The 50,009-nt window shown below is 41.0% G+C and carries 41 protein-coding genes, 3 tRNA genes and 1 other RNA gene; 14 read left to right on the top strand and 31 right to left on the bottom strand.

Annotated features, from left to right (window positions below):
• The 5 genes from MKI85_RS15790 to MKI85_RS15770 form a co-directional block, all read right to left on the bottom strand.
• Nucleotides 1-83: hypothetical protein (locus MKI85_RS15790; protein ID WP_241629062.1), on the bottom strand; the 83-nt coding region annotated here is incomplete at its 3' end.
• A gap of 146 nt (nucleotides 84-229) precedes the next feature.
• Nucleotides 230-1,561: a DcaP family trimeric outer membrane transporter gene (locus MKI85_RS15785; protein WP_241629050.1), complete on the bottom strand. Its 1,332-nt coding sequence runs from the start codon at nucleotides 1,559-1,561 to the stop codon at nucleotides 230-232.
• A gap of 308 nt (nucleotides 1,562-1,869) precedes the next feature.
• Nucleotides 1,870-3,216, bottom strand: a complete 1,347-nt coding sequence (locus MKI85_RS15780; RefSeq protein ID WP_413351189.1) for a DcaP family trimeric outer membrane transporter — start codon at nucleotides 3,214-3,216, stop codon at nucleotides 1,870-1,872.
• Between the two features lie 710 nt (nucleotides 3,217-3,926).
• Nucleotides 3,927-4,835 (bottom strand): KPN_02809 family neutral zinc metallopeptidase, encoded by a 909-nt coding sequence (gene ypfJ / locus MKI85_RS15775; RefSeq protein ID WP_241629047.1) that lies wholly within the window; start codon nucleotides 4,833-4,835, stop codon nucleotides 3,927-3,929.
• 39 nt (nucleotides 4,836-4,874) lie between these two features.
• On the bottom strand, nucleotides 4,875-5,801 hold the full coding sequence (locus MKI85_RS15770) for a DUF808 domain-containing protein (RefSeq protein WP_241629045.1): 927 nt from the start codon (nucleotides 5,799-5,801) through the stop codon (nucleotides 4,875-4,877).
• Nucleotides 5,802-5,998: 197 nt separating this feature from the next.
• Here MKI85_RS15770 and trpS point away from each other — a divergent pair, with 197 nt between their 5' ends.
• The 4 genes from trpS to MKI85_RS15750 all read left to right on the top strand — a co-directional run bounded on the left by trpS (nucleotide 5,999) and on the right by MKI85_RS15750 (nucleotide 10,711).
• Nucleotides 5,999-7,012 carry a tryptophan--tRNA ligase gene (gene trpS / locus MKI85_RS15765; protein WP_241629043.1) on the top strand — a complete coding sequence of 338 codons (1,014 nt, stop codon included), beginning with the start codon at nucleotides 5,999-6,001 and terminating at the stop codon, nucleotides 7,010-7,012.
• A 377-nt stretch (nucleotides 7,013-7,389) separates the two neighbouring features.
• Nucleotides 7,390-8,031 (top strand): YqiJ family protein, encoded by a 642-nt coding sequence (locus tag MKI85_RS15760; RefSeq protein ID WP_241629039.1) that lies wholly within the window; start codon nucleotides 7,390-7,392, stop codon nucleotides 8,029-8,031.
• A gap of 24 nt (nucleotides 8,032-8,055) precedes the next feature.
• On the top strand, nucleotides 8,056-9,765 hold the full coding sequence (locus MKI85_RS15755) for a flotillin family protein (RefSeq protein WP_241629035.1): 1,710 nt from the start codon (nucleotides 8,056-8,058) through the stop codon (nucleotides 9,763-9,765).
• A gap of 121 nt (nucleotides 9,766-9,886) precedes the next feature.
• On the top strand, nucleotides 9,887-10,711 hold the full coding sequence (locus MKI85_RS15750; protein WP_241629032.1) for a VOC family protein: 825 nt from the start codon (nucleotides 9,887-9,889) through the stop codon (nucleotides 10,709-10,711).
• A 30-nt stretch (nucleotides 10,712-10,741) separates the two neighbouring features.
• On the opposite strand, the gene MKI85_RS15745 is transcribed toward MKI85_RS15750, so the two are convergent.
• The 13 genes from MKI85_RS15745 to sdhC all read right to left on the bottom strand — a co-directional run bounded on the left by MKI85_RS15745 (nucleotide 10,742) and on the right by sdhC (nucleotide 27,353).
• Nucleotides 10,742-11,080, bottom strand: coding sequence for a hypothetical protein (locus tag MKI85_RS15745; protein WP_241629030.1), 339 nt, complete (start codon nucleotides 11,078-11,080; stop codon nucleotides 10,742-10,744).
• A gap of 278 nt (nucleotides 11,081-11,358) precedes the next feature.
• A complete protein-coding gene (locus tag MKI85_RS15740) occupies nucleotides 11,359-12,117 on the bottom strand; it encodes a TorF family putative porin (RefSeq protein ID WP_241629027.1) in 759 nt (252 codons plus the stop codon).
• A 70-nt stretch (nucleotides 12,118-12,187) separates the two neighbouring features.
• A complete protein-coding gene (tynA, locus tag MKI85_RS15735) occupies nucleotides 12,188-14,443 on the bottom strand; it encodes a primary-amine oxidase (RefSeq protein ID WP_241629057.1) in 2,256 nt (751 codons plus the stop codon).
• 164 nt (nucleotides 14,444-14,607) lie between these two features.
• A complete protein-coding gene (locus MKI85_RS15730) occupies nucleotides 14,608-15,291 on the bottom strand; it encodes a response regulator transcription factor (RefSeq protein ID WP_241629023.1) in 684 nt (227 codons plus the stop codon).
• 126 nt (nucleotides 15,292-15,417) lie between these two features.
• Complete coding sequence (sucD, locus tag MKI85_RS15725) at nucleotides 15,418-16,308, bottom strand: succinate--CoA ligase subunit alpha (protein ID WP_241629021.1); 891 nt, start codon at nucleotides 16,306-16,308, stop codon at nucleotides 15,418-15,420.
• An 11-nt stretch (nucleotides 16,309-16,319) separates the two neighbouring features.
• On the bottom strand, nucleotides 16,320-17,486 hold the full coding sequence (gene sucC, locus MKI85_RS15720; RefSeq protein ID WP_241629018.1) for an ADP-forming succinate--CoA ligase subunit beta: 1,167 nt from the start codon (nucleotides 17,484-17,486) through the stop codon (nucleotides 16,320-16,322).
• Between the two features lie 173 nt (nucleotides 17,487-17,659).
• Nucleotides 17,660-19,093 carry a dihydrolipoyl dehydrogenase gene (gene lpdA / locus MKI85_RS15715; RefSeq protein WP_016165823.1) on the bottom strand — a complete coding sequence of 478 codons (1,434 nt, stop codon included), beginning with the start codon at nucleotides 19,091-19,093 and terminating at the stop codon, nucleotides 17,660-17,662.
• 60 nt (nucleotides 19,094-19,153) lie between these two features.
• The gene (gene odhB, locus MKI85_RS15710) at nucleotides 19,154-20,368 is read right to left on the bottom strand and encodes a 2-oxoglutarate dehydrogenase complex dihydrolipoyllysine-residue succinyltransferase (RefSeq protein WP_241629014.1); all 1,215 of its coding nucleotides are present in this window, start codon (nucleotides 20,366-20,368) and stop codon (nucleotides 19,154-19,156) included.
• A complete protein-coding gene (locus tag MKI85_RS15705; protein WP_241629054.1) occupies nucleotides 20,368-23,208 on the bottom strand; it encodes a 2-oxoglutarate dehydrogenase E1 component in 2,841 nt (946 codons plus the stop codon). Before MKI85_RS15705 ends, odhB begins: the two co-directional genes overlap by 1 nt.
• Before the next feature lie 745 nt (nucleotides 23,209-23,953).
• Nucleotides 23,954-24,664, bottom strand: a complete 711-nt coding sequence (locus MKI85_RS15700; protein WP_241629011.1) for a succinate dehydrogenase iron-sulfur subunit — start codon at nucleotides 24,662-24,664, stop codon at nucleotides 23,954-23,956.
• Between the two features lie 14 nt (nucleotides 24,665-24,678).
• A complete protein-coding gene (gene sdhA, locus MKI85_RS15695; protein ID WP_241629008.1) occupies nucleotides 24,679-26,577 on the bottom strand; it encodes a succinate dehydrogenase flavoprotein subunit in 1,899 nt (632 codons plus the stop codon).
• 12 nt (nucleotides 26,578-26,589) lie between these two features.
• On the bottom strand, nucleotides 26,590-26,955 hold the full coding sequence (gene sdhD / locus MKI85_RS15690) for a succinate dehydrogenase, hydrophobic membrane anchor protein (RefSeq protein WP_241629005.1): 366 nt from the start codon (nucleotides 26,953-26,955) through the stop codon (nucleotides 26,590-26,592).
• Nucleotides 26,955-27,353: a succinate dehydrogenase, cytochrome b556 subunit gene (sdhC, locus tag MKI85_RS15685; protein WP_142769276.1), complete on the bottom strand. Its 399-nt coding sequence runs from the start codon at nucleotides 27,351-27,353 to the stop codon at nucleotides 26,955-26,957. The genes sdhD and sdhC overlap by 1 nt, the downstream gene beginning before the upstream one ends.
• A 997-nt stretch (nucleotides 27,354-28,350) precedes the next feature.
• On the opposite strand from sdhC, the gene gltA reads away from it, so the two are divergent.
• Nucleotides 28,351-29,628, top strand: a complete 1,278-nt coding sequence (gltA, locus tag MKI85_RS15680) for a citrate synthase (RefSeq protein ID WP_100240904.1) — start codon at nucleotides 28,351-28,353, stop codon at nucleotides 29,626-29,628.
• Nucleotides 29,629-29,733: 105 nt separating this feature from the next.
• On the opposite strand, the gene MKI85_RS15675 is transcribed toward gltA, so the two are convergent.
• From MKI85_RS15675 to MKI85_RS15660, 4 genes are all read right to left on the bottom strand, one after another.
• Nucleotides 29,734-31,332 carry a flavin-containing monooxygenase gene (locus MKI85_RS15675; protein WP_241629003.1) on the bottom strand — a complete coding sequence of 533 codons (1,599 nt, stop codon included), beginning with the start codon at nucleotides 31,330-31,332 and terminating at the stop codon, nucleotides 29,734-29,736.
• Nucleotides 31,333-31,348: 16 nt separating this feature from the next.
• Entirely contained in the window at nucleotides 31,349-32,194 is an 846-nt protein-coding gene (locus MKI85_RS15670; RefSeq protein WP_241629001.1) for an SDR family NAD(P)-dependent oxidoreductase, read from the bottom strand.
• An 18-nt stretch (nucleotides 32,195-32,212) separates the two neighbouring features.
• Nucleotides 32,213-33,169, bottom strand: coding sequence for a metal-dependent hydrolase (locus tag MKI85_RS15665; RefSeq protein WP_241628998.1), 957 nt, complete (start codon nucleotides 33,167-33,169; stop codon nucleotides 32,213-32,215).
• A 194-nt stretch (nucleotides 33,170-33,363) separates the two neighbouring features.
• The gene (locus tag MKI85_RS15660; protein WP_241628996.1) at nucleotides 33,364-33,849 is read right to left on the bottom strand and encodes a type IV secretion protein Rhs; all 486 of its coding nucleotides are present in this window, start codon (nucleotides 33,847-33,849) and stop codon (nucleotides 33,364-33,366) included.
• 239 nt (nucleotides 33,850-34,088) lie between these two features.
• On the opposite strand from MKI85_RS15660, the gene MKI85_RS15655 reads away from it, so the two are divergent.
• Nucleotides 34,089-35,714, top strand: coding sequence for an NAD+ synthase (locus tag MKI85_RS15655; RefSeq protein ID WP_241628994.1), 1,626 nt, complete (start codon nucleotides 34,089-34,091; stop codon nucleotides 35,712-35,714).
• 119 nt (nucleotides 35,715-35,833) lie between these two features.
• Here the strand turns inward: MKI85_RS15655 and MKI85_RS15650 are convergent.
• Nucleotides 35,834-35,910 (bottom strand) — tRNA-Met (locus MKI85_RS15650).
• A 688-nt stretch (nucleotides 35,911-36,598) separates the two neighbouring features.
• Between MKI85_RS15650 and MKI85_RS15645 the strand changes: the two genes are divergently transcribed.
• The gene (locus MKI85_RS15645; RefSeq protein ID WP_241628993.1) at nucleotides 36,599-37,591 is read left to right on the top strand and encodes an RDD family protein; all 993 of its coding nucleotides are present in this window, start codon (nucleotides 36,599-36,601) and stop codon (nucleotides 37,589-37,591) included.
• 53 nt (nucleotides 37,592-37,644) lie between these two features.
• Here MKI85_RS15645 and MKI85_RS15640 read toward each other — a convergent pair.
• The 4 genes from MKI85_RS15640 to coaD all read right to left on the bottom strand — a co-directional run bounded on the left by MKI85_RS15640 (nucleotide 37,645) and on the right by coaD (nucleotide 38,956).
• Nucleotides 37,645-37,721 (bottom strand) — tRNA-Met (locus MKI85_RS15640).
• Between the two features lie 73 nt (nucleotides 37,722-37,794).
• Nucleotides 37,795-38,172, bottom strand: an RNA gene (gene rnpB, locus MKI85_RS15635) — RNase P RNA component class A.
• Nucleotides 38,173-38,199: 27 nt separating this feature from the next.
• Nucleotides 38,200-38,463: a YfhL family 4Fe-4S dicluster ferredoxin gene (locus tag MKI85_RS15630; protein WP_241628991.1), complete on the bottom strand. Its 264-nt coding sequence runs from the start codon at nucleotides 38,461-38,463 to the stop codon at nucleotides 38,200-38,202.
• Between the two features lies 1 nt (nucleotide 38,464).
• Nucleotides 38,465-38,956: a pantetheine-phosphate adenylyltransferase gene (coaD, locus tag MKI85_RS15625; protein ID WP_016165810.1), complete on the bottom strand. Its 492-nt coding sequence runs from the start codon at nucleotides 38,954-38,956 to the stop codon at nucleotides 38,465-38,467.
• A 252-nt stretch (nucleotides 38,957-39,208) separates the two neighbouring features.
• Between coaD and smpB the strand changes: the two genes are divergently transcribed.
• The gene (gene smpB / locus MKI85_RS15620) at nucleotides 39,209-39,685 is read left to right on the top strand and encodes an SsrA-binding protein SmpB (protein WP_241628988.1); all 477 of its coding nucleotides are present in this window, start codon (nucleotides 39,209-39,211) and stop codon (nucleotides 39,683-39,685) included.
• A gap of 43 nt (nucleotides 39,686-39,728) precedes the next feature.
• Here smpB and MKI85_RS15615 read toward each other — a convergent pair whose 3' ends face one another.
• From MKI85_RS15615 to rluD, 3 genes are all read right to left on the bottom strand, one after another.
• Nucleotides 39,729-40,295, bottom strand: coding sequence for a flavodoxin family protein (locus MKI85_RS15615; RefSeq protein ID WP_241628986.1), 567 nt, complete (start codon nucleotides 40,293-40,295; stop codon nucleotides 39,729-39,731).
• Between the two features lie 105 nt (nucleotides 40,296-40,400).
• Nucleotides 40,401-41,141 carry a peptidoglycan editing factor PgeF gene (gene pgeF, locus MKI85_RS15610; RefSeq protein ID WP_241628983.1) on the bottom strand — a complete coding sequence of 247 codons (741 nt, stop codon included), beginning with the start codon at nucleotides 41,139-41,141 and terminating at the stop codon, nucleotides 40,401-40,403.
• An 86-nt stretch (nucleotides 41,142-41,227) separates the two neighbouring features.
• Complete coding sequence (rluD, locus tag MKI85_RS15605) at nucleotides 41,228-42,280, bottom strand: 23S rRNA pseudouridine(1911/1915/1917) synthase RluD (protein ID WP_241628980.1); 1,053 nt, start codon at nucleotides 42,278-42,280, stop codon at nucleotides 41,228-41,230.
• Nucleotides 42,281-42,351: 71 nt separating this feature from the next.
• On the opposite strand from rluD, the gene MKI85_RS15600 reads away from it, so the two are divergent.
• Nucleotides 42,352-43,341: an outer membrane protein assembly factor BamD gene (locus MKI85_RS15600; RefSeq protein ID WP_241628978.1), complete on the top strand. Its 990-nt coding sequence runs from the start codon at nucleotides 42,352-42,354 to the stop codon at nucleotides 43,339-43,341.
• Nucleotides 43,342-43,525: 184 nt separating this feature from the next.
• Nucleotides 43,526-45,409 carry a DNA primase gene (locus tag MKI85_RS15595; protein WP_241628976.1) on the top strand — a complete coding sequence of 628 codons (1,884 nt, stop codon included), beginning with the start codon at nucleotides 43,526-43,528 and terminating at the stop codon, nucleotides 45,407-45,409.
• A 16-nt stretch (nucleotides 45,410-45,425) separates the two neighbouring features.
• On the opposite strand, the gene hemA is transcribed toward MKI85_RS15595, so the two are convergent.
• Nucleotides 45,426-46,709: a glutamyl-tRNA reductase gene (hemA, locus tag MKI85_RS15590; protein WP_241628974.1), complete on the bottom strand. Its 1,284-nt coding sequence runs from the start codon at nucleotides 46,707-46,709 to the stop codon at nucleotides 45,426-45,428.
• A gap of 79 nt (nucleotides 46,710-46,788) precedes the next feature.
• Between hemA and MKI85_RS15585 the strand changes: the two genes are divergently transcribed.
• The 4 genes from MKI85_RS15585 (at nucleotide 46,789) to MKI85_RS15570 (ending at nucleotide 50,008) form a co-directional block, all read left to right on the top strand.
• Nucleotides 46,789-48,501: a tetratricopeptide repeat protein gene (locus tag MKI85_RS15585; protein WP_241628972.1), complete on the top strand. Its 1,713-nt coding sequence runs from the start codon at nucleotides 46,789-46,791 to the stop codon at nucleotides 48,499-48,501.
• A 9-nt stretch (nucleotides 48,502-48,510) separates the two neighbouring features.
• Nucleotides 48,511-49,092 (top strand): lipoprotein insertase outer membrane protein LolB, encoded by a 582-nt coding sequence (lolB, locus tag MKI85_RS15580; RefSeq protein ID WP_241629052.1) that lies wholly within the window; start codon nucleotides 48,511-48,513, stop codon nucleotides 49,090-49,092.
• Nucleotides 49,093-49,104: 12 nt separating this feature from the next.
• Nucleotides 49,105-49,935 carry a 4-(cytidine 5'-diphospho)-2-C-methyl-D-erythritol kinase gene (gene ispE, locus MKI85_RS15575; RefSeq protein ID WP_241628970.1) on the top strand — a complete coding sequence of 277 codons (831 nt, stop codon included), beginning with the start codon at nucleotides 49,105-49,107 and terminating at the stop codon, nucleotides 49,933-49,935.
• A tRNA-Gln gene (locus MKI85_RS15570) sits at nucleotides 49,934-50,008 on the top strand. Before ispE ends, MKI85_RS15570 begins: the two co-directional genes overlap by 2 nt.
• The last annotated feature ends 1 nt before the right edge of the window (nucleotide 50,009 follow it).

Genomic DNA, 50,009 nt, shown 5'->3' with positions numbered 1-50,009 from the left:
ATATGATTCACAAGGAATCGACCCAACAACAATACAATAACTGCTGCAATCAGCGTATAAAACGCATTAAAAGTAAGTGCCATAATTCTTGTCCGTCAATTTTATCTGTTGTTATACAGATAAATAATAACGCTCTAAGTATGAAAAGCTACAAGCGGCAATTTGTACAAACAGTGAAACACTCTGTACGCTATATATGCTTGCAAACTTAACTTTTGAGCAAGAGAATTTAGAAGTTGTAGCGTGCCATTGCACCTACGCGATTATCTTTCCCTTTTACCCCAGAGAAAGTTTCACGCTCACCATAAATATATTCCACCCCAAGCGTGACAGGAGTCACTGGGCTGTACATCACATTCAGCCAACCTTGTTGTAAGGTTTTGTTCTGTAAGGTATCTGTCGAAGCCAAATAATCAGCAAAATCATTACTGTCATTTGCCAACATCAATCCATAGCCCAAAGTACCGCGTACTTTAGGATTAAATTGATACGTCGTACCTACAGTTAAGGCATCGAATTCATTTAGATTAAGATCTGTCGTTTCAGGTCCAACATTGTAAGCCGTATTGGTATAGAGCAGGAATTTATCATCCCCTTTGACATGGGAGTAATCCCCCAGTACTCGAAGCTGATCTGTAACTTTATAGCTTGCACCTAAACCCAAGCCCCAACTAAAGGCAGTTTCATTATCCGCTTCGGTTACCCGTAACTCCTGTGCCAATACACGTAGAGATGATGTCCCTTTACCCTCGGCAAAATTCTGTTTCAACTTCGCGGTTAGTGCGGGAAAGCGATTGTCGTCACGCCCTTTTTCCAGACCTAAAAAATAGGATGTATCTGCACTTAATTTATCGCTATAACGCACCATTGGTGTACGGAATGTACCGATACCTAAAGGCGAGTTGAAATCTAGCATTTCTGGTTGTAAATCAGTCGCTAAAAAATTTGATGTGGTTTGACCAAAGAGCCAGCGATTTAAGGTGAAGTAGGCATGACGGATACGTAGTGAGTCATTGCTACCACGAAAATCTACTTCGACTTTAGCACCAAGCTCTTGACCTTCAATCGGTGCTTTAAAATCTAAGCCTAAACGGGTTGTAGTCGCGGTACTATAAAAACGATCTTCTGTTTTATTTTTATTTGGGTCATTACCTAATGACACTGCATTAATGCGGTTGAAAATAGCATTGCCACCTTCAACTTGATAAGACGCATCGCCGCGGATAAATCCATATAATTTGACTTCTGAACCGCCCGCAGTTTTAAACTGCAAAGGCGATGATTGTTCAGTATTGGCTGCTGTCACAGCAGGAACTACTGTCGTTTTCTCAACGGTTGGTGACGTGGTGGTAAGCGGTGTCGAATTCGCTACCACGGATGTTTGTTGTAGTTGTGGAAAATTCTGTTGAATCAAAGCTTTTAGTGCTTCAACTTCAGCTCTTAATTGTGCAATTTCCTCTTGCTCAGCAGATGCCGCGTGAGTCGCTGTCATCATCAAAGTTGCAATGGTAATTGCCACACTTTGCCGAATCGCAGGCTTCTTCATGAGGGGTAAACTCATTCCAAACTCCTTGTTCCTTTGCTATTTTGCATGTTTATCAAGATCTATTTGTCTCGGGTGAACAAATAAACCCATACGATAATATCAATTTCTCAATTAATAACTGTTGAAATGAAAGCGCAACATTATGCTGCCTTTTGCTCAAAAGTTTTATTATTTTTTATAAACTCTGTTTTAATTGATTCTAATTTAATCTATTCACTTCGTTTCTAAACACGACGGTTTTGCTTATCTATTATGCTAACTTCTTGTAAAAATAAATAAAAAAAAGAGGCATACGCCTCTTTTTTTCAACAACACAATATATTTTAGAAATTATAAATCGCTACCATGTTTACACGATTTTCTTCACCCGTTTTACTAGATAATGGTGTCGTTGCATTAGGTGCCGAGAAAGTCTCACGTTCACCGTAAGTATATTCAAGTCCTAAACTTACTGGTTTGATAGGGCTATAGAATACGTTTGCCCATGTTTGCCATAAATCTTTGTTCAACGCAGATGGGTTAGCTGAAGCATTGATATAATCTAAATCTGTATCATGCGTCATATAACCATAACCCAACGTGCCTCGCCACTTCGGATTAAACTGCTGGGTAATCCCTACAGTAATTGAGTCAAATTCGCTTTGTTGAATATCACCATTCGAATTGATTGAATAGCCAGGGTTAGACCAAGATACAAAGCTGCTATCCCCTTTGACATGGTAATAATCAGCTTTTAAGGTAGTACTTGGCGTCACATTAAATTTGGTCCCTAAGCCCACACCCCATGCCACTTTCTCATCATCAGAAGTTTGCTTGTCTGCCACCATAGTACGCGCAGTAACAATACCTGCATTTTCTGCAAATTTATGGTTAAAGCGTGCAGTTAGCGCAGGAATACGCATTTGGTTATCTGGATCAGAACCTAAATTAGTCCCTGAGTTATCGCTATATTTAGAATCTTCAAGTGCAAAAATCAAATTAGTTTGTGGGCTAAAGGTGCTGGTATAACGCACTTGTGGCGTACGTTTAACAGCACCACCCACATAACCTAAAGCATCGATTGTTTCAGGCATATAGTCAGGCACGGCGAAGTTCGACCACGTTTGACCAATCAACCAATTGGCATAAGTTAAATAAGCATGACGTATACGTAAAGTATCATTTGCACCAAGGAAATCGACTTCAACCTTACCTGCAACATCACCACTTTGCGTTGGTGTTTTAAAATCAAAGCCTAAACGTGTTGCAGCCAAGGTCGATTTAAAAATATCACTGTTGCCTTTACTGCCTTCTAAAGCCGCTTTGTTAATTTGGTTATATGGATGGGCTTTGTTTGGACCACCATCAATCTGATAGGTTGCGTCTGCACGAACGTTACCGTATAGATTCACCTCGGAACCGGCCACAGTAAAGCCAAGACCTTTTTTCTCTGGTGCTGGTTTAGGTGCGGCTGTTTGTGCTACTGCTTGAGCTTGCAAATTCTGCTGTTGTACATTCATTTGCTTTTGCTGCTGGGCATATTGCTCTAACATGCCACGCAACTCTTGAACTTCTTTACGGAGTTGTTCAACTTCCGTATTGGTATCCGCCTGTGCTGTACCCGCTGCTGTTGCTACACCCATAGCTAAAACTAATGTTTTTAACCCTAAAGACATTTTTTGAGTCGTCATCCTAAATTCCCTATCCATCACAGTGCAAATTATTGTTCGTTCATTCCGCTGAACATTTCTTGAGCCAAAATGTGACAGATAAGTCTGAAAACGACTATATATGCTTTAGTCTAAGTCTATTTTTTTGATATTTATACAAATTACCATTCCGTTCAGCATTAAATTTGCTCTAACTCTTTGTCTTTTCTACATAAGTATTGAATAATTATTTAAAAATAATGAATTACAATTCACTATTTCAATATCAAGTGATGAACCTAGTGATTTTTTTCACCCACAATCATACCCAAAAGGTATTAAAATCAACCTAATAAATGTCTTTTTTTCCTAAATTGATACCTTATTATTTCACCATAAGCAGTAATAAACACCCCTTTAAGGTATCTGCGATCGCTCTAATCTCAGTTTAATTCACTACACATCATTCAATAATAGCGTTGTGAGCAAATGGGTAACCTACAATTCCAGACTCACCGTGAAATTGCATCTGGCTGAATACAAGGTATAATTTTTAACAAAATACAGCCCTGTCTTCTCTTTGACATCGACAATTAAGTAAGAAAATAAATGATCGTATTATTATGAACAAATGCTAAGCCAGAAAAAAAATACCTCTTGCTCTTTCGGATGAATTCAAAGGTCAAACTGAATAGGATTTATAAATTAAAAAAGGCGTAATTGAATTTACGCCTTTGGATTTGAGCTCACCCTTAAATCGGCTGATTAAAGGTATCGCAATCCTTTAAATTTCCAGATTTAAGCCCTGCTTGGAACCATTTCATTCTTTGCTGGCTCGAACCATGAGTAAAACTATCTGGAACCACCTGACCGGTTGCCTGTTTTTGCAGATAATCATCGCCAATTTTTTGCGCAGCATCCATGGCTTCTTCAACATCCCCTTGTTGTAAAAACTGGGTCCGTTGTTGATTATGATAAGCCCAAATGCCTGCTAAACAATCAGCTTGTAACTCCTGACGAACCGAAAGTTGATTTGCTTCAGCCCGTGAAGTTTGTGTGCGAGCCTTATGAATTTGTTCAGAAATTCCCAATAAGTTTTGTATATGATGCCCAACCTCATGTGCAACCACATAGGCCTGAGCAAAATCTCCAGCTTGGTCTTGACGAGTTAATTCAGTCGGGTTTTGCTCACCACTAATCCCCATTTGCTGACGCATATCTTTAAAGAAAGTGGTATCGATATAAACTTTCTGATCGATTGGACAATAAAAGGGTCCCATCGCAGCCTGTGCCGCGCCACAGCCAGAATTGACCGCACCTGTAAACATCACCAGTTTTGCTGGTGTATATTGCTGATTCAACTGTTGCTGAAACACCATATTCCACGTGTCTTCGGTATCCGCCAACACTGTACCCACAAACTCCATAGCTTCCTGTTGCTCAGGCGTCGGATTATCCAACCCTTGGTTTTCCGCACCGACTGAAGCCTGCTGGGTCACTTGCTGGGTAGCTTGATATGCTTGTTGTGGATCTACGCCAAAAAATTTCCATGCAACAAAGGCAACGACCAGCCCTAAAATACTGATACCCCCTACTTTACGGGCACCGCCACCACGGCGGTCTTCAATATTGCTACTGACGCGACGACCTTTCCATTGCATAGCCGTATTCCTTATTTTTATGAAGTGGATCGCTATAGATTAAGCCTGTTTTGAATTCGGCCAAATCTTTTTAAACACAGTCAATACAAGAATGACGGCTAAACCCGCAGCAATACCAATCATTAAATTAATGAGTGTTGGAGTTAATGCACCCACAATACTGCCAAAATTTGGGATCAGTTCTATATGATCAACCGTCTCTTCAGTAAAATGATGAATTAAAGGTACAGCGTGATTGATAATCCCGCCTCCAACCAAGAACATGGCAATCGTTCCAACTACGGTTAAGGTCTTCATGAGCTTGGGTGCAAATGCCAATAAGAATCGGCCAATGCTTTTCTTGAGATTAGTACTTTGTTGGGTAAGATACAGTCCAATATCATCAATTTTGACAATTAACGCGACAAATCCATACACCCCAATGGTCATTACAATGGCGATGATACTGAGTACCGTTAATTTACTGATAAAGGTCGCAGTCGCAACTGTACCCAATGAAATCACTACAATTTCAGCAGAAAGAATAAAGTCAGTCCGTACTGCCCCTTTAATTTTTTCTTTTTCATAAGTGACTAAATCAGTTTCGATCGCATGTAATTCTTCTTCAGCTTCTTTTTCATTGGTCGCCTTACGATGTTGCAGACTGTGTAAAACTTTCTCCACACCCTCGTAACATAAGAATAAACCACCAATCACCAATAAAGGGTTAATCAACCATGGTGCAACCACACTAATCAGCAAAGCTAATGGCACCAAAATCAATTTATTTATAAAAGAACCTTTAGCTACACTCCAGACCACAGGTAATTCACGTTCAGCGCGTAAACCACTGACCTGTTGTGCATTCAGTGCCAAATCATCCCCTAATACACCTGCTGTTTTTTTGGCAGCAACTTTACTCATAACAGCAACGTCATCTAATACCGTCGCAATATCATCTAATAATATTAATAAGCTACTCGCCATTATATTTATCCTAAGTAATTTGCTTTATTTTAATGTGATCTTGAGAAAAAAACTGTATTTGCTTGTTGATTTATGTCCTGATTTAATTTTTTTTGACTTCTATTTTTTTCTGACTGACATTAAAAAAAATTATGCCGTACAATGTAGCCCATTAATTGACTGCAGATGTAGTAAAACACTACTTTTTGGAAAAGAAAATGAGTAATCAAGATAATCGTCCAGTGATCTTGACTGGCGACCGTCCTACAGGGCAACTTCACTTAGGTCATTTTGTTGGTTCTTTACGTTCGCGTGTGGGTTTACAAGATTCACATCATCAACATCTTTTATTGGCAGATGCACAAGCATTAACTGACAATGCCGACAATTTTGAAAAAGTGCGCCGTAATATTATTGAAGTTGCAACTGATTACTTAGCTGTGGGTATTGATCCAACTAAAACAACCATTTGTGTTCAATCTTGCTTACCTGCATTAAATGAACTGACCATGTTGTATCTCAACTTTGTGACCGTTTCTCGTTTAGAACGTAACCCAACCATCAAAGCTGAAATTCAGATGCGTGGTTTTGAACGTGATATTCCAGCAGGATTTCTGTGCTACCCAGTAGCTCAAGCGGCTGACATTACTGCATTTAAAGCAACTGTAGTTCCAGTGGGTGAAGACCAAATTCCAATGATTGAACAAACCAATGAGATTGTTCGTCGTATTAACCGTCAAATTGGTCAAGACCTTTTACCAGAATGTAAAGCACTGCTTTCTAATATGAGCCGTTTACCGGGCTTTGATGGCAAAGCGAAAATGTCGAAATCATTGGGCAATACCATTGTGCTGGATGCAAGTGATAAAGACATTAAAAAAGCCGTCAACGCGATGTACACTGATCCGAATCACTTACGTATTGAAGACCCAGGTCAAGTTGAAGGCAATATCGTATTTACCTACCTAGATGCATTTGATCCAAACAAAGAAGAAGTTGAAGAACTGAAAGCACATTATCGTCGTGGTGGTTTAGGCGACGGTACAGTGAAAAAACGTTTGGAAGGTGTATTGAAAGAACTCATCGGACCGATTCGTGAACGTCGTATCGAACTTGCAAAAGATCCTGACTACATCATGGATATTCTGAAAGCCGGTACAGATAAATGCCGCGACATCACCCAACAAACATTGGATGAAGTGAAATCAGGTTTAGGCGTTTTCCACTTCTAAACATTTTCCAAATATCAATAAATTAAAGGTCTTTTATAAGGCCTTTAATTTTATAGAATAAAAATTATCCAGCTTCCTCACAATACTCTCCAACTCTTAACGTGATTTAACAGTTAATAACGTGATTGCTCATGAATGTAGGCATATTTCCAATTATGCTAACTTCATAGTTTAGATCATCTAAACTTATAACATTTCTCCTTAACCGAACTGTGCAAACAGATTCGTTGTTCTACGCAATGATCACCCCAATCGTTGCGTATTTTTTTGTCTCAAAGTTTTTTAGACTTATTCTCATTTAGATGCTATCTTAATCAATAAAGAATAAATTTGTACTTTATTTGTTATTTATAACTTAAAAAAATGAGAATTCGAACATGTGGGAACTTGTGACGCACCCGTCAAATCTGGTTTTTAGCATTTCCATATGCCTGCTGTTTCTCTTTGCCTTTTTTGAACTGACTTTACTCCTATTTGGAGGCGGAACTCAGGGCATTCTCGATCAACTTTTACCTGCAGATCTGACCTCTCCCGAAATCGATATTGATACTGAAGCTGGTTGGCTGTTACAAACTCTAGACTGGTTATATCTTGGTCGTGTTCCATTGTTAATTTGGTTCATTATTTTCCTGACCATTTTTGGGCTGTTCGGACTTTTTTTACAAAGTCTCGCGCACATATTTACTGGATCTTACTGGAGCGCATGGATTCTAGCACCAGCCAGCTTTTTTTTATGCATGCCGCTGGTCCGCTTCACTGCCAAAATTGTCTCTAGGGTTTTACCCCAAGATGAGAGCACTGCCATTTTTAGTGAAGAACTGGTGGGACGAACAGCCATTATTGTGCTAGGAATTGCCAAACCCCATTCTCCAGCTCAAGCCAAAGTCAAAGATCAATTTGGACAGATTCATTATGTTTTGGTCGAACCCGAACAGGATGAGTCCTTTAAACAGGGTCAACAAGTCATTTTGACCCAAAAAACTAAAATTGGCTTTCAAGCCATTCGTGCAGAAACTTAATAACACTTTAACTTTGAGTATTCCATGTTAAATCCAAATATTATCAATATGTTAGTCATTACTGGCATTATTTTTGTCGCCATCATCGTGATTGGCTTTATTGTCGCCCGTTTGTACCAACGTTCCAGTAAAGAAATTTCATTTGTCCGTACTGGTTTTGGCGGTGAAAAGGTCATCCTTAACGGTGGTGCGATTGTTCTTCCCGTATTACATGAAATTATTCCTGTAAATATGAATACCCTACGTCTTGAAGTGGTGCGTGCTGAAGACCAAGCTTTAATTACCCGTGATCGCATGCGGGTCGATGTCATGGCTGAATTCTATGTACGTGTCAAACCCACTGCGGAATCAATTGCAACGGCAGCACAGACTTTAGGTAAAAAAACCATGTCGCCAAATGAGTTAAAAAGTTTGGTTGAAGGTAAATTTGTGGACTCTCTCAGGGCTGTGGCGGCAGAAATGGCGATGGAAGAACTGCATGAAAAACGTGTAGACTTCGTGCAAAAGGTTCAACAGGTTGTCTCTGAAGATTTATTCAAAAATGGACTAGAACTAGAGACCGTCTCATTGACTGGCTTAGACCAAACCAGTTTTAAATATTTTAATCCGCAAAATGCTTTTGATGCAGAAGGTCTGACCAAACTCACAGAAACCATTGAAGACCGACGTAAAAAACGTAATGTGATTGAGCAAGATGCTGATCTGGCTATCAAAACCAAAAACCTAGAAGCTGAACAAGCACGTTTACAAATTCTACGTGAAGAAGAATATGCCAAATTACAGCAAGAACGCGAAATTGCAGTACGTCGTGCAGAACAACTTGCAGAAATTGCAGCTCAAGAAGCTGGTAAAAAGCGTGAGGCAGAAGAAGCACGAATTGCTGCAGAACGTGAAGTTGAATTGAAACGTATTGCGTCTGCACGTGATGTCGAAAATGAAAATATTCAAAAGGCTCAGCTCATTCAAAAAGCCCAAGTCGAACAAAAGAAAACGATTGAACTGGCAGAGCAAGACCGTGCGATTGCCATTGCTGAAAAATCACGGGCAGAATCTGAAGCTAAAGCGCAAGCCGATCAGGCACGTGCTCAAGCGGTGAAAGCAGAAGAAGAAGTCTTAACTGTACGCGAAACACAACGCGCTGAACGTGAAAAAGCTGTTGAACTGGTAGCCGCAAAACAAGCTGCGGAAAAAGATGCGATTGCTATTACTGTTGCGGCAGAAGCAGGTAAAAAAGCCGCTGTGGATGAAGCCGAGGCAATTCGAATTTCAGCCGAAGCTGAAGCTGAAAAAGCCCGCTTAAAAGCCAAGGGTGAAGCTGATGCAAAAGTACTCTTGGCACAAGCGATGGAAAAACAGTATCAAGTTGATGCTGAAGGCACACGTGCAGTCCATGAAGCCAATAACACCCTGTCGAGCGAACAAGTTGAAATGCAAATTCGTCTTGCCCTGCTTAAATATTTGCCTGAGATCATTCGTGAAAGTGTTAAACCAATGGAGAGCATTGATGACATCAAGATCTTACAAGTGAATGGCTTAGGTCATATTGCCCATCCTCATGGCACTGATACTGGTAGCGAACATGCTACGGCTTCACTTTCGGATCAAGTGGTGAACAGTGCGCTGCGTTATCGCTCTCAAGCTCCCTTAATTGACAGCTTAATGAGTGAACTTGGACTGCAAGGTGGCGACATCAATGGTTTAACACAGCAGTTAAAGCCTCAAAGCAAAGTTTAATTCTCCAAAGATAAAAGAAAGCGCAACATCTGTTGCGCTTTTTTCTGTAAAAATATTACAAATTAATCTGATATATTCAGTTAGTATTCAAGCATATAAACTCTTAACACAAGGACCGTGCATGCATCTTACGATCTATCCTGCTTTGTGGTTTGATAATCAAGCGTTAGAAGCGTTGGAGTTTTATTGCTCCGTATTCCCCAATAGCCAAATTCTTGAACAGAATGCGACTGTGGTAAAAGCATCCCTTGCTAATCAATTATTTATTGGCATTAATGGCGGTCCCTATTTTTTGCCTAATCCCGCAATTTCCTTCACTGTTGTTTGTGAAAGCCGTCAAGAAATTACTGCCCTATGGCAGAAATTAATGATTGGTGGTACGAGTCTTATGGCACTTGGACATTATGCATGGAATGCATACTATGGCTGGGTACAAGATCAATATGGCTATTCATGGCAATTACAACTAAGTTCTGCCAATCAAATGCAACAACAAAAAATTATCCCCAATTTACTCTTTTGCGGTATTCATCAAAATCAGTGTTCACAAGCCCTGCAATATTATCAAAAGATTTTTCCCCAGTTTCAGCGCCATCAACTGACTCGCTATGCCTCAGATGAACTTAAAGGACAAATCCAAGACTGTAGTTTCAGCATAAACCATTTGCAATTGATCGCGAAGGATAGTCCTGAAAAGCATATTTTTGATTTTAATGAAGCTGTTTCCTTTGTAATTCCATGCAAAACCCAGCAAGAAATTGACTATTACTGGAATTATTTTACTGAACACGGTTCGGAAAGCTGGTGTGGTTGGTGCAAAGATGTATTTGGTATTAGTTGGCAAATCGTCCCTGAAAATATCAGTGCTATTTTAAAAGGAAGACCGCATGCGTTATCGGCACTGACCCGTATGAAGAAAATTATTATTCAAGATCTTCTGGTTTAAAGCATCGAGAGACCTTCTTTCTGTTCAAAATTATAATAAACGTACCCAATATAAACGGATTAACTGCCCACGATCATATGGAAAATTGGAAAGATATTCATACCCCATTTTATTACGTTTATTCAGTTTTATTTCAATGCCATAGCCAATGGAAATACTGAGGGCATCCAAGTCAGCACTATTGAACTCTCCTGTCCCTAATTTATTGCTAAAATTATCCGAATTATAGGCAGTATAGTTAAATACCCGAATATATTCATTTTCATAGAAATCATTATTCAGTACGGTATAGTCTTTTTCTTCTTCGTCATGTTGTTCCGCAAGCTTCTGATAATAATGAAAAATATTATCCCCAATAAATTCGTTCATATGCACGTCTTCATTTTCTGCATAGCACGTATTAATAAACAGCAACAACAAGAAAAAGCAGCGACAAGCATATAATTGAATTGAGCTGAGCATCTGTAACACTATGTCTTCACAGCATAATTTTAATATTCACTATAACATGCTGAAATATGACTTCATACATAGCAGCTCAGAAATCACTAACTGTTTCCATGCTTCATCACGTCATTAAAAAAGGGCTTCATTATCATGAAGCCCTTTCCTTGGATCATCCTAAAATAGCTTTAGCTACTTTAGATTTAGAACTGTTTTGCGACAGAAAATACCAGACTGCCTTTCATGATCTTGGCATCGCTATCAATATTATTATCAATCCATAACAATTCTGAATTTAAGCCCAAGACCTCAGCCCCAAAACCAATTTTGTAATCAAAATAGTCATCTTGTCGACCATCCCCACCAAAAGCAGTGGCAAACAGTTCATTGTCTTCCATTTTGGTATAACCTAATCCAGAAATGAGCTTGATTGAGTTGTAAATTGGAAACTTGTAGGTTGTATTCAGATAGAGCTCTTGCCCTGATTTGAAGGCAAATTCAGGTGAATAGAACACACCCGCTGTGAAATAATCGCCTGCAGTCACTAAATCACTATGGTTATAGTTCACGCCAAACTCACTAAAGTCGGTGTGATATTCTTTGATCGTGCCCGGATAATTTACATCCGCATAATTAAAATCTAAGAATGATTTTTCTGTGATCGGTAAAATATAACCCACAAAAAAATCAGCTTCGACATTTCCACCTGCACCCACATCTGCATTCGATGCCCACAGACTTAAGTACGCCCCAGATTTATGTACAAAGTTTAAAGCACCTTGAACAGCAGGATCATTATTCGACATTGACATCCCCCGAAAGCGATAATCCGTTGCCATGGTCATGGAGCCGGTAACGCTAATCACAGGTGCTGCTGTTTCGTTGGCATCGGCTGCAAATGCTGATGCAGAACAAACGAATAGAGATGCAGTAAGCAACTTCTGAACAAATGGTTTAAACATATTTTCTCCGAAATCCTTAGAAATGCCATATCAAGTTCTTGATATGGCATGTTTGATTGCTATCCCAGCATTAATGTTGATGTGTCGAAGTGTCTTTAGGTGTGTTTAGATTTAATGTTGGCGTTTCATCGAAGAAGTTCCACGGTTTAAGCAGTACATTTACCCACTCGGTTGGCATGATTGGCCATTCTTCTGCACGCGCCACGTGGGTTGTACCTGTGGTTAACCACACGACCAAATCTTTGTTATCAATGTTGTCGTTGTTTTTAACAAATTCTCCTAAACCTGTATCTTTGTCAGAACGGTTTGGATACGCACCCTCTGGATAGAGTTCAGTTGGATTATATTTTGTTACCCAAATTTGTTTATCCATGAAGTTTAAGCGCTTGAATAACCATTCATCTTGGCTAAAGTTTGCACCTTTGGCAATTGGGTGTGTACCGCCAGCAAATGGAATCAGCTGGTAAGAAACAGGGTTGCCCACTTTGTTTTCTTTCGAATAGTTACTAATTAAACGAATAGTTGATGGATTAAATTTCTCAGCGGCATCTTGTTCTTTGCTTACAACATGCTTTTCGATTTCCATCGCACTCTTACGCACGCCTTTTTTGTTTGCATTCACAACAGGGTTCATATGAGTGAGCGTATTATTTGCACCATCAACATCTAAATCTAGGCGGAAGTTATAAATATGCTGATGGGTTGTTCCCACAATATTGTGGTCAATTAAAGTACCGTAACGGGTATCTTCTTTTGCTGTTGCATCATGCATGGTCTTTGCTTTTACGCCTTTAACCGCTTCAATCCCTGTTGCACCCGCATTAATACCCATGGTGCCATTGTCTGAGAAGACCCAGTCAAACATGTAGTCATAGTTACCAACTGTACTAACCCAGCGAACAACCAATTCTCTTCGCTCAGCACTCACATTACTTTGTCCGAATTCCTGATGCTTAAACTCAGGTCCTGCATAACGTTCAAATACAGCAATCGCGTTTGGAATTGTCATTGGTTTACCTTCGTAATCAGCAATGACTGCATCAAGCAATACTGCGTTCTCAGGAACATCTGTACCACGCTCAAGCGATGAGGTTAGTGTACCCATACCATATTCGCCAGAATCGAGGTACGACTTGAAGTACCAACCCATATCTGGATCACCATAAGGAACGACCATGCCACCAAGATTACCTTGATACATGACTTTACGTTTTACACCTTTGTCTTTAAACGTGACTGTACCTACTTGTAAGCCTACACGTGAATCTATACCAACATGGAAGCACCAGTTACCCCAATGGATATACTGACCTGAAATGCTGTAATTTTTACCTTCTGGCTCTACGATATTAAGTGGCTTACGTTTTTCTAATTTCTTGTCACGACCATCATAAGGACGTGGAGTCATTGGTACTGGAACAATGGCACCTTCTTCAATTTTAACGATTTTCTTTTTTTCTAAATCGACAATAGCGACTAAGTTTTCAATTGGATGCGCCCAGTAGTTACCATCACCTACATCAAGATAGCTGACAATTTTCAGTAGACTAAGTTCTTTGTTTAAACCATCCTCACCACCAAAATAGCCCACTGTTAGTGGTGTTGCCATAACTTTAGTGACATCAGTAACACCGCGTTTTGCTAATGCAGCTTTGAACTCAGGACTTTCTTTAATAATCTCTTGGACCATCATAAAGTCATCAATCAACACCATGCCATGGGTTGCGGGCAATACTTTCCAAGTAGTTAATTTTTGTGTCTTTAAATCAACCACACCTTCAATAATATTGTCATTTTGCAATAAACTGAATTCGGCTAAACGTGGACCTTTGTATTCAGTATGATTCAGTACACTGTCCCAAACCGCATTTTTTTCAGGCTCTTGTAAACGTATACGGCTAAAACGCAATATTTTCGGTGCGCGTTGATCAGCCTGAATAACTTTATTTACAATCTGAATTTCTTCTGTTGTTAAAGTATTTAACGGATGCTTTACCGTTTCAACTTGGAATGTTTGATCTAGTCCAGACTGGAAAATTTCATTCGCCAACGTTTCAGATGCCATTGCCTGACCATCTTTGATTACGATCGGTGCTGAAACTTTTAATGGCTTCCCATTCACCATAATCGTGGTTGAATTCGGTTTAGCACGCGCTAAGGTTGAGTTTTTGCTGATTGTATATACATTTGCATACTGATCTTGTTGTACCGTTGCGCCAACTGATTGCATCGCTTGCTGTAACGGTAACATTTTCGCAGCTTCACCATGTGCCATTGCCTGAGTTGCACATGCGCCAATCGCCATTACACCAATAACATTCGACATTTGTTTAAGATACTTTTTCAGCATGTGTGAATGTAATGTTTTCATCTAGGATTTCCTTAACCTTTCCAACTTTTTTCTATGCTGAAAAATTACGCTGTTCCCTAAGTAAAAAAATCATCCCAAAGGATGATTTTTAAAATCGAAGTCAAATTCCGCATTTTGCCTCAAAGTTGAAGACCACATAACACTCTGCTCATTAATTCCTGACGGCTTTTAACCTGAGCCTTTTGATAGATGTGTTGCAAATGAGTTTTAATGGTAGAGAGCCCGCAATGCATTTCATCAGCCAGTGCCTGATTATTTAAGCCTTTGCATAATAAATTAAGGACTTTGGATTCTTGTCGAGTTAAGGATTCTGTTAATCCTTCATTAAAAACACTGACCTGATGGCTAGAAACATCATAAATTTGATTAAAACAGCATGCTGTTAAATCATAAAATGACTCGATCATTCTCAATTCATGTTGTGAAAAAGCTGTATTCTCCGAAGAACGTACTAAGCTCATCCCCCGTACAGGTATACCATTCTGGCGGAAAAACAATTCGACTGTGTCTTGAATATTCCACTTCTTCCTAAAGTCTTCATATTCAGGATTAGATGTTGCTTGCTGTAAAACACTTAACTTAATGTCTTTTTTCTGATAGCTATGCCGAAAATGTACAGGGTCATGGTGCTGTTTATAACCCAAATATTCATCGACTGCTTGATTACTAATGCCTTTAAATAAATATTGACTTGCCGTTGTTTCTGAATCGATATTAAACGCCACCAAACCTTCAAATGGGATAACCTTCTGAAGATTGCGACTAAACTCTTCACTAAATTGATTCCAATTTACCGCTTGCATCGTATGAGGACACTGTTAACACTAATACCCGTGTAGTGCAATTTGTATACCAAATGTAACTTTTAAACATAAAAAAACGTATGCTGCAGGAGCAACATACGCTTGAGATCTCGCGAATTCAATGACTTAAGCTAAACCCTGCGCTTTTAAAACTTGTAACATCGTCGCACCTAATTCTGCTGGACTACGGGTATAAGCCATTCCCGCACGCTCAAAGGCTGCAAATTTTTCTTCGGCAGTGCCTTTACCACCCGAAATAATTGCACCAGCGTGTCCCATACGCTTACCTTTTGGGGCTGTCACACCAGCGATATAACCGACAACAGGTTTTGACACGTTAGACTGTATATATTCAGCGGCTTCTTCTTCTGCCGTGCCCCCAATTTCACCAATCATAATGATCGCATCGGTATCTGGGTCATCTTGGAACAGTTTTAATGCATCAATTTGGTTCATACCCGGAATTGGGTCACCACCAATACCAATACAAGTCGATTGTCCCAGTCCAAGTTTAGTGGTCTGTGCAACCGCTTCGTAAGTTAACGTCCCTGAACGTGAAATAATGCCGATACGACCAGGTTTATGAATATGACCTGGCATAATCCCAATTTTACATTCACCAGGGGTAATCACCCCCGGACAGTTTGGACCCACCAAACGCGTACCATTGCCATTGGTTTCTAAATAGCGTTTGGCTTTCAACATATCCAGTGTAGGTACACCTTCCGTAATCACGACAATCAGTCCAACGCCTGAATCCACAGCCTCAACAATTGAATCCAATACATAAGGTGCAGGTACATAAATCACAGAGGCATCTGCTTGAGTTTCACGCACTGCGTCTTTCATGGTATTAAATACAGGTAAATCCAAATGTGTGGTTCCACCTTTACCTGGTGTTACACCACCCACCACTTTGGTGCCGTAATCTAGCGCTTGAGCAGAATGGAAAGTACCATTTTTACCCGTAAAACCTTGTACCAATACTTTTGTGTTTTTATTAATTAATACGCTCATTGTGGAACTCCTTATGCTTTTACTGCGGCAACAATTTTTTCTGCAGCATCAGCCAGACCATTTGCAGAAGTTAATTTCAAACCTGATTCATCCAGAATTTTTGCCCCTAACTCGGCATTATTTCCTTCTAAACGAACCACAACAGGAACCTCTACATGAACTTCCTGTACCGCAGCAATAATTGCTTCTGCAATCATGTCACAACGAACAATTCCACCAAAAATATTAATCAATACGCCCTGAACCGAGGTATCTGCCAAAATTAGTTTAAACGCTTCAATTACACGCTCTTTGGTTGCACCACCACCCACATCCAAGAAGTTTGCAGGTTGTCCACCGTAGAGTTTAATGATGTCCATGGTTGCCATGGCTAAACCAGCACCATTCACCATACAGCCAATGTTACCTTCTAAAGCCACATAGTTCAGATCGAACTCAGAGGCTTTAAGTTCACGTTCATTTTCTTGAGATTTATCACGTAAAGCTAAAACTTCAGGTAAACGATATAAGGCATTTGAATCAATGCCTACTTTAGCATCGACACATAAAATTTCGCCATTTTCACGTACGGATAATGGGTTAATTTCAAATAAAGCAAAGTCATTTTCAACAAAGGCTTGATAAGCCGCAGTCATAATTTTGACGAATTGCGTGACCTGAGCATCCTTAAGTTTTAGGGCAAAAGCTACTTCACGTGCCTGAAACGGTTGTAAACCCACCAATGGATCTACTTCAACTCTAATAATTTTCTCAGGTGTTTCTTCTGCGACTTTCTCAATTTCAACACCACCTTCAGTTGATGCCATGAAAGTCACACGTCGGCTTGAACGGTCTACCACTGCGCCCAAATATAATTCACGTTCTACAGGATAAACATCTTCACAGACAAGTACGCTGTTAACAGGCTGTCCACTTGCATCTGTCTGATAAGTGACTAAACGAGTACCGATAATATGATTGGCATAGTCCGCTGCTTCAATACTGGACTTCACCACCTTCACGCCGCCCGCTTTACCGCGACCACCCGCATGAACTTGTGCTTTCATGACCGCAAACTTGCCACCAAGCTGCTCGAAGGCTTTCACTGCTTCTTCTGCGTTGGTTGCCAATACACCTTCTTGAACAGGCATACCATATTTTTTTAATAACGCTTTGGCTTGATACTCATGTAGATTCATTGACTAACCTTTTACTACTTTTTCGCTTTGTTATGGACTGACTAATCCTCGGACTTACGTCTTCTTGGTATTAGTCCTTATTTCAATTTTTCTTTCTTATTTGTAGTAGATTGTTCCGCTAAAAACAACCTTTAAAAGTAAAAAAGAGCGGTTTAAACCGCTCTTTTTTGATCTTACTTACGCTTACGCTGAATTGCGTGAATCGCTCGACCATCAACGGCCAAGGCAGCTTCATGTACAACTTCAGAGAAAGTTGGGTGACCAAATGTCATCAATTGAAGATCTTCAACACTTGATACAAATTCAAGTGCAATCATACCTTGATGCACGATATCAGACGCAGCAGGTCCAATCACATGCATACCCAATAAGCGGTCAGTTTTTGCATCCGCAACGAACTTCACGAAACCAGCATTTTCACCAGCAGCCATTGCACGACCATTTGCAGCGAAACCGAATTGACCAGTTTTCACTTCATGACCTTTTTCTTTGGCTTGCTCTTCCGTTAAACCTACCCACGCCGCTTCAGGGTGTGTATAGATTACAGAAATGATTGTGTCATAGTTGACTTGTGCAGCATGACCGTGAATACGTTCAACAGCCATTACGCCTTCTTCCATTGCTTTATGTGCAAGCATTGGACCACGCACTAAGTCACCAATTGCATATACACCTTCAACAGAAGTTGCACACCAATCGTTCACTTCAACTAAACCACGTTCAGTGAGTTTAATACCTGAATCATCAGCCAATAAACCTTCTGCATAAGCACGACGACCAACACAAACGATTAATTTATCGAAAGTTTGAGTCTTGTCTTCGCCACCTTGCGTGTACTTAACTGTCACTTCACGACCGTTAACTTCAGTACCAGCTACTTTCGCACCAACACGGATGTCTAAACCTTGTTTAGTTAATACTTTTTGGTAATCTTTCGCCAATGCTTTATCAGCCATTGGTAAGAATGCATCCATTGCTTCAAATACAACAACTTCAGCACCTAGACGACGCCATACTGAACCAAGCTCTAAACCAATTACGCCAGCACCAATAACACCTAAACGCTTAGGAACTTCTTGGAATTCTAAAGCACCAGTTGAATCAACAATAATGTCTTGATCAACAGGAGCTACAGGAATATTTACAGGCACAGAACCAGATGCAAGAATCACATATTTTGGCTCTAAAATTTGAGTTTCACCTTCATGAGAAACAAACTCAACTTTTTTACCAGCAAGTAATTTACCCGTACCTTTTAACCATTCGATACCATTACCTTTAAGAAGGCCATCGACACCCATAGTTAATTGGTTGACGATTTTATCCTTACGGTCAAGCATTTTAGCCAAGTCAAACTTCACTTCACTTGTTGTAATACCGTGATCATCTAAATGATGAACTGTATCTTCGTAGCGGTGAGAAGAATCAAGTAAAGCTTTTGAAGGAATACAACCCACGTTTAAGCAAGTACCACCTAAAGATGGTTTGCCTTTGTGAATACGTTTTTCGATACAAGCAACTTTAAAACCTAATTGCGCTGCACGAATCGCTGCTTCATAGCCACCTGGGCCACCGCCAATTACAACAAGATCAAATTGTTGAGACATGTTTATCTCCAAATACAGGCTTAGAGGATCGCTCTAAGCCTGTTTTTTTTATTCTATCGATTAAAGGTCAAGGATCAATTTAGCTGGTTCTTCTAACAATTCTTTGATTGTTACTAAGAAACCTACAGCTTCTTTACCATCGATTAAACGGTGGTCATAAGAAAGCGCTAAATACATCATTGGCAAGATTTCTACTTGACCATTCACTGCCATAGGACGCTCTTGGATTTTGTGCATGCCTAAAATTGCAGTTTGTGGTGTGTTCAAAATTGGCGTAGAAAGCAATGAACCGAAAGTACCACCGTTAGTAATGGTGAACGTACCACCAGTCATGTCTTCGATACCTAATTTGCCATCACGAGCTTTGTAGGCATAGTCACGGATACCGTTTTCAACTTCAGCGTAGTTCATACGGTCAGTATCACGTAATACAGGAACCACTAGACCGCGGTCAGAAGATACTGCTACACCGATGTCATAGTAACCATGATAAACGATGTCGTCGCCATCAATTGATGCGTTAACCGCTGGGTAGCGTTTAAGTGCTTCAGTTGCTGCTTTAACAAAGAAAGACATAAAGCCAAGACGCGCACCGTGACGCTTCTCGAATGCGTCTTTATATTGCGCACGCATTTCCATGATTGGCTTCATGTTCACTTCGTTGAACGTCGTCAACATTGCAGTTTCTTGAGTCGCGGCAAGTAAACGTTCAGCAACGCGCTTACGAAGACGTGTCATTGGAACACGTTTCTCAATACGCTCACCGACTGCAACGCTTAATGGCGCAGCTGCAGCAGCTGGTTTAGTTTGATGGTTTGCAACATCTTCTTTCGTGATGCGACCACCGCGACCAGTACCCGCAACATCAGCAGCAGCAATACCAGTTTCAGTTAATGCTTTACGAACTGCAGGAGCTTGGTCCTGAACTTGTTGAGCACGCTCTACAACTGGTGCAGCACCCGCTTGAGTGTTTGCAGCAGCTTGTTCAACTTTTGCTTCACCTTGAACCGCTTCAGTTGCAGCAGCACCAGAAACCGCACCTTCTTCAAACTGAGCAATTACTTCAGCAGAAAGAACTGTGTCACCTTCATTTTTAATGATTGCAACGATTGTACCGTCAGCAGGAGCAACTACTTCTAAAACAACTTTATCTGTTTCAATGTCACAGATCACTTCATCACGTGATACTGCTTCACCTGGTTGTTTGTGCCAAGTTGCAATCGTACCGTCTGCAACTGACTCTGGGAATACCGGTGCTTTAATTTCGGTTGCCATTATTTAGAATCTCCTGATTGTTCAGCTACGATCGCTAAAGCGTCATTAACCAGCTGAGCTTGTTGTTTTGCATGCAAATATGGTGAACCACAAGCCGGTGCAGCAGAAGCTTCACGACCTGCATAACTGATACGTACTTGTTTACCTGATTTCATTACATCGTCATATAAACGAGGAGCAATGAATAACCAAGCGCCTTGGTTCTTAGGCTCTTCTTGAGTCCAAACTACATCTTTAAGGTTTGGATAAGAAGCCAATACTTCAGCAATACGTTGTTCTGGGTACGGATACAATTGTTCAATACGAACGATTGCAACGTTGTTTAAACCTTGCTCACGACGTTTTTCTAATAGGTCGTAATAAACTTTACCACCACAAAGAACAAGACGCGTTACGTCAGCTTTGTTGATTTGATCAACTTCATCAATCACAGTCTGGAATGTGCCAGTTGCAAGTTCATTTAAAGTTGAAGTTGCAAGTTTGTGACGAAGTAAAGACTTCGGTGACATGATGATCATTGGCTTACGGATTGGGCGAACTGCCTGACGACGTAAAGCATGGAAAATCTGAGCAGGTGTAGTTGGAGTCATTACTTGCATGTTGTCTTCAGCACATAGCTGTAAGAAACGTTCTAAACGTGCAGATGAATGCTCTGGACCTTGACCTTCAAAACCGTGTGGTAGCAACATAGTTAAACCACAAACACGTTCCCACTTGGTCTCACCTGAAGCGATGAACTGGTCAATTACAACCTGTGCGCAGTTTGCGAAGTCACCGAATTGAGCTTCCCAAATAACCAAGCTCTTTGGCAAAGTCGTTGCATAACCATATTCAAATGCCAATACTGCCATTTCTGACAATAAAGAATCATAAACCGCAACGCGCGGTTGGTTTTCTTTGATGTGGCAAAGTGGAATATAAGTTGAACCATCAACTTGGTTATGTAATTTCGCATGACGATGCGAGAATGTACCACGACCAACGTCTTCACCGGTTAAACGAACTAAATAGCCTTCATCCAACAAAGTCGCATAAGCTAAAGTTTCAGCTGCGCCCCAGTTCAATGGCATTTCACCAGTTTGCATTTTCAAGCGATCATCAATCACTTTTGCGACTTGACGCTGCATCACGAAGCCTTCAGGCAACTGACGCATGGTGTGACCAAGTTCTTTTAAGCGATCTTCAGAGAACGTAGTATCCCAAATATCTGTGTATTCATGACCCAAGTATGGAGTCCAATCCACAAACATTTTTGTATTTGGCTCAAGGATTAATGCATTTGCAACGTGTTTACCTGCTTCTAAATCAGCACGGTAGTCTTCGACCATTTGATCCGCTTTAGCACGATCCAACACGTTTTCTTGAACCAATTGGTCTGCGTATAACGCACGTGTAGTCGTTTTCTTATTGATGACTTGATACATCATCGGCTGTGTTGCAGCTGGCTCGTCCGCTTCGTTATGACCACGACGACGGTAACAGAACATGTCAATTACAACGTCTTTACGGAACGTATGACGGAAGTCATGCGCCAATTGAGCAACAAACAATACTGATTCAGGATCATCACCGTTCACATGGAAAATCGGTGCTTGGATCATTTTCGCGATGTCTGTACAGTATTCTGTAGAACGTGCATCACGAGGGTCAGACGTTGTAAAACCAACTTGGTTGTTTACAACAATGTGAACCGTACCACCTACTGTATAACCACGTGTTTGCGACATTTGGAAGGTTTCTTGGTTTACACCTTGACCTGAAAATGCAGCATCACCATGAACAATTACGGGTAATACATCATCACCGCCAATGTCTTTACGACGCACTTGACGTGCACGTACAGAACCTTCTACTACAGGTCCAACGATTTCTAAGTGCGATGGGTTAAATGCCAATGCCAAGTGAACTTCACCACCTGGAGTCATTACATTTGAAGAGAAACCTTGGTGGTATTTAACGTCACCAGAACCTTTTTTATGTAAGCTCTTACCTTCAAACTCACCAAATAGTTCTGCTGGGTTTTTACCCATGATGTTAACCAAAAGGTTTAAACGACCACGGTGTGGCATACCAATGACAACTTCTTTACAACCTACAGAACCTGCACGTTGAATCAAAGCATCAACCATTGGAATGAAAGATTCACCACCTTCAACACCGAAGCGTTTTGCACCGACGTATTTATTACCAAGGAATTTTTCTAGACCTTCTGCTGCAGTCAAACGCTCTAATACGTGTTTCTTCTGCTCTACAGTGAAATTAAATTGACCACGTGCCCCTTCAAGGCGTTGTTGAATCCAACGTTTTTCTTTGGTGTCAACAATATGCATGTATTCTGCACCAATAGAAGCACAATATGTTGCTTCCATGGCTTGAACCATTTCACCTAAGGTTGCTTCATCTTTACCGATAAGCAAATTACCTGTATTAAATACAGTATCTAAATCTGATTGGGTCAAGCCATGCGCAGCTAAATCAAGATCTGGAACGATTTCACGTTTTGCCAAACCTAAAGGATCAAGCTTCGCTTTCTGGTGACCACGGTTACGGTACGCTGCAATAAGTTGTAATACGCCAATTTGACGACGCTCATGTTCAGTACTTACTGTGCTTTGAACCACGGCCTGAACACGACTTGAATTGCGACCTAATAAGAGGAATTGCTCACGTACATTACTGTGTGGTTGATCACCTTTCGGGAATTTATCGAAGTAAGTGCGCCAATCAGCTCCAACTGATTCAGGTGACGTCAAATACTGCTCATAAAGTTCTTCAATATACGCTGCACTATCAGCGGAAAGTTCAGTGTCAAGACGCAGAGCGTCAGCAACTTCTTGCATTTGTGGACCCATTTCCTATTGCAAAAATATTTCAGGTGCCTTTTAAGCAACCCCATGATTGATAATGTCAAATTGGTAACATGACATTAGTCCCCAGCAGACATTAGCCTCAGGGCGTTATCACCACATTAGGATGAACCTGATGTGTAAAATGAACAACAACACCCTCAATGGCATCATCACTCATCCATAAATACTCGACCGAAACCGAGCAATTTTTTGCAAAATCGTTTTAGAAAAAATAAATTCTCGATTTAGCTTTTCTAAAACCACTTTCAAGCTATTAAGCTCTCAATTTTTATGAAAAAATGTGTATAAAATAACCATCATTTTTTCAATATAACGATGTATCAAATCGTAACATGATCCCATTAGATCAATTGATTTTTTTGACACATACCATTCATAAATCAGCGAAATACACATTGAATTTCATGATGTAAACTATGGTGCTTCATCGTTAAAAAACATCTAATTTAGACCAAAGTCCAATTCCAGTTTTACAAATAGCAAAAAAGAGCATCTTCTTACAAACTGCCCTTTTCTAACGTTAAATAATAGCATTTATTCTACGTGACTAGCGCACTTACAACACAAATAATCCGCTCCTTTTTACATGAATTGCACAAATTTCGCCTAGCCTTTCATCAATCAACAGCAAATACAAAGTTTACCCCCAAATAATAACAGCAATAAAAAAGCACACCCTAAAGTGTGCTTTTTATAACCCTTAAATATGTAGCAATTAGCCAGCCATATCTAAAAGCATATTACGGATGTGACCAATTGCTTTTGTCGGGTTTAAGCCCTTAGGACAAACAGATACACAGTTCATGATCCCTTTACAACGGAACAATGAGAATGGGTCGTCAAGACGAGCCAAACGATCTTGAGTCGCTGTATCACGTGAATCGATAATGAAACGATACGCGTTTAACAATGCAGATGGACCCAAGAATTTGTCTGGGTTCCACCAGAATGATGGGCATGAAGTTGAACAGCATGCACACAAAATACATTCATACAGACCATCCAAGTGTTCACGCTCTTCTGGAGACTGTAAACGCTCTTTTGGTGGTGCAGGTTGATTGTTAATCAAGAATGGGTGAATTTTGTTGTACTGATCGTAGAACTGGTTCATATCTACAACCAAGTCTTTCACAACAGGAAGACCAGGAAGCGGACGAACAGTGATCACATCTGGCAAATCGTTTAGGTTCCAAAGACACGCTAAACCATTTTTACCATTAATGTTTACACCATCTGAACCACAAATACCTTCACGGCATGAACGACGGAACGTTAAAGTTTCATCTTGTACTTTCAATGCAAGAAGCGCGTCAAGCAACATACGGTGCTTATCAGTCAATTCAAGCTTAAAAGTCTGCATGTACGGTGCTGCATCCTTATCAGGATCGTAGCGGTAGATATTAAATGTACGAGTACCTCTACTCATCTTACTTCTCCTAATTAGAATGTACGTGGTTTAGGCGGAATAGCAGCTACAGATAGCGGCTTGTAACGCACTGGCTTGTACTCAAGACGATTGTCCGCAGAGAACCACAATGTGTGCTTCATCCACTCATCATCACGACGACCATATGGGTATTCTGGATGATCTGGAGATTCTTCAAAATCTACAACCGTATGTGCACCACGGCACTCTTTACGCGCAGCAGCAGAAATTAAGGTCGCTTTAGCCACTTCATACAAGTTTTCAACTTCTAAAGCTTCAATACGTGCAGTGTTGAATACTTTAGATTTGTCTTTCAAATGAATGTTACGAACGCGTGATTCAATATCAAGAATTTCTTTCACACCTTTGTCAAGCAATGCTTGAGTACGGAATACACCAGCATGGTCTTGTACGATGTCACGAATTGCATCAGCAACTTCTTGTGCATTTTCACCTGTAGTCGAGTCATCCAATTTACGGATACGCGCAACAGTTTGCTCAAGTACAGTTGTAGGAAGTGGTTGGTATTCATCACCGTGATGTTTAGTCACGTAGTCAATGATATGTTCACCAGCCGCTTTACCAAATACAACCAAGTCAAGCAATGAGTTTGTACCTAAACGGTTTGCACCATGTACAGATACGCAAGAACACTCACCAATTGCATAGAAACCTTTTACCGGCTTAGTGAAGTTACGCTCACCCGCATTGGTAGAATAAACATCAGTCTCTTTGTTGTAGTTCGCTTCAAGCGGTGAAGTTTCAACACTTTCAGGCACAACAACTTGACCATGGATATTCGTAGGAATACCACCCATTTGGTAATGGATTGTTGGTACTACAGGAATTGGCTCTTTAGTGATGTCAACGTTCGCGAATTTCTTACCAATCTCAAATACAGATGGAAGACGCTTCATGATCGTTTCAGCACCCAAGTGCGTCATATCAAGCAAGATATAGTCTTTCTTAGGACCACAACCACGACCTTCTTTAATTTCTTGGTCCATAGAGCGTGATACGAAGTCACGTGGTGCCAAGTCTTTCAAAGTCGGTGCATAGCGCTCCATGAACGGCTCACCAGCATCGTTACGAAGGATTGCACCTTCACCACGACAACCTTCTGTCAACAATACGCCTGCGCCCGCAACACCTGTAGGGTGGAATTGCCAGAATTCCATATCTTGCAATGGAATACCAGCACGAGCCGCCATACCAAGACCGTCACCAGTGTTGATATAAGCGTTAGTAGAAGCACGGTAAACACGACCCGCACCACCTGTAGCGAACAATGTTGCTTTCGCTTGGAATACCGCAATTTTACCTGTTTCTTGGTCGTATGCAGTAACACCAAGGACATCACCCGCTTCGTTACGGATTAAGTCAAGTGCAATCCATTCAACAAAGAATTGAGTGCCCATTTTCACGTTGCTTTGATAAAGCGTGTGAAGAAGCGCATGACCTGTACGGTCAGCAGCAGCACAAGCACGTGGAACTGCTTTTTCACCGTAGTTTGCAGAGTGACCACCAAATGGACGTTGGTAAATAGTACCATCTGCGTTACGGTCAAATGGCATACCCAAGTGTTCAAGTTCATAAACTACTTGTGGTGCTTCACGCGTCATAAATTCGATCGCGTCTTGGTCACCTAACCAGTCAGAACCTTTAACAGTGTCGTAGAAGTGGTAGTGCCAGTTATCCTCTTGCATGTTACCAAGAGATGCACCAATACCGCCCTGTGCAGCCACTGTGTGTGAACGCGTTGGGAATACTTTAGTCAGAACCGCAACTTTTAAACCAGCTTGAGCAAGTTGGTAAGACGCGCGCATACCTGAACCACCACCACCCACGATGACAGCATCGAAAGTTTCGTGTGGAATATTTGTGTAATCTTCTTTAGGGGTTATAGCGCCCATGATCTATTCCTATCAATTCGCCCAAAAAATCTGGATTGCCCAGATCGCATATGCAAATACAGCAATAATTACTGCTGAAGTCAGTACAAGGCGTAAACCTGAAGCTGAAGGACCCATTTGACGAGTAGTCACATAATCTGTGAATACTTGCCACATACCAATCCATGCATGTGCAACAAGAGATAAGACTGCTAATAAAGATAAGATCTTCATTGGAGCTGTCATCATAAAGCCGTACCACTGTTCGTAGCCGAAACCGCCATTGCATAGGATCCAACCTAAAACAACAACAGTGTAAACTGCTAATACGACAGCACTTACGCGTTGGATAAACCAATCACGAGAACCTGAACCCGTTAAACCAGTAGCACTTTTCATTAGATAACAATCCATACAAATGCCGCAATGATACCGATTGCAGACAAGATCAATGAAATAGTAGCTGCGACACGTCCACTTTGCAGTTCTTCAGCAACGCCAAGATCCGCAAGTAAATGCTTAACACCCGCAATAAAGTGGAAAATTAAGCCGGCTACAAATACCCATACGACAAATCGCACAATGAAGCTATTGAAAATAGCTTGCACTTGCGCAAAACCTTCAGGAGAAGACAATGATTTGTCTAAAATCCATAAAAGTACCGGTACGAGTAAAAATACGATGACACCAGATAGACGGTGTAAAATTGATGCAATAGCCACAGGGGATTTTAAGTTTACTTCTAAAACTTGACCCATGGACAAATTGACAGGTCTGTTGCTTTTCACAGCGGGCATCCTGTAAGTAAAAACTCCATCCGGAGTTTGTTGGAATTAATTCGAAGGAAAGCTGGCATTGTCAGGCAAGCAAATGCCTAAACTTAAAACGACACCGAATTATAAAACGCAAGAAGTCAAAATACAAACAATCAAAGGCTGGTTTTTTAACAAAAAACACTTAAATAAGAATCATTCACAACACCAAACATTCTATATAAACCAATAATTTAGCTGAAATTCAATGCTATGCCATTGGTTTATATGACTTATCCACTTGTTTTAGAGCTAAAGATCCCCCCTATGACGCCACTCATGTTTAGACTAAAGATATTTAGAATATTCGCTCTATTTGATAATCCTTTCCTCTATATAGGAAGACTTGCATTTCCTATCAAAATGTTCACTATTTATTTAGAGCGATTTTTTTCAGATATAACCAGATTAAATAATGACTTAGGCACAATTAAATACACATCACTTATAAAATTTATGGGTTTAAATCACACAAAAATTGCAAAAAATGACGTTTAAAGTCTATTTTTTGTTCTGATTCTCAAATTTAATTAGTCATTTTTTGATCAATCAAACACATCTTTGGTCTTAGAATGAAATGCAAATTTTCTCAATCAAATGAAATAAAATTTGAACAAAAAAATATGTAAGTTATGAAAATTAGATAAATTTCGGGAGAAAATACTCACACCATTTGTTCAAAAAACCCATACCCATAATTTTTATAAATTTTTACAATTCAGCTAAGACCCTATTTTTTTTCTGCACCTCAAGAATATTTTGACATATCATAGCGCGTCGGTGCTGTGATTTTACTCATATCTCTAAGGAATGATTTGACTAAGCCTCTGTGTGGACGTCAGTTTTTTATCCATAAGTATAATTGACAAAAATCCAGTACTCTCTAATCTTATTAGCAAATTTTTGATCCGTCTGATTCGCGCATTAAAAGATTAGTACTACGAGTCAGATTAAACATTCACCAGGACAGGAGATCTATTGAATGTCTGAAGCAACTGGCAAAAAAGCCGTATTACAGCTTGATGGCAAAGAAATTGAATTACCAATTTACAGCGGCACATTGGGCCCAGATGTAATCGACGTTAAGGATGTGTTGGCCGCAGGTCACTTTACTTTTGATCCTGGTTTTATGGCTACAGCAGCTTGCGAATCAAAAATTACCTTCATTGATGGTAACAAAGGTGTACTTTTACACCGTGGTTACCCAATTGACCAACTTGCAACTAAAGCAGACTACTTAGAAACTTGCTACCTATTATTAAATGGCGAGCTTCCTACTGCTGAGCAAAAAGTTGAATTTGACGCTAAAGTACGTAACCACACGATGGTTCACGACCAAGTAAGCCGTTTCTTCAATGGTTTCCGTCGTGACGCTCACCCTATGGCGATCATGGTTGGTGTAGTGGGTGCGCTTTCTGCGTTCTATCACAATGGTTTAGACATTGAAGATGTTAACCACCGTGAAATCACTGCGATTCGCTTAATCGCGAAAGTACCTACTCTTGCAGCTTGGAGCTACAAGTACACTGTAGGTCAACCATTTGTTTACCCACGTAATGATTTGAACTATGCAGAAAACTTCTTGCATATGATGTTTGCTACTCCAGCAGACCGTGATTACAAAGTAAACCCAATTCTCGCGAAAGCAATGGACCGTATCTTCACGCTTCATGCTGACCACGAACAAAATGCGTCTACGTCTACTGTACGTTTAGCTGGTTCTACTGGTGCTAACCCGTATGCATGTATCGCTGCTGGTATCTCTGCACTTTGGGGTCCTGCTCACGGTGGTGCGAACGAAGCTGTTCTTAAGATGCTTGATGAAATCGGCACTGTAGAAAACGTTGCTGGCTTCATGGAAAAAGTGAAGACCAAAGAAGTTAAGTTAATGGGCTTCGGTCACCGCGTTTATAAGAACTTTGACCCGCGCGCTAAAGTCATGAAAGAGACTTGCGACGAAGTTCTTGGTGCGCTTGGCATTAACGATCCACAGCTTGAACTTGCTATGGAACTTGAGCGTATCGCGTTATCTGATGAATACTTCATCAAGCGTAACCTTTACCCGAACGTAGACTTCTACTCAGGTATCATTCTTAAAGCGATTGGTATCCCAACAGAAATGTTTACTGTAATCTTCGCACTTGCACGTACTGTTGGTTGGATCAGCCACTGGTTAGAAATGCACAGCGGACCTTACAAAATTGGTCGTCCACGTCAGCTTTACACTGGTGAAGTTCAACGTGACATCCAAGGTCGTTAATTCGCAAGAATTGATGATTAAAAAAACCACCCTTTGGGTGGTTTTTTTATACCTTAAGAAAATTATAATTGATCAGAACTTACTGGATTTAATCAGGCTTAAGCCTTAACTTACATGATAATGTTCTAAATCTAACTTTTGCAGTTTTTGCTTCAATTGCTTAAGCGACCATGGCCACGCAGCGAAATTTCGTCCATTTTGGTCTAAATAGTACGACTTACAACCGCCCCGATTAAATACTGTAGTCTGTAAATGTTTTTGCACGGCATGATTATGCTGACGAAGCACCTCAGGCTTGATTTCCATACGCTTAATCTGCCGATTTTTCATCTGTAACAGACCACTGATAATGTAATCCAACTGAGCTTCTGCAATCCCGATAAAGGAATCATAGACCAAAATATTGGGACCTAGCACCAAAAAGGCATTCGGTACCTGCTCCAAACTTGCTCCCAAAAAGGCTTCTGGAGAACTCTCCTTCCATCGCTCAGCCAAAAGTCGCCCTTGCGCATCGTAAACTCGTTGACCAATTGGTGGATGTGACACTTCAAAGCCAGTACCCCAAATAATCACATCGACCTCATGTCGATTACCATTGGCGGCAATCACCTGATTTCCCTGAATGTCAACCAAACCCTGTGGTACAAGCTGTACATTGTCTTGCTGAAGTGCAGGATAGTAATTGTTGGCAAATAACAGCCGTTTACACCCAATGGAAAAATTTGGCGTGACATGTTTGCGTAATGTAGAATCTTGAATTTGCAGCTTTAACAGCTGCTTACTCAGTATATTGATTGGTTCAAGCAGCTGCGGATGCCGCAACCCAAAGTTGATGCCATTCAGAATTTTCGCCACACTGCCACGCCATAATTGCTGAATTACGGGGTATTTTTCTATCATCCCTTTAGCAGTTTCATTTAAGCTGAGATCAGCTTTCGGCAACACCCACGGCGCGGTGCGTTGAAATACGATTAGTTTTTTCGCCTGTGGTTGAATCTGCGGAATAAACTGAATTGCGGATGCACCTGTACCAATCACCGCAATCTGCTTTCCAGTTAAATCCACGTCATGATTCCAGCGTGCAGAATGAAATATTTCTCCGCTAAACGTATCCACTCCTTTGATTTTAGGTACGGCTGGTTCAGTGATTGGACCTGTAGAGAAAATGACCGTTTTGGCCTGAAATATCCCGTTTGTTGTCTCCAAGTTCCATTGCTGCTGTGATTCATCCCATTTGGCAGATAAAAGCTCATGCTTGAATTTAATCTTGTCGATTAGTTTAAATTGATGGGTGACTTGTTCTAGATACCTCAGAATCTCTGCTTGCTTAGCAAAGAGATGGCTCCATTGATGACTAGGGGCAAAAGAAAATGAATACAGCGCTGAAGGAACATCGCAGCCACAGCCTGGATAGGTGTTGTCGCGCCACGTTCCCCCAACTCGATCTGCTTTTTCCAGTACAACAAAGTCATGATAATCCGCTTGTATCATTTTATAGGCAGCAGCAATACCAGAAATTCCCGCACCAATCACAATACAATCATATACATGCGTGGCATTTAATTGTTTGGCTTTGATTCGTGGCTTGGATTTCTTTTGATTGAATGTCGATTCATGTATATCCGTACCAAGATTCTCTGCACTACGTTCTAATATAGGTTCTAGTTCTGTATCAGAATTGTCCTGAAATGTATTCTCAGTCATGTTTTATCTCTTATTGTTATTTCACATATTTTTGAAAGAACGGATACCCCATTCCAAGCAACTTGATATACAAATTCGGTGCAGCACGCTTCATCCACCAAAACAATTTGGCGTCTGGCTGAGGAATGGTATACAACTTATTCGCATCCAACCGATCCAACGTTTGCATCGCCACTTGATCACTGTTGATAAAGGCGTGGTTCATCAACAAATGATCTGCCAAACCTGAATAATGCAGAGGTAAGCGACCATTTTTCATAATATTGGTCGGCACCAATGTGGGACAAAGCACATTTATACGGATACTTGCATTGCGGAGTTCTGCAGAAAGTGTTTCTGACAGTGACAGCACACTTGACTTGGTGACGTTATAGGCTGTCATTTCTGGAGCAGCGGTAAACCCCGCAGCCGATGCCACATTAATAATGGCACCAAAACCCTGTTGCTTAAATTTAGGCACAAAATAATGACAACCATGAATAACTCCCCATAAATTGACTTGCATACACCACTGCCAATCGTCCAGACTCAGCTCGTCAAATTTTCCGCCCAAACCTACACCTGCATTGTTAATCAGCAGCGTTGTGGGATGCCCCATTAGTTGTTCAGCTTGCTCCGCCAAGGATTGGACATGCTCTGCGCACCCCACATCACATTGCACTGCAAAAGCAGTGGTCTGATATTGGGTTTGAATCAGTGCTACCGTTTTCTCGGCGGCACAGTAATTTATATCAGCACAAACCACTGTGCCGCCCCGACGAGCAAGTTCGAGTGCAAAACTTCGTCCAATTCCACTTCCTGCCCCCGTCACAACTGCATATGCTTGCTGACTTGGCTTCGTTCTTTTTTTCCATATTGTCATTTTGAATGCTCCTCTGGCTTAAGAGCGTAAACTAGGGATAAATTCCCTTGTGAAGTAAGGCGTCAAAATGCCATTTTTAGGATCTAATAATTTTTCTTTGTAATAGCTTAAATATTCTGAAGTATCATGATCGTTAGGATGAAAGTTCGGACGTAAATAATCAAAAATATGTCGCATGGTGCTGCCATAAACACCATCTTTCAGTCCAAAAATCAGCGCGATGCTATACGGCATTTCCTTCCAATAACTAAAGCGAATTAGATTTTGGGGGCATCGATAAAATGGCACCAGTAATGAGGCGAATGAGATCAGCACCAAAATCGTGATCAGTGCTGGAAAAAAGCCTGCAATTCGTAATGCATAATTATTTGAAAGTGACTGGAATACATCATAGGCAATATCTTTATGCTCAGACTCTTCGAGCATGTGCCACATCCAGATGGCACGTTGCTTTTCATCCTGAGAATGGAAAAAGATGTCTTCATGTTTCATCATATATTCCGCCAATACCGCAGTGAAATGCTCAATGCCTGCCATTAAAGACAGCTTCATGGGCTGCGGTAAGCGGTTAAACCCATAATCAAACGCCCACCCTGCCCATGTACGAAACAGTTGCACAGGAAAATCCAAACCCACCAGCGCATCATTCAATTCATTGTGCATTTTGGAATGGATGGCTTCTTGACCAATCAAGGCAGTGACCCGCTGCTTGAGCAAGGGATCTTGGATCAATTCACGGTGATAACGTGCGGTATCAATCACCAAATCCTCTCCAAAAGTCAGAAAAATGGAGAGTGATGCAAAATAAGCACTTGCCAACTCTGCATTTAAATAAAATTTGGGATCTAGTGTTTTAGCTTCAAAGTCAAAACGCATATGCCGAATCGGTATCATGGGTGACTGTTTTAAGCCATCAAAGCGTGGACCAGAAAATACATGGCTCAATGTATTTTTAAGTGGTGAAATGAATTGCATGACCATTCCTTATTTTTCTACTGTAACTGCAACTTTGTGGTAGCACGTATGCGGTATTTGCATACGCTTACAGTAAAAACTAAGGCAGCTCATTTAAGTTGCCATTAGCAATTCGAGTCATTTGGTTTGCAATTTCTGCCTTTCCCGATGTTTGTCCGACAGTTTCCTTACTGAATTATCTACACAGGACAAAATCACGCTTTAGGTGCCAAGAATGGAATACATTTCTCATAAGCATCGCAGTCTTGCCCCTGCGCTTTTTTCATAAAATAGTCCTGTACCATTTGCGCCTGTTGTTCGATTCCGTAATGTAAAAATAATTTGCCCTTTACTAAAACATACGCATAACGACGATCAAACAATGCCTTACGGACCACTGCTATGCCCTGTTGATATTGCCAGACATGGGTCATTTCATGCATAAACCAGGATTGCAAACCAAGTGAGCATTTTGAGAAGTCCTGACAATAATTCTGCTGATGAAAATAGATGTGTCCATTCGGACTCATGGCATAATTTTTCAGTATGGCTTTATGCGCAACAATCTGCACCTGATCAAGCTGAATCGTGTCTGCAAAAATACTGCGCACCAAGATTTTTTCACCATCAGTCAAAGGACGCTGCGCTATTATCCCAAAGCGCTTGATGCTCTTGATCAGCCTTGAAAAGTAGTACGCCATATCTTTAACCTTTTCAGTGAAATATCAATAAAAATGAATACACAATTATGAATCAGATTGCTAAATGCAAATAAGAATTTTTTTTGGATTTATACACTACATTTGTCGCAATTCGTATATAGTATCAACGCAAATTATTTATTCGTTATTTTGTCGTTGATTACACAGTACTGAACCGATAATGATAAAAAACTCAGTTGTCTGTGTACACATCCCTATAGCTTTAGGATTAAGTTGGAATGAAAAGTTTTAAAATTGCCCTAGCACAATTCTCTCCGCACATTGGCAATATCGAAGCAAATGCTGAAAAAATGCAACAATTGGCAAATGAAGCCAAAAAGCAAAAATCAGATTTAATCATCTTCCCTGAATTATCAATTATTGGTTACCCAGCAGAAGACTTACTGTTACGCCCGAGCTTATCTAAACGTACACAACAAGCTTTTGAACAGCTCAGCCAAGTCAAAGACATCGTAATGGTGTTTGGTTTTGTTAATCAAACTGAAGATGGTCAGCGTTATAACTCTGCTGCCGTCATGAAAGACGGTAAGATTTTAGGCATCTACAACAAACAAAACTTGCCAAACTATGGCGTGTTTGATGAAAAACGTTATTTTAACGAAGGTCATCAACACTTGGTATTTGAGTACCTTGGTCATAAGTTCGGCTTACTGATTTGTGAAGATATCTGGTCACTAAATACCGTTCAGCAACTGGCACAATTAAATGTTGAAACTGTGCTGGTATTGAATGCTTCTCCTTATGAAGTCGGTAAGCCGCAGCACCGCATCAACACCATGCAAGAACTGGCTAAACAGTTAAATATTCATTTGGTCTATACCAACCAAGTTGGTGGTCAGGACGATTTGATTTTTGATGGCACCAGTTTTGTGATTAACAAAGATGGTGCTGTTGCATTGCAAGCACCAAGCTTTAAAGAAGCATTGTTCTATTCAGACTATATTGTTGAACAGCAAAGCTACCAAATTGCGGAAAGCAGCCCAGCACTGGATACCATGGCTGAAATCTATCAAGCTTTGGTGATGGCAACCCGTGACTACGTACAACGCTCAGGTTTCCCTGGTGTGATTTTAGGTCTATCTGGTGGTATCGACTCTGCTCTAACCCTTGCAATTGCAGCAGATGCGATTGGTGCTGATAAGGTACAAGCAGTAATGATGCCGTATACCTATACCTCTCAAATCAGTGTAGAAGATGCAGCAGCACAAGCCAAGACCATGGGCATTACCTTTGGTATTGCGGAAATTAATCCGATTGTAAACAGCTTCATGCAAACGTTGTATCCTTTCTTTGGCAATGCTCCTGCAGATGCTACCGAAGAAAACCTACAAGCACGTGCACGTGGCACGCTGTTAATGGGCTTATCAAATAAATTCGGTAACCTTGTACTATCGACAGGTAACAAATCTGAACTTTCAGTCGGTTATTGCACCCTTTACGGCGATATGGTCGGTGGCTTTGCTGTACTTAAAGATGTGTACAAGACCATCGTGTTTGAATTGGCAAAATACCGTAACAGTATTTCCGAAACGCCTGTGATTCCAGAGCGTGTGATAACTCGCCCACCATCAGCTGAATTACGCCCTGACCAAACGGATCAAGACTCTTTACCACACTATGATGTACTGGATGCAATCCTTTACGCCTATATCGAAGAAGATATGAGCCAAGATGACATTATTGCCAAAGGCTTTGATGCTGAAGTAGTGAAGAAAGTCATTCGTTTGGTGGACTTCAATGAGTATAAGCGCCGCCAAGGTGCGATTGGTCCACGTATCAGCTCACGCGCCTTTAGCCGTGAACGTCGTTATCCAATCATTAATGGTTGGAAAGCTGGCGTTTAAGCGCTGATAAGAACATAAAAGCCCAAACATCTATTTGGGCTTTTTTTATGAGTCATCTTGTAGAGTATATTTTTCAGGCACAAAAAAAGAGACCAAGCTGAGAGCTTGGTCTTTTAAAATGGTGGCTATGACGAGACTTGAACTTGTGACCCCCGCATTATGAGTGCGGTGCTCTAACCAACTGAGCTACATAGCCGTAAACTGTGGAGGCATTATCTATACATATTAAACACCCGTCAAGCCCTACCCTATCCCAATGATCAGCATTTAAACAACTGATAATTAAATGTTTAAAATTAATACATATTTAGTAAAAAAACATCGGGCACAATAGCTAAATATATAAAGGAAACTATCCTTAAGCAGATCAAATACTTGCTTATTACTACACTCTTAACAGCACTAAGTGCATGCCAGCTCGTGAGTCCAGCCTTGGTCAATTATAATCACGCTTACATGGATGTTGCCAAATGAATCATCAATCAACACTTATAGAACATGTAACAAAAAACGATGCATGGCATAGCTCAGCAAAGCCCAACAACGCTTATATCATGTTCAAAAAGATCACCATATAAGTAACTTGAAATTACAATGCTAAATGCTATGCGCAACTAAACCGAACAAAGAATAAAATTACAGGCTAAAAAAATAAATTTTTGCAGAATAATGTACTGCCTATATGCAGATCCAAAATAGCTTCCAAGGATTAAAATCACAGAAGTATCAACTCAATATAAATAAAAAGAATCTCTTCGAATTATTGATTTCATCTCTACAATTCTGTAAAACAGCTCACTATTTAATAACGTGCTTAAAACTTTTAATCACTGATTACTTTTAACATCAAAACCAATAATTTTATAACAGCATGAGTCATTATTTTGGATAATAGAATTGAAAATGATGTATCGCCTGATACACAACCTTATATTGCAGGCTTTTGGCGTAGAAGCTTCGCATTTATCATTGATGCTTTGCTCATCGGTGTTTTCTGCAACATTATCTCTAGCCTATTAGGTAAATTTCCTTATGAATACCCTATATTCACAACATTAATTGGTTATCTTTTCGTTGTTCTATATTTTACTTATTGCAACAGCGTTAACAATAATGGACAAACAATCGGTAAAATTCTTCAATCCATTAAAGTTATCAAACTAGATCAGCAGTATCTCAGCCTATCCGCCTCATTTCTACGATCGGCAATTTTATATGCCCCTTTCTGCTTAATGTCTTTTACGCTACTTTTTCACCCAGTATTGAATAGCATCTTTACGATACTCTTAGGTAGCCTGCTGATTTCTATAATTTATTTATATATTTTTAATCGGAAAAATCGCCGCTCTATTCACGACTATCTAGCCCACACAATTGTCATAAAAAATGGGGTTGAACCTAAGACTATTTCTACAACATGGAATGTACATTTTTACATCGCGACTATTTTAGTTTTCATTTTTTCAGGGTTACAAGTTTGGAATAGTATTACAAGTGACCAAGACTATATTCCTATTTCTTTACAAAATCTAAAATTTAAGGAATTAAGCCAATTTGATTATGGTTATCTCATCCTTCCTAAAAATGAGGAAGGTATAAATCCAACTCAACATTATTATTTAGCCACGATTACCGATCCTAATTTACTCAATAATCCAAGTTATGCTGAAGAATTTGCACAATATATTTTCAAATTAGAACCACGTCACCGTGCAAAATATCTAGAAAATTATGTTCAACTCACCGCTCGCTATCAATTTGGGTTAATTTCAAAAAAACGTTCTTCCACCTATTTAATTGAAACAGATGATCAGCAGAAAATTACTGCTCAGGAAGTTTCTTCACAACAACAAACGCAAATTGGAGGTGGGTATTAAGCCCAAAATAAGGACAAAAAAAAGACCACGTTTTGGAACGTGGTCTATAAAAATGGTGGCTATGACGAGACTTGAACTTGTGACCCCCGCATTATGAGTGCGGTGCTCTAACCAACTGAGCTACATAGCCGTAAACTGTGCGCGCATTATGTGGTTTTCTCACCAGTACGTCAAGTACCTTACGCGCTTAATTGATCAAAATTTGTTGAAGTGAGCCGATAAGCCGGGTTCTGTCGAGAACGATCATTCCTCTAGGCGTACAATCACTCATACGCTCCAGCGACCTACCCGGATCCAGCATGGGCCATGCCTAAAGGATCCCTATTTGGTCTTGCTTCCGGTGGGGTTTACCATGCCATGAACTGTTACCAGCCATGCGGTGCGCTCTTACCGCACCCTTTCACCCTTACCTCCGATTCCGATTGCTCGAAACCATAATGAAGGCGGTCTACTCTCTGCTGCACTTTCCGTCGGCTCACGCCGCCCAGGCGTTACCTGGCACCTTGCCCGTTGAAGCCCGGACTTTCCTCCCCTGCTTTAGTCACGGAGACCTCCACAGCAGCGATCGTCTGGCTCACTTCGAAGGCGCATCTTATCAAATTTAGAAACTATTTGCTTGTGCTTTTTTGAACAATTAAACGTTGATACTTTTCTAACAACTGTTCTTGCGTTTCCGCATGATTCGGATCAAGCGGAATACAGTCCACGGGACAGAATAACTGACACTGTGGCTGGTCATGATGGCCCACACATTCGGTACATAAGTCTGGATTAATTTCGTAAATCAATTCACCCATATAAATCGCTTCATTTGGGCAAACTGGTTCACAAACATCACAATTGATGCATTCATCGGTTATATATAAAGACACGCTACCAACCTTGTTGATGCTTCTGCTCAAAAGCTTTGACCACCGCTTCGGGAACGAATTTGGTGACATCGCCTTTCAGACGAGCAATTTCACGAATTAACGTGGAAGAAATAAATGAATATTGTTCAGATGGGGTCAAAAACACTGCTTCAAAGCGTGAATCTAACTGACGGTTCATATTAGCCAATTGGAACTCATATTCAAAGTCCGAAACTGCACGCAATCCGCGTAATACAGCGGTTGCATTCTGTTCACGAAAAAAGTTCACCAATAAACCATCAAACCCCACAAATTCCACATTGGGTAAATGGCTCAGAGAAGCTTGTGCCAATGCTACGCGTTCCTCTAGCTTGAACAATGGATTTTTATGATGCCCAATCGCAATGGCTACCACGACTTCATCAAACATTTTTGATGCACGCGTCACGAGGTCAACATGCCCATTGGTAATTGGATCAAATGTTCCAGGATAGATTACGCGAGTTTTAGACATCCATTTGTACTCTGATTCATTTTATTGGGAGGTATTTTATCAAAAACTGGTTTTATTAGCGAAGAAACTGCATAAATTTGAAAAATCTTCACTATTTGTTCAAAACTATTCAACTGTTTTCATTTCTCCCCCAATCGCTATGCATCATTTGTCTGTCTATTTGATTTAGATTCAGTCTTGCCAATTTGATTTAAGAATTGTCAGTAAGGTCATGTTGGGGCACAATAGTCATAACTTTGGAAGTAACTGATTATGGCGAAAGCAACTGTAGTTAAAAAACATAATGGCGGTACGATTGCCCAAAATAAGCGTGCCCGTCATGATTATTTTATCGAAGAAAAATTTGAAGCAGGACTATCCCTACAAGGTTGGGAAGTAAAGTCCTTACGTGCTGGTCGTATGACGCTGTCCGAGAGTTATATCACTTTCAAAAATGGTGAGGCTTTCCTGTTCGGTGCACAAATTCAACCTTTACTGAGTGCGTCTACACATATTGTTGCTGAAGCAACTCGTACGCGTAAGTTACTGTTAAACCGCCGTGAATTGGAAAAATTGTTAGGAGCAGTCAATCAAAAAGGCTATTCCTGCGTTCCTCTGGTCGCTTACTGGAAAGGCCCTCTTGCCAAGTTAGAAATTGCTCTAGTAAAAGGTAAACAACTGCATGACAAACGTGCCACAGAAAAAGACCGTGACTGGCAACGTGATAAAGCCCGAATATTCCATAAATAATATAAAAAACCTCCCGATCGGGAGGTTTTTTATAGCGGTTATTTTAATAATCCGCTTTGAGTTCAACCAAATATTTACCGAACTTACGTGCTGTTTCCAGATCACCTTCAGGCGGGGTGACTTCTACACTGGCATTATCAGATTGCGTCATAAGCCCCAAAAAACTCGACATACGGTTAATATCTTGCTGGCTACGACCTGTCGGCATAAACGGTAAACCCGCCCATAACATGCCATGTTGCATGGCAAATAAATTAATCTGCTGCAACACCGCCAACTTATCGCCACTTAAGCCACCACCATTGGTAAACCCTGCAGCGAGCTTACCTTGCCAAGCACGGGCTAACCAACGCTTAGACGAATCTTCCATAAACTGTTTCAACGCAGAGGTCAAACTACCCATATAGGTTGGACAGCCCATGATAATAATATCGGCCTGATCCAATAGCTCCCATTGCACCGCTGCGACAGAAATCAGATGGACATCTGCTCCTGCCTGTTCTGCACCTTGCGCAATATATTGAGCCACTTTAGCCGTATGACCATAAGGGCTATGATAAACCACACAGACATGAACAGGAGCAGCAGAAACGAGATCAGTAGCAGACATGGAAACTTTTAAAACCAAATAATTAAGTCAAGTTTAACACTTTTCCTTGATTTGAGGCGAGATCATCAACAATGAAATTGCCTGACTCAAGCAGCAGCAACAGGCTTATTTCATGAACACATAAGTCGCCATGCGCCCTGTCTTGGCATTACGGCGATAAGAATAATATTCGTCATTTTGTCGATAGGTACACTGGTCACCGCCCAAGATCTTGGTCACACCATGTTGCTGCAAAATATAGCGCGCAATCGCGTATAAATCTGCCATGTACTTCCCCAGCTCTTTTGATGGTTCAAAAGACGAATCTAATGCAGGATATTTACGACAAAAGGTTTGCTTGACTTCAGTACCGACTTCAAAACATGGCTGACTGATGGCTGCACCCAACCATGCCCACGCAGGCGGATGTTGCATCGCAGCAATGGTATTTTCCACAATGCCATTCGCCAGTCCACGCCAACCCGCATGCAGATTGGCAACTTCAGTTGCGTCAACATCACCAAGCACAATCGGCAAACAATCTGCGGTCATCATCATTAAGGCATGCTGTTTACGTTGCGTTACCAAACCATCGCCTTCGAGTGCCTCAAAGCAGATTTGCTCATTCACGGTATGACAAATGGTGCTATGGGTTTGCGTCATCCAAGTAATTTTATCTACACCAAAGACAGAAAACTCTTGTAATAACTGCATACGGTGCTGTTGCACACGCTTCGCATCATCCTTAACATGCAATGCCAGATTAAAACCCTCTAATTCAGGTTTATCCGAAGCCAAGGCATGCGCATGTTGTACTCGGGTTTGCCCTACACAGATCCCCTCTGGCAATCCTTGAACAAATTGCATGTTGAATTCCTTATTATAAAACCTTCATTCTTCACGGTAGTGCTTGTAAAAAAGTGCATACCGTGAAGTTACTTCAAGTCAGAGACTTAATAGGCAGCGTTTTCACTACGTAAAACATCAACCAAAGCTGCAAAATCTTCTGCCCATGGCGCTTCAAACATCATGTCTTTACCAGTACGTGGATGTACCAGTCCTAACTTTGCTGCATGTAATGCCTGACGCTTAAATCCACGCAAGGTATCACTCAGTAACTCAGACGCTCCTGCTGGAACACGGACACGTGGCATATAGACTTGATCGCCTACAAGACCATAACCGATGTAAGAGAAATGAACGCGAATCTGGTGCGTACGTCCAGTTTCCAAGCGTGCTTGCACACGGGTGAAATGCTGAAAACGTTCTTTCACATTGTAGTGCGTCACTGCATCCTTACCACCCGGTAAGACGGTCATTTTCACGCGATCAACAGGGTGGCGTTTAATCGGCTCATCAATGGTACCGCCAGCAATCATATTGCCGTAAACGATCAAATCATAAACACGATAAACCGTTTTTTTTGCCAATTGCTTGCTCAGTGAGAATTGCGCTTCTAAATTTTTCGCCACGACCAATAAGCCACTGGTGTCTTTATCAATACGATGGACTAAACCTGCACGTGACAGTTCCGCCGACTTCGGATAATGATAAAGCAGCGCATTCACCAAAGTGCCTGTAGTATTTCCAGCGCCTGGATGCACCACCATGCCTACAGGTTTATTAATAACAATGATGTCATCATCTTCATAAACAATATTCAGAGGAATGTTCTCAGGCTGGCTTTTGGTCTGTGCTTCTAACTCTACATCCAGGGTAAGTAGCTCAAATCCTTCACATTTGTATTTTGGCTTTACAGTGTTACCATTTACCAACAAATGCCCATCCTTCAGCCACTGTTTGAGTTTTTCACGCGAAAAATCGCTCCAAACGTTAGCAGCAACCTGATCAATACGTTGCCCGATGTAGCTCTCATCCAATTGAAATTGCAACGATAAACGTGTTGCAGTTGCATCAGAATTATGGTTATCTGCTTCGTCTGTTTCTTCAAGTAAATTGAAATCAGTTTCTGCAAAATTTGTATTAGTAGATTGTGCTTGGGTCATTTGATCATTCAAACAAAAGTGGTTTAATAGCGCAATTGTAGCTCATTGCCCGTATTAACAGAGGAATTTTTATGTCGCTACCACGTTATAAAATTACAATGCTCGCTCTTTCTTTAAGCATTGCATCTGCAATGGTGGGCTGTAGCAGTAATCCAAAAAAAGAAGTGGTGGATACAGGCCCACAATTAAGTGAGCAAGTGTATATACAAAAAGCTGAGAAAGCGCTTGATAATGGTCAATATACTGATGCAGCCAAGTACCTAGAAGCGATTGATACTTACTACCCGACTGGCGATTATGCACAACAAGCTCAACTTGAATTGTTGTACACCAAATTCCAGCAAAAAGATTATGAAGGCACCATCAGCCTTGCAGAGCGTTTTATTCGCTTAAATCCACAGCATCCAAATGTAGATTATGCTTACTATGTTCGCGGTGTAGCGAATATGGAACAAAACTATGATGGTTTAATGCGTTATACCTCATTAAAGCAATCACACCGTGACACCAGCTATTTAAAACTGGCTTACCAAAACTTTGTCGACTTCATTCGTCGTTATCCATCTAGCACTTATGCGGTTGATGCAGCACAACGTATGAAATATATCGGCAATGAACTTGCTGAAAGTGAAATGAACGTAGCGCGTTTTAACATTAAGCGTAAAGCATGGTTAGCCGCAGTAGAACGTTCACAATGGGTGATTGAACACTATCCACAAACACCACAAATCCCAGAAGCTTTAGCAACGGTTGCTTATGGTTATGAGCAATTGGGTGATCAAGCCACAGCGCAACAATATGTGGATGTGTTAAAGCTCAACTATCCGAACTTGGTAAAATCAGATGGTAGCGTCAATTTACGTGCTGCACGTAAAGAAGGCAGTTGGGTTAACCGTGCAACCTTGGGTGTCTTCGGGCGTGAAGAACAAAGCAGCATTGAAACACCAAAAACTGCTGCACCTGCGGAGCAACGTAGCTTAACCAACCGTATGAGTTTTGGTTTACTGGATCGTCCAGCAACGACAACGGAAACCCCTGCTTCTGGTGCGGCTGCCGAATAAACTCGCAACTCATCGTGCAATTTCTTCGAGGGCAAGTTATCATACTTGCCCTTTTATATTTGCTCTTGGGCTTGATCGAGTGGATTAAACCCTATACAAATAAATAGTTTTCTTTTGCAAAGTATGGGTTTGTCTAAATCTCACTTTGTATTTTCTTTTTGTTGCACCAATCACGATAACGACTATGGCCATTCCTCAACATACGATAGATCAAATTCTCGATCGAACTGATATTGTCGACTTGATTGGTCAACGCGTGAAATTGAAAAAAACCGGGCGGACCTATTCGGGCTGCTGTCCGTTTCATCAGGAAAAATCCCCTTCGTTTCACGTCTATCGTGATAAGCAGTACTACCACTGCTTTGGCTGCCAAGCCAATGGTAATGCTATTCGTTTTCTCATGGACATCGACAATCGAAATTTTGTCGATGTGATGAAAGATCTATCCAGTCAAACAGGTATTGAATTACCCAAAGACAATCAAGATTCCAAGCGCCTCTCCTACAAACGCGAAACTAAAACTGTTGCTGAGCCGCCAAAAGTAGCACCGATTACACCGGTACAATCCCCCGCATCTACAGAGCTGCCAATTGATCACGATCCTTTTGAAGAGTTTCGTAATCTTGACGATCCCTTTGCCCAGTTTGAGCCCTTTCAAGAGTTCCATGAAGCTCCAACTCAAGATGGCAATCTGTACGACTTACTGGAAAATGTGGCTCAGTTTTACGAACGACAATTGCCGCAAAGTCAAAGCGCACAACAATACTTTAGACACCGTGGTTTAGGCGCAGACACCATTCAATTCTGGCGTTTAGGTTATGCGCCTGAAGATTGGCAACATCTAGAAAAAGCCTTTCCACAAGACGTTCAGGGCTTAAAATTATTGGGTTTAATCCGTACCAGTGACAAGGGACGTGATTTTGACTTATTACGCGATCGGGTGATTTTCCCGATTCGAGATGCCAAAGGTCGTGTGGTCGGCTTTGGTGGTCGTGCCCTGAATGATGAAATAAAACCGAAATACATCAACTCACCAGACTCCGAAGTTTTCCATAAGAATCAGTTACTGTATGGACTGTATGAAGGACGCAAGCAAAAAGCTCAAGACTGGCTGATGGTTGAAGGCTATATGGATGTGATTGCACTACAACAAAATGGCATTTATGGTGCGGTAGCCACGCTTGGTACTGCGAGTAATACCGAGCATTTAAATATTTTATTCAAACAGAATAGCCGTATCACCATCGCCTTTGATGGAGATGCCGCAGGTCAAAAAGCGGCACGACGCACCCTAGAAATTGCACTTCCACTGTTAAATGATGGTCGTGAACTTAAGTTCTTTGTACTACCGAATGATCATGATCCAGATTCATTGATTCGACGTGAAGGGTTAGAAAACTTCCACCGCCTATTACAGCAAGCACCTCTGCTTTCTGACTTTGTGTTCGCACATTTAACCCAAAATCAGGATATCAGCAGCCCCGAAGGTAAAAGTCTGGTGATGGCAGAACTGCGCCAACTGACTGAGCTGTTACCTCAAAAAGGTTCTTTCCGTTATCTGTTAAATCAGTCCTTTAAGGAAAAACTGGGCTTTGGTAAACGCTGGACGCCACAGCTGAGTAATGATGCCTCTTTATCTTTTAACATTCGCACCAAAGATGAAGACTTCGCCATCGCAATTTTAATGCATCATCCCTTTTTATATATTCATTTTGAAACGCTGCGCGCATTTGTGCCCAGCAATGAATTGCTCTCGCACATCTTAAGTATTCTCAACCGAATTTTTGATAATTTACCTGATGATCAAGAACTGGCTACTTATTATGTCTTAGGAGCTTGTAGCACTTACGGTTTAGAAATTGCCGATATTATGCGACGTACCAATATTGAAGTACTCACCCATGCGCCTGAAATGGCGGATAAACTGGCGACTGAATATGCTTTAGCTTTGCAAGAAAAGTATTTACGTCAGAAATTAAAAGATCCAAATTCATTGCTTGAATCGCGTAATCTACGTCAACAACTGAATGAACTGACCAAGAAAATCGGACTGCGCTTATTATCTTAAGCAGCAAGATACAATCTTATTTTTTCGCTTTACGACGATGTTCAACTACGTAAGCAAGGCTTTGCTGTAACTGTTCAAAATAGGCAGGATCCTCTGCCTTGGCAGCATCACGCAGTACAATTGAGGTTGGATGTAACAGCTTTTGGGTTAACCGATGGGCAAAATCCTGCATAATTTGCGCGGCATTTTCGCCTTTTTCTAAGCGCGCCAATGCCAACTGTAATTCTTCTTGTTGTAATTCATGCCCATGTTCACGGTATTGATGAATAGTTTCACCAGCTTCATTGACACGTTCATGGGTAATCAGCTCAATGGCCAACTGATTGACCATGACTTCTGCTTCAACCGCTGCTTGGCGACGTTGTGCCAGATTTTCATCAATCACAGATTGTAAATCATCAACCCCGTAAAGATAGACACCATCCAAAGATTCTACTTTCGGTTCAATATCGCGCGGTACGGCCAAATCAACCAGCAGCATTTGCTGATAACGACGTTTTTTTAATGCGCGTTTGACATCTTGATAAGAAATCACCTGATGTAAACTTCCGGTACAGCTGGAAATTACATCTGCGCGGTATAAGTTTTCTGCCAGCGCTGCAAAATCAATAATTTCAACATCAACTTGATGGGCAATTTCTTGTGCCAGCAGTTCAGCCCGCTCACGGGTACGGTTACAGATCAGGACTTTACCTACCCCCATCTCTGCCAAATGCTTTGCTACCAAGCTATTCATTTCACCTGCCGCCACAATCAGCACGGTCATTTTTTCAGGTTGGCTAAAAACTTGTAAGGCTAACTGCGCAACCGCATACCCCATTGAAACTGCATGGCTACCCACCGCTGTTTCTGAACGGACACGCTTTGCCGCATAGAAAGCATATTCAAAAATTCGGTTTAAATTACCTGAAACAGTATGAGCATCTTTTGCCAGAGATAACGCAGATTTCACCTGCCCTAAAATTTGCGGTTCACCGAGCATGAGTGAATCAAGTCCACTCGCAACCCGCATTAAATGCGTGACTGCTTGTGCATCTTCATAACGATAAACATGATTGACCAGTTGCTTGACATCAAGATGATTTGCTTGGGCGAGCCAATTTAATACCATATCTGCATTTTCAGAGATGGCATAAACTTCGGTGCGATTACACGTCGAGACCACCACTAAATCGTTTAATTCAGTGTTGTGGCTTTGCTGGGCAAGCAATACACTAAGCTTTTCAGCATTAAATGCAATTTGCTCACGCAACTCTACAGACGCGGTTTGATGGTTGACCCCCAATGCAAAGAAAGACATATCAAATCATCAATTCACTAAATTTATGCTATTGTGCAACATCGGTGTCATAAAAAGCATTACTTGGATCAAGAAAAAATTGCGTCAAACATACAGCCGTATGAACGGCACGACGATAAAGCAGTATTCTACCACATTCTTATTGCTTGGTAGCATGGCTTCTGGTACTCACGTAAGAGCATCAGAGGCAGTTTATCATGCAAATTCAAATAATAATGCCATAAAACAAAGCATGATTGCCGAATTTGCTTTGGCTTATCACGACATTCCAACCGCCTTACATAATTACACGGTACTTGCGATTCGCAGCAATTCCACACTGGTCAAACAACGTGCCTTAAACATTGCGCTAGAACAAGATGATCTCAAAGCTGCACTGGATATTGCCACGCACTGGGTGGTACAAGAACCTGAAGATGTCCCTGCATTATTTTATTTATCCCATATTGCCTTAAAAGCTCATGAATACGAGCTGGCTGCGGAAACACTGGATAAAATCTTAACCATCGATCCAAATGCAGATTTAGAACAAATTCTAGCGGGTATTTCTCCTGAAACTCAAAGCGATCGTGACATACTGCTCAAAACCTTATCTGCCAGTAAGGAAAAAGATAATCCTTCTGTTTTGGTGCTGATTGCAGGTTTAGAAGCACAAAATGCGCAATATGAGCAAGCATTGCTGACCATTAACCGCGCCTTGCGTAAACGGCCTAAAGTCACGGGCTTTATCCTAATGAAAGCAAATTTGCTCAATGCCATAGGCAATCAAGAGGAAACGCTGAAATGGTATGATAAATCCAGCCGTAGACATCGTAACAACCTAGAAGTTCGTCTTGCAAAAGCGAAATACCTGATTAAAGTCAATCAATCCGATATCGCACTAAGAAAACTGGAAAGCATTTTAAAAAGCTGGCCCAAACAGGAAGAAGCCTTGTTCCTTGCAGGTTTAACCAGTATCGACTTAAAGCAATATGAAGATGCCGAAAAATATTTGGTCGAACTGCGCTATTCGGCACAATATCAAAATGATGCCTATTACTATTTGGCGGTTAATGCAGAACGAAAACAGCATTTTGAAACTGCCAAAGCCTACTATCGCTTGGTAGATGGCAGCCTTTACCCAGTGTCTAGACGCAGCATGATTAATATCTACGCTCAGCAAGACAAGTTAGCTGATGCTTTACGCTTCCTGACCCAAGAACGCGTCAATTATCCGCAGCACGCCAGTTTTTTATATCAAGCGCAAGCCGATATTTTAAAGCGCATGAATAATACCAAAGCTGCACGTCGCTTATTGGATGAAGCCATTAAGAACTTGCCTGATGATCCTGACTTGATTTATGCCGAAGTGTTATTGCTTGATCCCTTTCAAGATCGGGTAAAACTAGAACAACTCTTAAACAGACTGTTGGAAATAGAACCCAATAGTCCGACTTATCTCAATGCTTATGCCTATACCTTGGCACTGCAAAATCGACGTTTGGATGATGCACGGCATTATGTCGAATTGGCTTTAGAATATACGCCTGATCAGGCTTCGATTTTAGATACGTTGGGCTATATCACCTATTTACAAAACGATTTCGAAACTTCCGCCCAAGTATTGGGTAAAGCCTATACCTTAAGCAATAGTGTTTCGATAGGCGTGCGATACGCCAAGGCATTATACATGCAAGGAAAAATTGCAGAATTTAGCGCGGTGTTACAACAACTCAAACAAAAACATCCAAATGATCCGCAATTGGAACAACTAAATTCGTTACTGTTACCTGAACAAATCAAAAAGAGCTAATTGATTTTAATGCGTGTATTCTCCAAAGTCGGTCTAACCGTATTTACCACTAGTGTTTTATTCCTCACGGGTTGTCAGCAATTTACCAAACCGCAAATTCCTGCTGAAAGCCCAAGTGCAGCCGAACAAAATAACTTTAATTTGCAAGGTAAAATTGGTGTGCGTACCCCGCAACAATCAGGGAGCGCCTTTTTTACATGGCAGCAACAACAGCAAGAGTTTAATATCGAACTGAGTGGTATTCTGGGCGTAGGCAAAACCCAAATTGCGGGCAAACCAGGTGCAGTCAGCCTCAACAGTGCTAAAACAGGACTGATTCAAGCAGCAACACCAGAAGAACTTTTGGAACAAGCAACAGGCTGGCAAGCACCAATTACCCATTTAATTGATTGGGTACAAGCACGACCAGCCACTTTGCAGGCACAAATCAATAAAGATACCAGCAATCGCCCTCTTAAAATCATTGAGGATGGCTGGCAAGTCGATCTCAGTTATAACGATACAGCTCAGCTGCCAAACAAATTAGTTCTTAAACAAGAACTTGAATCTGGCAAAGAAAATCGTATTACAATGCTCATTCAAAACCGTTAATTCTGGCTGGCTATGATTCGCGTACCCTCTCCTGCAAAACTCAACCTGTTTTTACACATCACGGGACGTCGTGAAAATGGGTATCACGAGCTACAAAGTATTTTTCAACTGATTGATTTATATGATTGGCTGGAATTTGAGCCGCTGAAGGAAGAGCACATTCAGATTGATGGCTTAAATAACGTCGATCTTGAACAAAATTTAATTTACAAAGCTACACAGATGCTGAAACCCTTTGCCCAGCATCTCACAGGCTTAAGGATTAAGATCGAGAAAAACATCCCCATGGGCGCTGGCTTGGGCGGCGGATCTTCTAATGCAGCGACAACCCTAATTGTGGTCAATCAACTTTGGCAATGTGGATTAAGCATTGAACAACTGGCTGAGTTGGGTGTAAAACTGGGTGCCGATGTGCCTATTTTTGTCCATGGGCAAAATGCATGGGCAGAAGGCATTGGTGAACAGTTAACATTCATAGACTTAGATCAAAAACAATACATTGTGCTGAAACCTGACTGTTTTATCAGCACTCAATTGCTTTTTTCACAAAAAACATTGACAAGAAACTCGAAGACCTCTAAATTCTGCGCCTATCAGATAAAGCCATCTGACTTTGGAAATAACTTTGAGCCTCTGGCAAGAAGCTTATACACTGAAGTCGATGAAGCGATGCAATATTTAGATCAATTCGGTGTTGCAAAACTTACAGGTACAGGTGCTTGTGTTTTTACTGAAGTAACTGCAAAAATGTACGTAGATGAAATTCTTGAACATTCGCCTTGTAAAGCTTACTTGGTCAATAGTTTAAACGAATCTCCATTACGTCATTTTAAAGTTCAATAGGGGCGTCGCCAAGTGGTAAGGCAGCGGGTTTTGATCTCGCCATCCGTTGGTTCGAATCCAGCCGCCCCTGCCAA

Origin of the sequence: Acinetobacter zhairuonensis, from assembly GCF_022601715.1 — a bacterium.
GTDB lineage: Bacteria > Pseudomonadota > Gammaproteobacteria > Pseudomonadales > Moraxellaceae > Acinetobacter.
Note: the sequence above shows the minus strand (reverse complement) of the source record. Positions and strands in the feature narration are given on the sequence as shown.

Excerpts from the sequence above, each read along its gene's own strand:
- MKI85_RS15785 (WP_241629050.1), bottom strand. The coding sequence starts at position 1,561 with ATGAGTTTACCCCTCATGAAGAAGCCTGCGATTCGGCAAAGTGTGGCA.
- MKI85_RS15780 (WP_413351189.1), bottom strand. The coding sequence starts at position 3,216 with ATGACGACTCAAAAAATGTCTTTAGGGTTAAAAACATTAGTTTTAGCT.
- ypfJ (WP_241629047.1), bottom strand. The coding sequence starts at position 4,835 with ATGCAATGGAAAGGTCGTCGCGTCAGTAGCAATATTGAAGACCGCCGT.
- MKI85_RS15770 (WP_241629045.1), bottom strand. The coding sequence starts at position 5,801 with ATGGCGAGTAGCTTATTAATATTATTAGATGATATTGCGACGGTATTA.
- trpS (WP_241629043.1), top strand. The coding sequence starts at position 5,999 with ATGAGTAATCAAGATAATCGTCCAGTGATCTTGACTGGCGACCGTCCT.
- MKI85_RS15760 (WP_241629039.1), top strand. The coding sequence starts at position 7,390 with ATGTGGGAACTTGTGACGCACCCGTCAAATCTGGTTTTTAGCATTTCC.
- MKI85_RS15755 (WP_241629035.1), top strand. The coding sequence starts at position 8,056 with ATGTTAAATCCAAATATTATCAATATGTTAGTCATTACTGGCATTATT.
- MKI85_RS15750 (WP_241629032.1), top strand. The coding sequence starts at position 9,887 with ATGCATCTTACGATCTATCCTGCTTTGTGGTTTGATAATCAAGCGTTA.
- MKI85_RS15745 (WP_241629030.1), bottom strand. The coding sequence starts at position 11,080 with ATGAACGAATTTATTGGGGATAATATTTTTCATTATTATCAGAAGCTT.
- MKI85_RS15740 (WP_241629027.1), bottom strand. The coding sequence starts at position 12,117 with ATGTTTAAACCATTTGTTCAGAAGTTGCTTACTGCATCTCTATTCGTT.
- tynA (WP_241629057.1), bottom strand. The coding sequence starts at position 14,443 with ATGTCGAATGTTATTGGTGTAATGGCGATTGGCGCATGTGCAACTCAG.
- MKI85_RS15730 (WP_241629023.1), bottom strand. The coding sequence starts at position 15,291 with ATGCAAGCGGTAAATTGGAATCAATTTAGTGAAGAGTTTAGTCGCAAT.
- sucD (WP_241629021.1), bottom strand. The coding sequence starts at position 16,308 with ATGAGCGTATTAATTAATAAAAACACAAAAGTATTGGTACAAGGTTTT.
- sucC (WP_241629018.1), bottom strand. The coding sequence starts at position 17,486 with ATGAATCTACATGAGTATCAAGCCAAAGCGTTATTAAAAAAATATGGT.
- lpdA (WP_016165823.1), bottom strand. The coding sequence starts at position 19,093 with ATGTCTCAACAATTTGATCTTGTTGTAATTGGCGGTGGCCCAGGTGGC.
- odhB (WP_241629014.1), bottom strand. The coding sequence starts at position 20,368 with ATGGCAACCGAAATTAAAGCACCGGTATTCCCAGAGTCAGTTGCAGAC.
- MKI85_RS15705 (WP_241629054.1), bottom strand. The coding sequence starts at position 23,208 with ATGCAAGAAGTTGCTGACGCTCTGCGTCTTGACACTGAACTTTCCGCT.
- MKI85_RS15700 (WP_241629011.1), bottom strand. The coding sequence starts at position 24,664 with ATGAGTAGAGGTACTCGTACATTTAATATCTACCGCTACGATCCTGAT.
- sdhA (WP_241629008.1), bottom strand. The coding sequence starts at position 26,577 with ATGGGCGCTATAACCCCTAAAGAAGATTACACAAATATTCCACACGAA.
- sdhD (WP_241629005.1), bottom strand. The coding sequence starts at position 26,955 with ATGAAAAGTGCTACTGGTTTAACGGGTTCAGGTTCTCGTGATTGGTTT.
- sdhC (WP_142769276.1), bottom strand. The coding sequence starts at position 27,353 with ATGCCCGCTGTGAAAAGCAACAGACCTGTCAATTTGTCCATGGGTCAA.
- gltA (WP_100240904.1), top strand. The coding sequence starts at position 28,351 with ATGTCTGAAGCAACTGGCAAAAAAGCCGTATTACAGCTTGATGGCAAA.
- MKI85_RS15675 (WP_241629003.1), bottom strand. The coding sequence starts at position 31,332 with ATGACTGAGAATACATTTCAGGACAATTCTGATACAGAACTAGAACCT.
- MKI85_RS15670 (WP_241629001.1), bottom strand. The coding sequence starts at position 32,194 with ATGACAATATGGAAAAAAAGAACGAAGCCAAGTCAGCAAGCATATGCA.
- MKI85_RS15665 (WP_241628998.1), bottom strand. The coding sequence starts at position 33,169 with ATGCAATTCATTTCACCACTTAAAAATACATTGAGCCATGTATTTTCT.
- MKI85_RS15660 (WP_241628996.1), bottom strand. The coding sequence starts at position 33,849 with ATGGCGTACTACTTTTCAAGGCTGATCAAGAGCATCAAGCGCTTTGGG.
- MKI85_RS15655 (WP_241628994.1), top strand. The coding sequence starts at position 34,089 with ATGAAAAGTTTTAAAATTGCCCTAGCACAATTCTCTCCGCACATTGGC.
- coaD (WP_016165810.1), bottom strand. The coding sequence starts at position 38,956 with ATGTCTAAAACTCGCGTAATCTATCCTGGAACATTTGATCCAATTACC.
- smpB (WP_241628988.1), top strand. The coding sequence starts at position 39,209 with ATGGCGAAAGCAACTGTAGTTAAAAAACATAATGGCGGTACGATTGCC.
- MKI85_RS15615 (WP_241628986.1), bottom strand. The coding sequence starts at position 40,295 with ATGTCTGCTACTGATCTCGTTTCTGCTGCTCCTGTTCATGTCTGTGTG.
- pgeF (WP_241628983.1), bottom strand. The coding sequence starts at position 41,141 with ATGCAATTTGTTCAAGGATTGCCAGAGGGGATCTGTGTAGGGCAAACC.
- rluD (WP_241628980.1), bottom strand. The coding sequence starts at position 42,280 with ATGACCCAAGCACAATCTACTAATACAAATTTTGCAGAAACTGATTTC.
- MKI85_RS15600 (WP_241628978.1), top strand. The coding sequence starts at position 42,352 with ATGTCGCTACCACGTTATAAAATTACAATGCTCGCTCTTTCTTTAAGC.
- MKI85_RS15595 (WP_241628976.1), top strand. The coding sequence starts at position 43,526 with ATGGCCATTCCTCAACATACGATAGATCAAATTCTCGATCGAACTGAT.
- hemA (WP_241628974.1), bottom strand. The coding sequence starts at position 46,709 with ATGTCTTTCTTTGCATTGGGGGTCAACCATCAAACCGCGTCTGTAGAG.
- lolB (WP_241629052.1), top strand. The coding sequence starts at position 48,511 with ATGCGTGTATTCTCCAAAGTCGGTCTAACCGTATTTACCACTAGTGTT.
- ispE (WP_241628970.1), top strand. The coding sequence starts at position 49,105 with ATGATTCGCGTACCCTCTCCTGCAAAACTCAACCTGTTTTTACACATC.